Source organism: Pseudomonas chlororaphis (assembly GCA_001023535.1).
Taxonomy (GTDB): Bacteria; Pseudomonadota; Gammaproteobacteria; order Pseudomonadales; family Pseudomonadaceae; genus Aquipseudomonas; species Aquipseudomonas chlororaphis_E.
This window is the reverse complement of record CP011020.1, coordinates 861,290-918,960: the sequence shown is the minus strand read 5'-3', so window position 1 is coordinate 918,960 and position 57,671 is coordinate 861,290. Positions and strand designations below refer to the sequence as shown.

General features: G+C 62.1%; 45 protein-coding genes and 1 pseudogene (2 of these 46 running past the window's edge). 20 read left to right on the top strand and 26 right to left on the bottom strand.

Going from position 1 to position 57,671, the window contains the following annotated elements:
• The 7 genes and pseudogenes from VM99_03965 to VM99_03935 form a co-directional block, all read left to right on the top strand.
• Window positions 1-361: pseudogene (locus VM99_03965) on the top strand (hypothetical protein); it begins 542 nt to the left of the window's first position.
• Between the two features lie 83 nt (window positions 362-444).
• Entirely contained in the window at window positions 445-2,298 is a 1,854-nt protein-coding gene (locus VM99_03960; protein ID AKJ97244.1) for a hypothetical protein, read from the top strand.
• 161 nt (window positions 2,299-2,459) lie between these two features.
• On the top strand, window positions 2,460-4,898 hold the full coding sequence (locus VM99_03955; protein AKJ97243.1) for a TonB-dependent receptor: 2,439 nt from the start codon (window positions 2,460-2,462) through the stop codon (window positions 4,896-4,898).
• 214 nt (window positions 4,899-5,112) lie between these two features.
• Window positions 5,113-6,243 carry a peptidase gene (locus VM99_03950; protein ID AKJ97242.1) on the top strand — a complete coding sequence of 377 codons (1,131 nt, stop codon included), beginning with the start codon at window positions 5,113-5,115 and terminating at the stop codon, window positions 6,241-6,243.
• Window positions 6,240-6,419 carry a hypothetical protein gene (locus VM99_03945; GenBank protein ID AKJ97241.1) on the top strand — a complete coding sequence of 60 codons (180 nt, stop codon included), beginning with the start codon at window positions 6,240-6,242 and terminating at the stop codon, window positions 6,417-6,419. The genes VM99_03950 and VM99_03945 overlap by 4 nt, the downstream gene beginning before the upstream one ends.
• A gap of 207 nt (window positions 6,420-6,626) precedes the next feature.
• Window positions 6,627-7,925 (top strand): hexuronate transporter, encoded by a 1,299-nt coding sequence (locus VM99_03940; protein AKJ97240.1) that lies wholly within the window; start codon window positions 6,627-6,629, stop codon window positions 7,923-7,925.
• Window positions 7,926-8,022: 97 nt separating this feature from the next.
• On the top strand, window positions 8,023-8,652 hold the full coding sequence (locus tag VM99_03935; protein ID AKJ97239.1) for a glutathione S-transferase: 630 nt from the start codon (window positions 8,023-8,025) through the stop codon (window positions 8,650-8,652).
• Here VM99_03935 and VM99_03930 read toward each other — a convergent pair.
• From VM99_03930 to VM99_03910, 5 genes are all read right to left on the bottom strand, one after another.
• A complete protein-coding gene (locus tag VM99_03930) occupies window positions 8,649-8,849 on the bottom strand; it encodes a hypothetical protein (protein ID AKJ97238.1) in 201 nt (66 codons plus the stop codon). The genes VM99_03935 and VM99_03930 overlap by 4 nt on opposite strands.
• Window positions 8,846-10,219 carry a membrane protein gene (locus VM99_03925; GenBank protein AKJ97237.1) on the bottom strand — a complete coding sequence of 458 codons (1,374 nt, stop codon included), beginning with the start codon at window positions 10,217-10,219 and terminating at the stop codon, window positions 8,846-8,848. The genes VM99_03930 and VM99_03925 overlap by 4 nt, the downstream gene beginning before the upstream one ends.
• Window positions 10,220-10,357: 138 nt before the next feature.
• Window positions 10,358-11,776, bottom strand: coding sequence for a histidine kinase (locus VM99_03920; GenBank protein AKJ97236.1), 1,419 nt, complete (start codon window positions 11,774-11,776; stop codon window positions 10,358-10,360).
• The gene (locus tag VM99_03915) at window positions 11,776-12,456 is read right to left on the bottom strand and encodes a transcriptional regulator (protein ID AKJ97235.1); all 681 of its coding nucleotides are present in this window, start codon (window positions 12,454-12,456) and stop codon (window positions 11,776-11,778) included. Before VM99_03915 ends, VM99_03920 begins: the two co-directional genes overlap by 1 nt.
• Window positions 12,457-12,525: 69 nt before the next feature.
• Complete coding sequence (locus tag VM99_03910) at window positions 12,526-13,032, bottom strand: ATP-dependent zinc protease (GenBank protein AKJ97234.1); 507 nt, start codon at window positions 13,030-13,032, stop codon at window positions 12,526-12,528.
• Window positions 13,033-13,340: 308 nt separating this feature from the next.
• Here VM99_03910 and VM99_03905 point away from each other — a divergent pair, with 308 nt between their 5' ends.
• Entirely contained in the window at window positions 13,341-14,234 is an 894-nt protein-coding gene (locus VM99_03905) for an acyltransferase (protein AKJ97233.1), read from the top strand.
• Window positions 14,235-14,370: 136 nt separating this feature from the next.
• On the opposite strand, the gene VM99_03900 is transcribed toward VM99_03905, so the two are convergent.
• Window positions 14,371-14,949: a hypothetical protein gene (locus tag VM99_03900; protein ID AKJ97232.1), complete on the bottom strand. Its 579-nt coding sequence runs from the start codon at window positions 14,947-14,949 to the stop codon at window positions 14,371-14,373.
• A gap of 178 nt (window positions 14,950-15,127) precedes the next feature.
• On the opposite strand from VM99_03900, the gene VM99_03895 reads away from it, so the two are divergent.
• Both VM99_03895 and VM99_03890 read left to right on the top strand, forming a co-directional pair.
• Window positions 15,128-15,706, top strand: a complete 579-nt coding sequence (locus VM99_03895) for a hypothetical protein (GenBank protein ID AKJ97231.1) — start codon at window positions 15,128-15,130, stop codon at window positions 15,704-15,706.
• A 337-nt stretch (window positions 15,707-16,043) separates the two neighbouring features.
• Window positions 16,044-16,256, top strand: a complete 213-nt coding sequence (locus tag VM99_03890) for a cold-shock protein (protein AKJ97230.1) — start codon at window positions 16,044-16,046, stop codon at window positions 16,254-16,256.
• A 1,237-nt stretch (window positions 16,257-17,493) separates the two neighbouring features.
• On the opposite strand, the gene VM99_03885 is transcribed toward VM99_03890, so the two are convergent.
• From VM99_03885 to VM99_03850, 8 genes are all read right to left on the bottom strand, one after another.
• The gene (locus VM99_03885; protein ID AKJ97229.1) at window positions 17,494-18,693 is read right to left on the bottom strand and encodes an aldehyde dismutase; all 1,200 of its coding nucleotides are present in this window, start codon (window positions 18,691-18,693) and stop codon (window positions 17,494-17,496) included.
• A gap of 219 nt (window positions 18,694-18,912) precedes the next feature.
• On the bottom strand, window positions 18,913-19,770 hold the full coding sequence (locus VM99_03880; GenBank protein AKJ97228.1) for a formyltetrahydrofolate deformylase: 858 nt from the start codon (window positions 19,768-19,770) through the stop codon (window positions 18,913-18,915).
• 192 nt (window positions 19,771-19,962) lie between these two features.
• Window positions 19,963-20,595, bottom strand: coding sequence for a sarcosine oxidase subunit gamma (locus tag VM99_03875; protein AKJ97227.1), 633 nt, complete (start codon window positions 20,593-20,595; stop codon window positions 19,963-19,965).
• Window positions 20,596-20,785: 190 nt separating this feature from the next.
• On the bottom strand, window positions 20,786-23,803 hold the full coding sequence (locus VM99_03870) for a sarcosine oxidase subunit alpha (GenBank protein ID AKJ97226.1): 3,018 nt from the start codon (window positions 23,801-23,803) through the stop codon (window positions 20,786-20,788).
• Window positions 23,800-24,129: a sarcosine oxidase subunit delta gene (locus tag VM99_03865; GenBank protein ID AKJ97225.1), complete on the bottom strand. Its 330-nt coding sequence runs from the start codon at window positions 24,127-24,129 to the stop codon at window positions 23,800-23,802. The genes VM99_03870 and VM99_03865 overlap by 4 nt, the downstream gene beginning before the upstream one ends.
• Before the next feature lie 18 nt (window positions 24,130-24,147).
• A complete protein-coding gene (locus VM99_03860; GenBank protein ID AKJ97224.1) occupies window positions 24,148-25,398 on the bottom strand; it encodes a sarcosine oxidase subunit beta in 1,251 nt (416 codons plus the stop codon).
• Window positions 25,399-25,419: 21 nt separating this feature from the next.
• A complete protein-coding gene (glyA, locus tag VM99_03855; GenBank protein ID AKJ97223.1) occupies window positions 25,420-26,673 on the bottom strand; it encodes a serine hydroxymethyltransferase in 1,254 nt (417 codons plus the stop codon).
• Window positions 26,674-26,973: 300 nt separating this feature from the next.
• A complete protein-coding gene (locus tag VM99_03850; GenBank protein ID AKJ97222.1) occupies window positions 26,974-27,690 on the bottom strand; it encodes a conjugal transfer protein TraX in 717 nt (238 codons plus the stop codon).
• A 196-nt stretch (window positions 27,691-27,886) separates the two neighbouring features.
• Here VM99_03850 and VM99_03845 point away from each other — a divergent pair, with 196 nt between their 5' ends.
• Complete coding sequence (locus VM99_03845) at window positions 27,887-28,927, top strand: threonine aldolase (GenBank protein ID AKJ97221.1); 1,041 nt, start codon at window positions 27,887-27,889, stop codon at window positions 28,925-28,927.
• A gap of 220 nt (window positions 28,928-29,147) precedes the next feature.
• Here the strand turns inward: VM99_03845 and VM99_03840 are convergent, their stop codons facing one another.
• A complete protein-coding gene (locus tag VM99_03840; GenBank protein AKK01692.1) occupies window positions 29,148-30,248 on the bottom strand; it encodes a ferredoxin in 1,101 nt (366 codons plus the stop codon).
• 281 nt (window positions 30,249-30,529) lie between these two features.
• On the opposite strand from VM99_03840, the gene VM99_03835 reads away from it, so the two are divergent.
• A complete protein-coding gene (locus VM99_03835; GenBank protein AKJ97220.1) occupies window positions 30,530-31,825 on the top strand; it encodes a Rieske (2Fe-2S) protein in 1,296 nt (431 codons plus the stop codon).
• Between the two features lie 103 nt (window positions 31,826-31,928).
• Here VM99_03835 and VM99_03830 read toward each other — a convergent pair whose 3' ends face one another.
• The 3 genes from VM99_03830 to VM99_03820 all read right to left on the bottom strand — a co-directional run bounded on the left by VM99_03830 (window position 31,929) and on the right by VM99_03820 (window position 38,660).
• The gene (locus VM99_03830) at window positions 31,929-33,173 is read right to left on the bottom strand and encodes a metallophosphoesterase (GenBank protein AKJ97219.1); all 1,245 of its coding nucleotides are present in this window, start codon (window positions 33,171-33,173) and stop codon (window positions 31,929-31,931) included.
• A 27-nt stretch (window positions 33,174-33,200) separates the two neighbouring features.
• Entirely contained in the window at window positions 33,201-35,069 is a 1,869-nt protein-coding gene (locus VM99_03825; GenBank protein ID AKJ97218.1) for a hypothetical protein, read from the bottom strand.
• Between the two features lie 138 nt (window positions 35,070-35,207).
• Window positions 35,208-38,660: a choline dehydrogenase gene (locus VM99_03820; GenBank protein ID AKJ97217.1), complete on the bottom strand. Its 3,453-nt coding sequence runs from the start codon at window positions 38,658-38,660 to the stop codon at window positions 35,208-35,210.
• A gap of 1,140 nt (window positions 38,661-39,800) precedes the next feature.
• Here VM99_03820 and VM99_03815 point away from each other — a divergent pair.
• Window positions 39,801-41,168 (top strand): hypothetical protein, encoded by a 1,368-nt coding sequence (locus VM99_03815; GenBank protein ID AKK01691.1) that lies wholly within the window; start codon window positions 39,801-39,803, stop codon window positions 41,166-41,168.
• Window positions 41,169-41,317: 149 nt separating this feature from the next.
• On the opposite strand, the gene VM99_03810 is transcribed toward VM99_03815, so the two are convergent.
• From VM99_03810 to VM99_03785, 6 genes are all read right to left on the bottom strand, one after another.
• On the bottom strand, window positions 41,318-42,088 hold the full coding sequence (locus VM99_03810) for an electron transfer flavoprotein subunit beta (GenBank protein AKJ97216.1): 771 nt from the start codon (window positions 42,086-42,088) through the stop codon (window positions 41,318-41,320).
• A gap of 15 nt (window positions 42,089-42,103) precedes the next feature.
• Complete coding sequence (locus tag VM99_03805; GenBank protein AKJ97215.1) at window positions 42,104-43,324, bottom strand: electron transfer flavoprotein subunit alpha; 1,221 nt, start codon at window positions 43,322-43,324, stop codon at window positions 42,104-42,106.
• Window positions 43,324-45,273, bottom strand: coding sequence for a (Fe-S)-binding protein (locus VM99_03800; GenBank protein ID AKJ97214.1), 1,950 nt, complete (start codon window positions 45,271-45,273; stop codon window positions 43,324-43,326). Before VM99_03800 ends, VM99_03805 begins: the two co-directional genes overlap by 1 nt.
• Before the next feature lie 163 nt (window positions 45,274-45,436).
• On the bottom strand, window positions 45,437-47,497 hold the full coding sequence (locus VM99_03795; GenBank protein AKJ97213.1) for an N-methylproline demethylase: 2,061 nt from the start codon (window positions 47,495-47,497) through the stop codon (window positions 45,437-45,439).
• A gap of 15 nt (window positions 47,498-47,512) precedes the next feature.
• Window positions 47,513-48,043, bottom strand: a complete 531-nt coding sequence (locus VM99_03790) for a hydrocarbon binding protein (GenBank protein AKJ97212.1) — start codon at window positions 48,041-48,043, stop codon at window positions 47,513-47,515.
• Window positions 48,044-48,255: 212 nt separating this feature from the next.
• Complete coding sequence (locus tag VM99_03785) at window positions 48,256-49,233, bottom strand: peptidase M19 (protein ID AKJ97211.1); 978 nt, start codon at window positions 49,231-49,233, stop codon at window positions 48,256-48,258.
• 236 nt (window positions 49,234-49,469) lie between these two features.
• Here VM99_03785 and VM99_03780 point away from each other — a divergent pair, with 236 nt between their 5' ends.
• Window positions 49,470-49,871 carry a hypothetical protein gene (locus VM99_03780; protein ID AKJ97210.1) on the top strand — a complete coding sequence of 134 codons (402 nt, stop codon included), beginning with the start codon at window positions 49,470-49,472 and terminating at the stop codon, window positions 49,869-49,871.
• 58 nt (window positions 49,872-49,929) lie between these two features.
• A complete protein-coding gene (locus VM99_03775; protein ID AKJ97209.1) occupies window positions 49,930-50,346 on the top strand; it encodes a hypothetical protein in 417 nt (138 codons plus the stop codon).
• Window positions 50,347-50,492: 146 nt separating this feature from the next.
• Here VM99_03775 and VM99_03770 read toward each other — a convergent pair whose 3' ends face one another.
• Together VM99_03770 and VM99_03765 are read right to left on the bottom strand one after the other, a co-directional pair.
• A complete protein-coding gene (locus VM99_03770; GenBank protein ID AKJ97208.1) occupies window positions 50,493-51,668 on the bottom strand; it encodes a hypothetical protein in 1,176 nt (391 codons plus the stop codon).
• A 68-nt stretch (window positions 51,669-51,736) separates the two neighbouring features.
• Window positions 51,737-52,696, bottom strand: coding sequence for an AraC family transcriptional regulator (locus tag VM99_03765; protein AKJ97207.1), 960 nt, complete (start codon window positions 52,694-52,696; stop codon window positions 51,737-51,739).
• 167 nt (window positions 52,697-52,863) lie between these two features.
• Between VM99_03765 and VM99_03760 the strand changes: the two genes are divergently transcribed.
• The 5 genes from VM99_03760 to VM99_03740 all read left to right on the top strand — a co-directional run.
• Window positions 52,864-53,808: a glycine/betaine ABC transporter substrate-binding protein gene (locus VM99_03760; protein AKJ97206.1), complete on the top strand. Its 945-nt coding sequence runs from the start codon at window positions 52,864-52,866 to the stop codon at window positions 53,806-53,808.
• Window positions 53,809-53,878: 70 nt separating this feature from the next.
• The gene (locus VM99_03755; protein ID AKJ97205.1) at window positions 53,879-54,766 is read left to right on the top strand and encodes an NADPH:quinone reductase; all 888 of its coding nucleotides are present in this window, start codon (window positions 53,879-53,881) and stop codon (window positions 54,764-54,766) included.
• 139 nt (window positions 54,767-54,905) lie between these two features.
• Window positions 54,906-55,871: a 3-hydroxybutyryl-CoA dehydrogenase gene (locus tag VM99_03750; protein AKJ97204.1), complete on the top strand. Its 966-nt coding sequence runs from the start codon at window positions 54,906-54,908 to the stop codon at window positions 55,869-55,871.
• 175 nt (window positions 55,872-56,046) lie between these two features.
• Window positions 56,047-56,523, top strand: coding sequence for a 4-hydroxybenzoyl-CoA thioesterase (locus tag VM99_03745; protein AKJ97203.1), 477 nt, complete (start codon window positions 56,047-56,049; stop codon window positions 56,521-56,523).
• A gap of 19 nt (window positions 56,524-56,542) precedes the next feature.
• Window positions 56,543-57,671 carry the 5' portion of a gamma-butyrobetaine dioxygenase gene (locus VM99_03740; protein AKJ97202.1) on the top strand. 35 nt of this gene lie beyond the right edge of the window, so the window shows 1,129 of its 1,164 coding nt (coding positions 1-1,129); the start codon lies at window positions 56,543-56,545; its stop codon lies beyond the right edge, outside the window.

Here is a 57,671-nt window from a genome sequence, read left to right as displayed (position 1 = left end):
CGTGGTCAGCGGTCCGAACCCCGCCATTGACGCTTTACTGGCCCTTGTCGGAACGAACCTGCCGCGCCGACATAAACTCGACCTTCCGTACATGAGCCACCACCCAGCCCTGAACCGGGAAGCCGAGCAGTTTTATCAGACCCTTGGGCAGTTGCCACAACACCCATTGGCCCTTCCCGTCTACTCATGCGTGGCGCGCCGTTTTTATTGTGATGAGGATGACCTCAAACGCGGATTCGCCAACTGCCTGACTCATCCCACCTACTTTCCCGAGGTCCTGGACCAGCCACTCATTCGCCAGGCCTCGCTCTACGTCAACGTCGGACCAGGCGACACCCTGGCTCGCTGCGTGCGTACAGTCCAGACACACGCAACATCCCTTGCCCCTCTTACACAAACGCCGGAACAACTGAACGAAACCATTACATTTCTGCGAGGTGCTCAATGAGCAATGCCCTCATACAAAGCCTCAATCAAGCGATCGGCGGTCCCCTCCCCGAGGCCGTTCGCCGTAATGTCGCCGAATTGCTGGCCGATGACATCTTCCGACAACGCCTGGACCTTGCCGGCCGAGCCTTGCATCGCAACACCTACGCGCAACTGCGAACGCTGATACAACGGTTACCAAGCTCACCAAAACTGTTCGACTCACCGCAGTACCTGCTGGCGTTGTCCGAACAGATCGGCATCCGCAATCCTTCGCTCTTCATCGCTTTCGCCATCCACTACGGCTTATGCATCAGCACCCTGGCGGCGTTCGAAAGTGGCAACAAAATGGCAGGAAAACTGCGCCGCGCGATGGAGTCTGGGAAAACCGTTGGCGCCTACATGATCACCGAATTGGGCAGAAGCAACAGCCAGATCACCACGCGCACCGAGGCCGTCTACGACCCGGCCACCCATGCATTCGTGCTGCACAGTCCGGACAACGGTGCGGTCAAGTTCAGCAATGTCGGCGTCAGCGATCAGTCGAAACTAGGCATCGTCTGTGCGCGTCTGAGGGTCGCTGGCCAAGACTGCGGCGTGTTTGCCTTCGCCATGCCGATCAGCACCCGACGCGGTCCGAAACCGGGTGTGCGCATGTCCGAAGCAGCGGAAATACCGCTGGTGCCTTTCGATTACGGCCTATGTGCGTTCGACCACATGCGTCTGCCCTTTGACGCCTGGCTCAACGATGGCGCAGGACTGGATAAAAACGGTGTGTTCCATGATCCACTCGGCGATCCGGATAAAAGACTGATCCGCACGCTGGTTGCACCGAAGCATGTTTGGGCGATGGGCTCCAGAGCACTCGCTGCCGTGACATGCACCAGTGCGGCGCTCGCCCTCAAGCATGCTACACAACGCTTCACCATGGCTCGCATGGCGCCCCAAACCAGATTGCTGGACTACAGCACCCAGCAACGCGCACTGTTCGTAGCCCTGGCCACGGGATACGCAATGACCTGTTTCTCGAACGATGCCTGCGCAGACTGGGCCGAGCACCTCAAACAGAAACACGTCGCCGCCACCGATATCTCGGCGCTGAATTTCGCCCCATGGTCCGCCGCCCATCGACGCCTGGCACTGACGAAAGTGCTGACCGCCTGGGCGGCAGAAGAAACCTGTGCCGAGTGCAGGCTACGTTGCGGGGTAGCAGGCGACCTGTCGTTGAACGGCTTTCTGCATTGGCAAGGACTGGGTCACGTTTTCAATGATGCGGGGGGCAATAACTGGCTGATCCTTTTTGACACTGCCCGCTCGCTACTCGCCGAACCACTGCCTGACGCGCCAGCCCCCTGCATGTTTGATACATCCTCCCTACCCTCGCTACTTGGGCTGGTCAAAACAAGAGCGTATCGCCTGCGCCAGGCATTGGCGGTCAAGTTCCAGTCCAGCGAAGCACAAGGCTGCAGCGCAATGGAGCTATGGAATCCCTTGCTCCCTCTGGCACGCGAGGTCGCCCTGGCCCATGGCCTGGTGCTGATCGTCGAAAGCGCCATCAAGACCAATGAAGCGGTCGCCGATCCCCAGGCCAGGCAACTGCTTGAAGTGCTCACCCAACTATATGTACTGGAACACATTCAAAGGCAGGCCGCGTGGTACCTGTCCGAGGCACTGTTTGATGCCCACCGATATCACGCTCTGGAAACAGCGATCACCGTGCTGTGCGAACGTCTCACCGGTTCGGTCGAACCGTTGATCAGCGCGTTCGGCAGTCGGGAAACCGCCGTCCCTCGGCCCTTGGAAGACCCCACCCAGTGCTATCCCGACGCGCTGATGAGCGCATTGACCCGGCAAGATCATCGGTCCCGGTAATCCACTAACCCGACACAGCTTGCCAAAAAAGTGAAGCCAGCCCCGGTGTAGCGGGGGCTGGCTCTGAGCATTGCTAAATTATTTTCATCCCGCCCTATCACTTTTCGATTCTCATCCGGCACTCAGGCAATTGAGAAATATTTCCATTCAGGAGCCGCCGTATGTCCCGCCCGCTAGACACCCTGTTGCGCCCCAGCCTGCTGGCCGTCGCCATTGCCTTTGCCGCCCCGCTCGCCAGCGGGCCGCTGTTGGCCGCCGAGCAGGCCACCAGCCTGCGCGCCTACAATCTGCCCGCCGCGTCGTTGGCCAGTACCTTGAACCAGATCGCCAGCCAGGCCGGCCTTGCGCTGAGCCTGAACCCGTCCCTGGCATCGGGCAAAACGTCGGCACCGGTGCAGGGCCAGTTCGATGCCACCGGCGCGTTGCGTGAAGCGCTGCGCGGCACCGGCCTGCAACTGGAGCAAAGCAGCGCCGGCACCTACAGCCTGGTGGCCGTGCCGGAGGGCGTCATGGTGTTACCGGAAACCAGCGTGATCGGCGCGGGCAGCAGCGAAACCGCGTGGGGCCCGACCGAGGGCTATGCCGCCACCCGCACCGCCGCCGGCACCAAGACCGATACACCGATTGTCGAGCTGCCGCGCTCGGTCTCGGTGGTCACGCGCCAGCAGATGGAAGACCGCTCCGTGCTCAACCTCAACGACGCGCTGCGCTACACCGCCGGCGTGCAGAGCAGCGGGTATGGTTCGGATACGCGCAACGACTGGCTGCTGGTGCGCGGCTTCGTGCCGACCCAGTTCCTCGACGGCCTGCCACTGCCGCGGGGCAACTACGTCACGCCCAAGATCGAGACCTGGAACCTTGAGCGCATCGCCGTGCTGCGTGGCCCGGCCTCCTCGGTCTACGGCCAGACGCCACCGGGCGGCATGCTGGACATGGTCAGCCGTCGTCCCCAGGCCGACAGCAGCCACGAAGTCCAATTGCAGGCCGGCAGCAACGAGCACAAGCAGATCAACTTCGACAGCACCGGCAAGGTCGACGACGAAGGCCAGTTTCTCTATCGGGTCAGCGGCACCGTGCGCGACAGCAACGCTCAGGTCGACCACATTCCGGACAAGCGCTACAACATCGCCCCCAGCCTGACCTGGAACATCAACGACGACACCCGCCTGACCTTCCTGTCCCAGTACACCCGCGACGACACCGGCATTACCGGGCAATTCCTGCCGTTGCAAGGCACCAAGCTGGCCTCGCCGGCAGGCACGATTTCCCACCACAAGAACCTCGGCGACCCGGATTGGGAGTTCTACGACCGCACCTACTACGCACTGGGCTATGCCTTCGAACATCGCCTCAACGACACCTGGCAGTTCCGCCAGAACCTGCGCTATACCAAGAGCGATCTGGAATTCCAGGGCATCTCCGCCGGCGGCTCGTTCTGGCCGGACGGTCCTGACACCTCGGTGAGCGCCGACGGCACCGTCAAGCGCAGCGCCAGCATTGTCGACGAAGACATCAGCCAGTTCGCCGTGGACAACAACTTTCAGGCCGACTTCCAGACCGGCGCCGTGAGCCACACCCTTTTGCTGGGCCTGGATCACCAGCGCTCCAACAGCAACGCGCGCTGGCAGTGGGGCTCCGGCGGCGTGCCGACCAGCAACATCAACAACCCGGTCTATGGGCAGGATTTCTCCAACGTCCAGTACTTCACCATGTACGACTACAACCAGAAGACCAACCAGACCGGCCTCTACGTCCAGGACCAGATGGCCCTGGACAACTGGCGCCTGACCCTCGGCGGGCGTGAAGACTGGATTCACACCGGCACGCTGTTCCACAACCAGAACGATGCGACCACCACCCAGCGCGACAAGAAATTCAGCGGCAACGCAGCGCTGAGCTACGTCTTCGATAACGGCGTGACGCCGTACATTTCCTTCGCCCAGTCGTTCCAGGCGGCGACCGGTTCGGTCATCACCAGCACCCAGGCGTTCAAACCCACCGAAGGCGAACAATACGAAGCCGGTATCAAGTACCAGCCGCCCGGCACCAAGACCTTGCTGACCGCCGCCGTGTTTGACCTGACCCAGAAAAACAACTCCGTCACCGAGAACAACATCACCCGCCAGGTGGGTGAAGTGCAAGTTCGCGGCCTGGAGCTGGAAGCCTCTGGGGACGTCACCGACAACCTGAAACTGGTCGGGTCCTACACCTACAACGACAGCGAGATCACCAAGGGCACCGCCGCCGAAAAAGGCAAGCGCATGGCCCAGGTGCCTCGCAACCAGGCCACCGCGTGGGCCGACTACACCTGGCACAACGGCCCGCTCGATGGCTTTGGCGTCGGTGCGGGTGTGCGCTATGTCGGCGACACCTATGGCAACACCACCAACACCGATTGGGGCCACGTCGGTTCCTACACCGTGTACGACGCCTCGGCCCACTACGACCTGGGACGCCTGAGCAACGCCCTCAAGGGCGTGTCGGTGGCGGTGGACGCAAAAAACATCTTCAACAAGGACTACCTGTCCACCTGCGACGGGTTCTATTGCTACTACGGCGACCAGCGCAATGTCGTCGCCAGCGTGAATTACAAATGGTAAACGGTTAGCATTTGCAAAACCTTTCGAGGGCACCTGTCCCGAAGACCTGTCAGCCAAATACCCCCTGTGGGAGCGAGCTTGCTCGCGAAAGCGGTGCGCCAGACAACATCAACGTTGACTGTTACGCCGTCTTCGCGAGCAAGCTCGCTCCCACAGGTTCGCGGCTTGGCTGACGGGGCTCTGGCATCGAGGCCCTCTCGCATTCGGATCGACCATGAAAAGCAAAACCATCCGCCGCTGGTCCTTCGTCCACACCTGGACCAGCCTGATCTGCACGGTGTTCCTGCTGATGCTGGCGATCACCGGGCTGCCGTTGATCTTCCACCACGAAATCGAACACCTGCTGGGCGACGCTCCCGAGCTGCGGCAAATGCCGGCCGACACGCCGCCCCTGGACCTTGCGCAACTGGTGGAAAAAGCCAAGGCCCATCGTCCCGGCGAAGTGGTCCAGTACTTTGGCTGGGATGAAGACGAGCCCAACGGCGTCATCACCATCATGGCGCCGACGCCGGGCACCGAGCCCAATTCATCCCACACCTTCATGCTCGACGGGCGCACCGGTGAAGCCCTGGAAATGCCCTCGGCCAATGGCGGCTTCATGATGGTCATGCTGCGCCTGCACGTGGACATGTTCGCCGGCTTGCCAGGCAAGTTGTTCCTGGCGTTCATGGGCCTGCTGTTCGTGGTGGCCATCGTTTCCGGGGTGGTCTTGTACCTGCCGTTCATGCGCCGCTTGAAGTTCGCCACCGTGCGCCAGGACAAATCGACCCGCCTGCGCTGGCTCGACCTGCACAACCTGATCGGCGTGGTCACGCTGGTCTGGGCGCTGACGGTGGGGGTCACCGGCGTGATTGCCGCGTGCGCCGAGTTGATCATCGCCGCCTGGCGCAACGACAGCCTCAGCAGCATGATCGAACCCTATCGCGATGCCCCGCCACTGACGCAACTGGCACCGGCCACCCGCCTGCTGGACATCGCCAGGGACGTCGCGCCCGGCATGGAGCCCAGTTTCATCGCCTTCCCCGGCACGCTGTTCTCCAGCGCCCACCACTATGGCGTGTTCATGAAGGGCAACACTCACCTGACGTCTCACCTGCTCACGCCGGTGCTGATCGACGCCAGCACCCTGGCCGTCACCGCCGTGGCCGAACGCCCGTGGTACATGGACGTCATGAGCCTGTCGCTGCCCCTGCATTTCGGCGACTACGGCGGCCGGCCGATGCAGATTTTCTGGGCGGTCCTCGACGTGCTGACCATCATCGTGCTCGGCAGCGGCGTCTACCTGTGGGTGGTGCGGCGCAAAGCGGCCAAGCCAGCAGCCATTACCGCGCAGGCCACCTCGTGAAGCCGCGCCAGTCGAGTTTCTGGAGGGTGTTTGGCCTTCCCATGGGGATCGGCGTGCTCTGCGCCGCCGGGTTGTTCAGCGCCTTGCTGGGCGATGGCCTGTGGGACGCCGTGAGCTGGCTCGGGCTGGGCGTGCCGTGCGTGTTGGGGGTGCGGGGATTGCTCCCGCGCCGCTGAGTTCTCCGGGCGCCATCCCATTGATCTGGCGCCCTTTCTCCTGACGTTATACGACGACACTTCGCCGCGTCGCGGCATGCGCGCGCCTGCCCACTGACATATTTGTTGACAAATTTATCCTTGCACTCCTATAAATGCGCACGTTGTACGACAACCTACAACAAACATCCCTGCGACACCAAATCCAAAAATAATCATGGTGAAGTGATGAAAATCAAAGGCATCCGCTGGTGGATGGTCGGCTTGGTCACGGCCGGCCTGATGGTCAACTACCTGGCCCGCAATACCCTCTCGGTGGCTGCCCCCACCCTGATGAGCGACATGAACATTTCCACCGAGCAGTATTCGCACATCGTCGTGGCCTGGCAGGTCTGCTACGCGCTGATGCAGCCGGTGGCCGGCTACATCATCGATGCCATCGGCACCAAGATGGGCTTCGCCATTTTTGCGTTCGCCTGGTCCCTGGCTTGCGCCGCGGCAGCCATGGCCTCGGGCTGGCAAGGGCTGGCCTTCTTCCGTGGGTTGTTGGGCGTGACCGAAGCGGCCGGGTTGCCGGCAGCGGTCAAGGCCTCCACCGAATGGTTTCCGGCCAAGGAGCGTTCGGTCGCCATCGGCTGGTTCAACATCGGCTCGTCGATCGGGGCCGTCCTGGCCCCGCCGCTGGTCGTCTGGGCGATCCTGAACAGTGGCTGGGAACTGGCCTTCCTGATCGTCGGCGGCCTGGGCATCGCCTGGACGTTCCTGTGGCTGATCCTCTACAAACACCCACGTGACCAGAAGCGCCTGAGCGACACCGAGCGCGACTACATCCTCAACGGCCAGGAAGCCCACTTCAAGGACCAGGCGCCGAAAAAAGGCAGCTGGAAGACGATCATTGCCAGCCGCAACTTCTACGCCATCGCCAGCGCGCGGATTCTCTCCGAGCCGGCCTGGCAGACCTTCAATGCCTGGATCCCGCTGTACCTGATGACCGAGCGGCATATGAACATCAAGGAAATCGCGATGTTCGCCTGGCTGCCGTTCCTGGCCGCGGACCTTGGTTGCGTGCTGGGCGGTTACCTGAGCCCGTTCTTCCACAAGTATTGCAAGGTGTCGCTGTTCACCTCCCGCAAGATGGTCTTGCTGTTCGGCGCGTCCTGCATGATCGGCCCGGCCTGCATCGGCCTGGTCGAGAGCCCGTACACCGCCATCGCCCTGCTGTGCATCGGCGGCTTCGCCCACCAGACCTTGTCCGGCGCGCTGTACGCCATCACGTCCGACTCGTTCGGCAAGCATGAAGTCGCCACCGCCACCGGCATGGGCGGGATGTTCGGCTACCTCGGCGCTGCGGCCTTCACCCTGGTGTTTGGCGTGATGGTCACCAAGATCGGCTACAGCCCGCTGTTCGTGATGCTGGCGATCTTCGACGTGGTCGCGGCGTTTATCGTCTGGACCGTCGCCCGGGAACTCAAGCCACAACCGACGACACCGTCAGCGCAACCCCAGGCGCTGCAACCGGCCGCTTGACCCGCGACGACCGGGCCACCGAGGCCCGGTCGCACTGCCTTGGGCACGAATGACGCGCTATGCTGCGCAACACGTGCCACTGACCCGAGACGTTGCCATGTCCACCCCCAGCATGACGCTGTTCCACAACCCCGCTTCACCTTTCGTTCGCAAGGTCCTGGTGCTGCTGCACGAAACCGGCCAGCAGGACCGCGTGACGTTGCAGCTCAGCCAGCTCACACCGGTCAAGCCGGACCGGGCGCTCATCGACGACAACCCGTTGAGCAAGATCCCGGCCCTGCGCCTGGCCAACGGGACGGTGATCCATGACAGTCGCGTGATCCTCGATTACCTCGACCACCAGCATGTCGGCAATCCACTGATCCCCCGGGACGGCGCGGCCCGCTGGCGACGCCTGACCCTGGCCTCCATGGCCGATGGCATCATGGATGCGGCAGTCATGATTCGTTATGAAACCGCCCTGCGCCCGGTGGAAAAGCACTGGGACGAATGGCTCGATGCGCAACGGGACAAGATCCGCCGTGCCGTGGGCGTGCTTGAAGCCGAGGCCATCGCTGAGTTGGCCAGTCATTTCGACGTAGCGTCCATCAGCGTGGCCTGTGCCTTGGGCTATCTCGACCTGCGCCACCCGGACCTGGAATGGCGCAAGGCCAACCCGCAATTGGCGGCGTGGTTTGCCGAGGTGAGCTTGCGGCCTTCAATGATTGAAACAGTGCCCAAAGTCTAGTTCTGCCCTGGCTGCACCGGCCCCATCGCGAGCAAGCTCCCACATTTGGCTTCGTTGCCTGGGTAAACGAGGTCTCCTGTGGGCGCGAGCTTGCTCGCGATAAGGCCAATGCGACCCATCGGAAACAACCCGGCAATCCGCGTCACCAGCACCTCTGCCAATCGCTGATCCTCCCGCAACCCCAGCGACCGGCTCATTTCACCTCTCCCAGCTCGAAGGACATGGCCGCTGCCGGCTTCGCCCCCACCCCGTACCAGTCCAGCTTGCGGGTCAGCACCATGAACACACCGAGCAGGGCGAACAGCAACAACGAGCCCATCAGCAAGGCGTAGTCCTCAGCGCTCAGCAAACCGTAGAGCAGGCCATACAACGCTGCCAGCCCCACCGAAAAGGCCACGCCATGGCTCACGCTGCGCAACACATGGCACACATAGAAACCGATCAACACCACGCAGGCACTGGCGGATGCCAGATAGGCCAGGGCGAAGCCGATGTGCTCGGACAACGACAACAGCAGCAGGTAGAAGAACGCCAGCGCCACGCCTACCAATGCGTATTGCACCGGGTGCACCGCCAGGCTCTTGAGCACCTCGAACAGGAAGAAGCCGGCGAAGGTCAACGCGACGAACAGCAGCGCATATTTGATCGCCCGGTCGGTCTTGAGGTACTGGTCCACCGGATCGATGAAACTCACGCCGAAAGCCCGGCTGCGGAACGCCTCGCAGCTGTCGCTGGTTTCACAGCTTTGCAGCGCTTCTTCGAGGTTGGTGGAAAAAAACGACGTCTGCCAGTCAGCACTGAAGCCTTGCTCATTGATGTCACGCTGGACCGGCAGGTAATTGCCGATGAAACTCGGGTGTGGCCAGTCGGCCGACAGATGCACCTTGGTAGACTTGCCCACCGGCAGGATCTGCAGCTCGCCGGTGCCTTGCAGGCGCAGGTCGAAACCAAAGGTCAGGTCGGCACTGCCCTGGGCAGTGATCATCGGCAGCGGCACATGCACGCCCTGCCCCAGCCAGCCGACTCGCGAGCCGGGCAGGAAATCGACGGTTTGCTGATTGAGCGTCAGGGTCAGCGCATTCTCGATGCCACGGATGTCACTGATACCGACCGTCAGGTACGGCTGGTCGAAACGGTAGTCGGCCAGGTCCTTGGTCGCAACGCCATAGTGTTCAGGCACCTTGAAGCGGCCATCGATGCGGTTGTCGGCATGGAACAGCCGCGCTTCATAGATGCCCCGGGCACGGGTCTCTGTGCGCACCTGACCGTCGAGTTCGAACTGCTCTGGCAAGAAGTACAACTCGCCGCTTTGCTCGACGGTTTCCAGGAAACGCACGCCGGTCTTCTCGTTGGTGTTCCAGACCCGCACGTCCTTGCGAAACGGCACGACGATCATCGGCCCAATGAGTTGCTGGCTACGGCTGGAACTGCGGGCAATGTCTTGCAGCACACCGTCACGCAGTTCCTGGCGCTCGTCGATGAGGCCGTTGATCATCAGCAAGGGGATCATCAGCAGGAGGATCAAGAGGGCAATCATGCCCAGTTTTATAGCGAGGCTGCGGTTCATGTGGGGCTCTCCCTGTTCGAATGAGGGAGAGTCTGGGGGGGCTGTGTGGGGCGTTCATGGGGGCAATGTGGAGATTGTGTGGAGACTCGACCTCTCTTGCCTCGCCACAACGGTATTCCCCCAGGGAGAACTCGCTCTTCAGGGCAACCGCAGCACTACTTCCACCCCACCCTCGACATTGCCGATGGTGAACGCCCCGGCATGCAACTGCACCACTTCCTCCACGAAATTGAGCCCCAGGCCCGTGCTCTTGCGGCCGGTGCCAGGGCGCGGCAGGGAATAGAAACGCTCACTCAGGCGTGGCAGCGCATAGTCGGGGATCGGCTCGGCCTGATTGAACAGGCGGATCTCCACCCGTTGGCCGGTACGCTCGGCGCTGAGGCGCAGCAGCCCTTCGGCCGGGGTGAAGTCCAGGGCGTTCTCCAGCAGGTTGCCCAGCGCCTGGCGCAGCAGGAACGGCTCGCCCATCAACACCAGGTCGGCCGCGATGTGCCGTTCGATTCGCAACTGACGGCCCTCGATCCAACCGCTGCGCGCCTCCAGCAGTTGATCGAACAACGCCGCCAGCGGCACCGCGACGACTTCCTCCAGGCCCTGGCGCTGTTCGACCTGGGCCAGGTTGAGCAGGCGTTCGATCAACTGCTGCATGCGCACGCTTTCGCTGTCGATGTTGCTGACGAAGCGCTGGTGCTGGGCCGCGGGCATGTCGCTCTGCAGCAGCTCGGCGGCGCCGCGAATCGCCGCCAGGGGGCTCTTGAGTTCATGCGTCAGCGTGTGCACGTAGCGCTCGACATAGGACTTGCCTTCCAACTGCGTGCGCATGTGCTCCACGGCGCCCGCCAGTTGCTCGAACTCGCCGCCGCGATAATGCGGCACTTCCACCCGTTGCCCCTGGCTGACGGCCTGGGCATAACGGGTCAGGCGACGCAGCGCCGAACTGAGCCACCACGACAGCACAGCGCCGAGCAGCAGGCCCAGGCCAATCAAGCCAGCGCCATACAACAGCAGGCGCCGCTCCGTGCGGTCGATATAGGGCTGCAGCGAGCTGTTGGGCTTGGCGACGGTGACCACGCCGATGATCCGGCCGTTGTCGCGAATGGGCGCGCCGACGTGCATCACCGAGGACGCCGGGTCATCCGGATCGCTGCGGCTCGAACGGGCGCCGTAATGGCCGCGCAAGGTCAGGTACACGTCGTTCCAGCGCGAATAATCCTGGCCCACCGCCACCCCACTGGAGTCGAGCACCACGATCCCGTTGGCATCGGTGACGTAGATCCGATGGTTGACCTGGTTCTTCGGCAAGCCCCAGATCGACGCCGCCGGCTGGCGTTCGCCGTAGGCCTTGAGCAGTTGCGGCCAGCGATTCTGGTTGAGGGTACCGACCTTGAAATCGTCCCGCAGGATCTCGGCCATCAGGTTGGCCGTGTCCACCAGGGTTTCTTCGGTGGACTGGCGCACGCCAGGGCGGATCTGCTCGATCACCGTGCCGAGCACGAAATACCCGGTCAGGCCGATAAACAGCACGTAGACCAGGAAAATCCGGATCCCCAGCGACATCAGCTGTGCCCCGGGCTGTAGCTGTAGCCGAGGCCGCGATGGGTCTGGATCGGCTCGGCCTCGGCCCTGACCAGGCGCAACTTGGCGCGCACGCTCTTGATGTGGCTGTCGATGCTGCGCTCGTAGCCGGCATCACTGGCGACACCCAGGGCGTCGAGCAACTGTTCGCGGCTGAAGACCCGCTCCGGCTGCTCCAGCAGGCAGTTAAGCAGGCGGAACTCGTGGCGGGTCAGGTTCAGCGGCTTGCCGCGATAGCTGATCTGCACCCGGTCGTTGTCCACCTGGAACAGCGCCGTGCCCAACTCCGGCGCCGGGCGCGGGGCCACGCGCTTGAGAATCGCGCGGACCCTGGCCGCCACTTCCCGGGGGCTGAAGGGCTTGACCACGTAATCGTCGGCGCCGATCTCCAGGCCCACGACCCGGTCGATCTCGCCATCCCGAGCTGTCAGAAAAATGACCGGAACGTCGCTGAAACGTCTGAGATTCTTGCAGGTTTCAAATCCACTGATATCCGGCAGGCCCACATCGAGGATGATCAGGTCCGCCGGCGTGTGCTTCTGGTGTTCGAGGGCCGCCGCGCCGAGGCTCAGCCAGGTGGTGTCGAAACCCTCTCCTTGCAGCGCAAACACCAGCGTATCGGCGATGGCGGCTTCGTCTTCGACAATCAGAATATGAGGCATGTCTTGCGCGCCCGACAGTAAAGTTGCCGGAACGGTGCCCCAACCCCAGGGGCACGTCAATCGGGGAAATCAGCAGTCCGGCTTGTCAGCCGTATAACGCCGAGCCGGGTTCACCGCTGCACCAAACTCGCGCAGGGCCTTGGCGCCGATCAGCAACGGGTAGTTGAAGCTGCTGCGGTCGGTCAGGTTGACCTCCACGGTACGCTTGACGTTACCCAGGCACATTTCCAGGTCCACCACCGGGCGCTTGCTCGGGGCGATGGTTTCGTTGTCGTCGTCATCTTCTTCGGAGCGGGTCTTGATCTTGCTGATGCGCGCGATCTTGTGCTCGTAGACCTTGTTGCTCGCATCCTTGGTGGCCAGGCGGAAGCGCACCCAGTCATCGCCGTCGCGGGTGAAGGTCTCGATGTCCTTGGCCGACAGCGAAGCGGTCAGCGCGCCGGTGTCCATCTTGGCCTTGAGCACTTCACCGCCGATTTCCGGCAGCGCGATGTATTCATAGCGCCCGTACAGGGTCGGCTCGGCGGCCAGCACTGGAAGGGCCACCAGGGAGAGCAGGGCGAGAATGGATTTCATGCGATAGGGCTTCCTGTGTGGGTTGGGATTTTAGACCGTTGCCGATAAATTCGTTCGGTTGCCCTCGACACCACTGTGCTGCCTTTGTGGCGAGGGGATTTATCCCCGTTCGAGTGCGAAGCGCTCGCCATGGTGCTGGATCGCAGCACAGCATTCGGGCAGCTGCGCTGCCCAACGGGGATAAATCCCCTCGCCACGGAAGCAAACCCAGCATACCGGCCAAAAAGTGAAACATTCGTCCACGCCTATTTGGCCTGCCGCCCGAAGCTGCTTATCATGGCCCGCCCATCTGTCTGCAAGAGTCATTTATGCGCCGCTTGCTCACCGGCTGTCTCGTCACGCTGCTGCTGTTGCTCAACACCCTGGTGCTGTTCGGCCCATTGATGGTGTTCGCCCTGCTCAAGCTGATCCTGCCCGGACGCTTTCGTGACTACGCCTCCTGGGCGGTGATGTGGATCGCCGAGACCTGGGCCGAAATCGACAAGCTGATCTTCGCCCTGTGCATCCCCACCCGTTGGGACATCCGCGGCGGTGCCGACCTGCGTGGCGACACGTCCTACCTGGTCATCAGCAATCACCAATCCTGGGTGGACATCCCCGCCCTGATCCAGACCCTCAACCGCCGCACGCCGTTCTTCAAGTTCTTCCTCAAGAAGGAGCTGATCTGGGTGCCGTTCCTCGGCCTGGCCTGGTGGGCGCTGGACTACCCCTTCATGAAGCGCTACACCAAGGCCTTCCTGGCCAAGAATCCGGAACTGGCCGGCAAGGACCTGGAAATCACCAAGGCCGCCTGCGAGCTGTTCAAGCGCCAACCGGTCACCGTGGTCAACTACCTCGAAGGCACCCGCTTCACCACCGCCAAAAGCCAGCAGCAACAATCGCCCTTCACCCACCTGCTCAAGCCCAAGGCCGGTGGCGTGGCGTTCGTACTGGCGGCGATGGGCGAACAACTGGACGCGATCCTGGACGTCACGGTGGTCTATCCCCAAGACCGGATCCCCGGGTTCTGGGACCTGATCAGCGGCGCCGTGCCCCGGGTCATCATCGACATCCAGACCCGCGAGCTGGACCCGGCGCTGTGGCAGGGCGACTACGAAAACGACCCGGTATTTCGCCAACAAGTGCAGGACTGGGTGAATCAGCTGTGGACCGACAAGGATCGGCGGATTGCAGTTTTGCGTGACGAAAGGCAAAGCGACTGACACTTCTGATTAGTAGGCAGCGCCTGGAATGCCGCCGATGCAAGGTCCTGATGACTGGACCTTTCATCGAACCTGGGGACAAGCCGGCCGCATCCTCACAGAACCGTGCGCATGGCCTTATAGCGAAAACCACTGATCAGACACCCGTTCCACCGCCCCAGATGCCACCCAAATTCTGCAACAACGAACTCCCCACTCCCTGCTGCCCAAGATACTCAAGAATCACCGGCGCAAACTGGCCAATCATCCCGGTGTCCATGCCCAGCGCACTGAAAGCGTTGTTCAAGTCCCGAGTATCCTTGACGTTACCCAGCAAACCATCGAGCAAGACACTCTTGTCCGAGCCACCACCCAGCAACCCACCCAAACCATTGAGCCCACCCAGGGCATGGTTACCGGCGATCTGATCAAGGCCCGGCACGCTTCTGCTCAACTCGGAAAACTGCGGCTCGCTAAGCCGGTTCTTCGCCAGCCCGAGCATCGCACCGGCACCGCCAATGGCCTGTTCCGGGGTGATCTTGAGTTCCGAACCGAGCGTATTGAGCAATCCGGCGGCTTTTGGCGCCGCGGCCACCGCGCCCTCCCCTTGCCCATTCTGATTGCCCTGCATCGCCGACAACACGTTGGCCGCATCATCGAGGCTGAATTGGGCGAAGGCCGGGCTCGCCGCGAACGAGAGCAGGCAAGACAGGGCGAAACCGCGTGAAACCTTCATTGGGGGGAACCTCTCGGGGCAATGAAAAACCGCCTGGGGTCGGCGGTATGAAATCGGGCGTTGGACTGGGCCCCAAGGCGATTGTTCCACATGTGGATGTCGACGACCGATCACGCCTCGCCCTGTCAACGCCCACCGGGTTACCGTACAGTGCGCCTCTCTCTCGCGAGTTTTGCTTATGAATATAAAAATCGGTGGAGCGACGCTCGCGGTCATCCTGACGGGCATGCTCATTGCCTTGGGCGTCAGCGAATGCCAACGCGGCCCGCTCAACCCTGAAGTGGCCGACGGCACCAGCGACGAGCGAAAGACCTGGTTGACCATTGAACACCGTATCAAGCGCTACGACCCGGCCCTGACCGAGGCCATCCGCAACGACTCGCAAACGCTGACGGTGCGCTATCGTCCCGCTGTGCCCCCGCAAAGCGACGACGCCTGGGTGGGAGACCTGTTGCGCGTGGTCGGCCACGGCCTGGCGGCACTCAATAACGCGCCGGGCGGCAAGCAGTACGCCCACGTGACGGTCCAGGCCCGACGGCTGGCCGACGACGATGTGGAGCTGGCCTACGACATGCAGGGTTTCGACGCCATCAAAACCCAACAGGACGGCTACACCACCTTCGCCAGCCAACCCCGTAGCCTGACATTGAGCCGTGCCGCCCTGGCCCAGGTTCAAGACGACTGTCGCAACCCGAGTACACAGGGTTTCTACCCTGAATTCTGCGAGCGGGTCAGGACGGCAACCGCCCGCGACTGACCGTGGCGAGCGAGCTTGCTCGCGCTCAAGTGCGCAGCGCTCGCCCCTGGCTTCTGAAAAGCGAGGGCTGCTTCGCACCCCAGCGGGAGCAAGCTCCCTCGCCACAATGGTGTTTGGTCAGTGGGGTACAGGCAGCCGCGCTGCGGCATGACCGCTTCGTGACAGTCATCTGAATATCACCGGCAAACGGTTATTTCCTTTCGGCATGGCCGACTGTCAGCTCTGACAGTAGGCACTCGTTCTGCCCGAAATTAAGCTCCCATTGTGTCAACGGAAACGAGGCGGACGAGCCTTCAGCTCCCTGCGCCTTTATTCATTCGGGCATAGGACAATAAAAATGAGCGACCGAATCAAAGGAACCGTTAAATGGTTTAACGATGCAAAAGGCTATGGCTTCATTACCTGCGGCAAAGGGGGTGAAGAACTGTTCGTTCATTACTCAGCGATAGACGGCGAGGGTTACAAGACGCTGAAAGAGCGACAGGCCGTCTCTTTTGAAATCGAGCAGGGTACGAAGGGCAAGCAGGCGACGAGAGTGGCGCCGGAATAGATTATCTTCCTGAGGAGTACCATCATGCCGCTCAAGCGTAAAAACCTGCTCTGCCGTTACAGCTACGACCCTTTGGATCGACTGGTCGGCTGTACGCCAACCGCCCTGGTCGTTTCCCAACGGTTCTACCTGAAGGATCGCTTATCTACTGAAATTCAAGGTTCCGCGCGACGTTCGATTTTCCAGCAAGGCGATCTAGTCCTGGCTCAACAACAGCAACAGGATGATGCCGTCAAAACCACGCTGCTCACAACTGATCAACAGCGGTCGGTATTGCACGCGTTCGACACATCGCAGCCTCATATCCTCGCCTATATGCCATATGGTCACCGCGCCTTGAAACAGGGTCTACTCAGCCTGCTCGGATTCAACGGCGAACGGCCGGAGCCGGTGACGGGGCACTATTTACTGGGCAATGGTTATCGTGCGTTCAATCCGGTGCTGATGCGATTTAACAGCCCAGACACGATGAGTCCATTTGGGAAGGGCGGTCTAAATGCGTATGCATACTGTCAAGGCGATCCTATAAATAGAGCAGACCCTAACGGACATACTTTCATAAATTCATTATTAGCCCTAGCGGGACTTAGAACAGCCAGCGACACGGTACGTATTCATGGGATAAAATTAAAAGTACCAGCCAATGTTCCACTGGAAAATTTCATGAAATACCCTACAAAACCATACAAAAATTCCAACATCGAAATTCCGCCAGAGCTTATTAACGGGGAAAATTTTCTGATCCAAAGCAGCAAAACCCTTATCGAACAAGAGAAAAGAATTACTGCCCTAGCGGCAATGATGTCGAAACACAAAAACGTGCGGCCAGAGCTTATAGACCTTTACCAAAACCTGATAACACAGGTAAATAGAGACCGGGCAATGCACCAACAGAACTTAATAACTTTCGATGAAATCCTTAACGCTCCCCATACAGGCCCCAGTCATCTTGAAATCCCTGGCACTCCTACTTTCGAAATCCGTGGAGTATTGGATTCTCCACCCGCCTACGCCTCGCTAGACCCAACAAGACCCCCACTCTATGAAGAGGTAGTTTCAATACGCAGACAATAGACAAAATATTTATTCTCTACCAGAGAATTAACGACACTCTTTCCTCTTCAGTGAGGGCCGTCCATACGTCGCACTACTTTGGCGGTGCCTGCTCTTTTTAACGATGATTTACAACCCAAATAAAAGGGCGACTAAAGTCGCCCTCCCCTCTAATCCAAGCGCTTCAAGCCGCACTAAACATCTTATGCGGATCAATCACAAACTTCTTCGGCACACCCGCATCGAACTCGCCATACCCCTGCGGCGCATCATCCAGGCTGATCACCTGCACACCGACGATTTCGGCAATGTTGATGCGGTCCCACATGATCGCTTGCATCAGCGCGCGGTTGTACTTCATGACCGGGGTCTGGCCGGTGTGGAAGCTGTGGGATTTGGCCCAGCCCAGGCCGAAGCGGATGCTCAGGGCACCGATCTTGGCGGCGGCATCGACGGCGCCCGGGTCTTCGGTCACGTACAGGCCGGGGATACCGATCTTGCCGGCAACGCGGGTCACTTGCATCAGTGAGTTGAGTACGGTGGCCGGGGCTTCGTGCTTGACGCCGTCGTGGCCATGGCCGCGGGCTTCGAAGCCGACGCAGTCAACGGCGCAATCAACCTCTGGCTCGCCCAGCAATGCGGCGATTTGCTCGTGCAGTGGGGTGTCGGTGGACAGGTCGACGATTTCAAAGCCCTGCGCCTTGGCGTGAGCCAGGCGGATGGAGTTGACGTCACCGATGATCACCACGGCCGCACCCAGCAGGCGCGCCGAAGCAGCGGCCGCGAGGCCAACCGGGCCGGCGCCAGCGATGTACACGGTGCTGCCTGGGCCGACGCCGGCAGTGACGGCACCGTGGTAGCCGGTTGGCAGGATGTCGGAGAGGCAGGTCAGGTCACGGATTTTTTCCATGGCCTTGTCGCGGTCCGGCAGTTTCAACAGGTTGAAATCAGCGTACGGCACCAGCACGTATTCGGCCTGGCCGCCGGTCCAGTCGCCCATGTCGACGTAACCGTAGGCACCGCCGGCACGCGCCGGGTTGACGGTCAGGCAGACGCCGGTGTGTTGCTCTTTGCAGGAACGGCAGCGGCCGCAGGCCACGTTGAACGGCACCGACACCAGGTCACCGATCTTCAGGTTCTCGACGTCGCTGCCCTTCTCGATCACTTCACCGGTGATCTCGTGCCCCAGGACCAGGCCGGTCTGGGCGGTGGTACGACCACGCACCATGTGTTGGTCGGAGCCGCAGATGTTGGTGGAGACTACGCGCAGGATGACGCCGTGCTCGATCTTCCTGCCGCGCGGGTCCTGCATTTTGGGATAGTCGATTTTCTGCACTTCGACCTTGCCTTGGCCGAGATACACGACACCACGATTACCGGACATGCTTTCACCTCGCTGTTGTTTTTATGAAACTGCGTTGCCTAGACAGGCAGCGCGTTGATTGCTCGGGTTAGTGCTTGTTTCTTTGTTGTCTGTAAGGGCCTCTTCGCGAGCAAGCCCGCTCCCACATTTGAATTTCTGGTGGGTCCGAGATCTGTATGCGACACAAATCCTGTGGGAGCGGGCTTGCTCGCGAATGGACTGCGAAGCAGTCCTTGAAAACTAGAGAACGACCGTTCTGTTGGCGTTGAGGAACACCCGCCGTTCAATGTGATATCCCACCGCCCGGGCCAACGTCAGCCCTTCGATATCCCGCCCCTTGGCGATCAGGTCCTCGGGGTAGTGGCTGTGATCCACCACCTCCACGCCCTGGGCGATGATCGGGCCTTCGTCCAGGTCGTTGTTGATGTAGTGCGCCGTCGCGCCCACCAGTTTCACGCCCTTGTTATAGGCCTGGTGATACGGCTTGGCGCCCTTGAAGCCCGGCAGCAGGGAATGATGGATGTTGATCGCCTTGCCATCGAGCTTGCGGCACAGCTCCGGCGACAGCACCTGCATGTAGCGGGCGAGGATCACCAGTTCAGCGCCGGTGTCTTCGATCACCTGCCACACCTGACGCTCCTGGGCCGGTTTGTCGTTCGGGTCCAGGGGGAAATGGTAGTAGGGGATCTGGTGCCAGTCGGCCAGCGGCTTGAGGTCCGGGTGGTTGGACACCACGGCCACCACGTCCATGGACAACTGGCCGATGCGCTGGCGGTAGAGCAAGTCGTTGAGGCAGTGATCGGCCTTGGAGACCATGATCACCACTTTGGGCCGGTAGTTCGGCGCAGTCAGCTCGAAGACCATGCCAAAGGCTTGGGCACGTTCGGCCAGGCCGGCACGGAAACCCTGTTCGTCGAAGCCCTCGGGCTGGCGGAATTCCACGCGAATGAAGAACCGCGCCGAAAGACGGTCGTCGAAGGAATGGTGTTCAGTGACGTAGCAGCCCTGCTCGAACAGAAAGCGGGTCACCGCGTCCACCGTGCCGAGCACGCTGGGGCAATCGGCAGTCAAGATCCATGTGTCTGGGGCGCGGCTCATTGCGGTGACTCCTGTTCAAATTTTCGGTGCGACAGAGAAACCCTGTGGCGAGGGAGCTTGCTCCCGCTGGGTTGCGCAGCAACCCCAATGTCAGCAACCGCGTCCTTATCAGGAACGCGGGCTCAGGTTTACGACTGCTACGCAGCCGAGCGGGAGCAAGCTCCCTCGCCACAAAAGCATTCGAGCACTGCGTTAAGCCTGAACACTCAAGCCATACTCAGCCGAAGCGTCCTGCAACCACAGCCACCAGTAATCCGAGAAGCTGCGGCGGATCAGCAGCTCCCAGGTGTCTTCGCCGGTGTGGCGGATCACCAGTTGCGACTTGGCGAACACCGTGCCCACGGCCTTGCCCACCGGGAAATTGCTCGGGTGGACGTCGTAGCTGGTGGATTTCATCAGCACGTCGCGCACGTTCGGGCCCGACAGTTCGAGGATCTGCTGGCCGCCGCTGACGTTGACGATCTGGATGTGCAGGTCGCCCAGGGCTTCACGCAGTTTTTGCTCGGCGGCGAACTCTTCACCGGTCGGTACGACCAGCAACCATTCATCCGGGCCCATCCATTGCAGACTGGTTTCGCCCTTGACGATGATGCTCAGCGCGCCCGGCAACTCGATGCCCAGGGCCTTGTGCACACCCGCGGCGAAGGCCGCGTCGTGGCCGTCGCCACGAATCGTCAGGTGGCCGAGCAGTTTTTTCTCGCGCACGGTCACGCCGGCGTTCTTGCGGCCCTTGCCCACCAGGCTGGCGAGGTCGGCATGGTGCAGCGACGACTCGGCTTTGGCCCCGGTGGTCGGGCGTTGTTGGTAAACATTGGCTGCTGTCATATAGCACCTGTCTTGAATTCAGTAGTGCGCTGGGCTCAACCCTTGTAGTGACTGTGCTGCCGTCTTCGCGAGCAAGCCCGCTCCCACATTGGATTGATGCCTGGCCTAAATTTCTTCAACCCCTTCGATCCTGTGGGAGCGGGCTTGCTCGCGAATGCGGCAGCCCTGCCTCCACAGAATCTGACGGTCATCAGATATTCTGCCGATCCCCCTTCGGATCGAAGAACACCGAGGAAACGATCTCGGCCTCGATCACGCTGCCATCGGCCTGCGGCGAGAAGACCCGCTCACCGATACGCTTCAAGCCCCCCTTGACCACACCCATGGCAAACGAATAGCCCAGGGAGTTGTGCGCGTAGCTGGAGGTCACGTGACCGACCATGGTCATCGGGATCGCCTGCTTGGGGTTGAAGACCAATTGCGCGCCTTCCGGCAGCCAGACATTCGGGTCGATCGGCTTGAGGCCCACCAGTTGCTTGCGGTTCTCACGCACGCAATCTTCACGGTTCATGCCGCGCCAGCCGATCCACGAGAACGGTTTGGTACGGCCCACGCACCAACCCATGTTCAGGTCGTCCGGGGTCATCGAGCCGTCGGTGTCCTGGCCGACGATGATGAAGCCCTTCTCGGCCCGCAGTACGTGCATGGTTTCTGTGCCGTACGGGGTCAGGTTGTACTTCTTGCCCGCCTCGACAATCTTCTCGAGCACGCCCATGGCGTAGTCGGCCTGCACGTTGACTTCGTACGACAGCTCACCGGTGAACGAGATCCGGAACACCCGGGCCGGCACGCCGCCCACCAGGCCTTCCTTCCAGGTCATGAACGGGAAGCCGTCACGGTCCAGGTCGATGTCGGTGACTTCGCTCAGCAGCTTGCGGCTGTTGGGCCCCGACAGGGTCATGGTCGCCCAGTGGTCGGTGACCGAGGTGAAGTACACCTTCAGGTCCGGCCATTCGGTCTGCTGGTAGATCTCCAGCCATTGCAGCACACGGGCCGCACCGCCGGTGGTGGTGGTCATGATGAAATGGTTGTCGGCGACGCAGGCGGTGACCCCGTCGTCGAAGACCATGCCGTCTTCCTTGCACATCAGGCCGTAGCGCGCCTTGCCCACGTCGAGCTTGGTCCAGGCGTTGGTATAGATGCGGTTGAGGAACTCGCGGGCATCCGGGCCCTGGATGTCGATCTTGCCCAGGGTCGAGGCGTCCAGCAGGCCGACGCTATCGCGCACGGCCTTGCATTCGCGCTTGACCGCAGCGTGCAGGTCTTCGCCGTTCCTTGGGAAATACCAAGGGCGTTTCCATTGGCCGACGTCTTCGAATTCGGCACCGTTCTTCACGTGCCAGGCGTGCAGCGCGGTGAAGCGAACCGGTTCGAAGATGTGCCCGCAATGCCGGCCGGCCACCGCGCCGAAGGTCACCGGCGTGTAGTTCGGACGGAACATCGTGGTGCCCATCTGCGGGATGCTCACGTTCAGCGAACGCGCCGCGATGGCCAGGCCGTTGACGTTGCCCAGCTTGCCTTGGTCGGTGCCGAAGCCCAGGGCGGTGTAGCGCTTGACGTGCTCGACCGACTCGAAGCCTTCGCGGGTGGCGAGTTCGATCGCGGCGGCAGTGACGTCGTTCTGCAGGTCGACGAATTGCTTCGGCGCCCGTGCAGTGGCTTTTTCGTGAGGCACCTGGAACAGCGCCAGGGTCGGCTCTTCGTGGCGGCTCAAGGCTTTGGGCAACACGCCCTCTACCGCCTTGAAGCCGGCTTCGCTGGCCGCACGCACGCCGCCTTCGAAACCATCGGCCAGGGAATCGCCCAGGCCGTAGACGCCATTCACGCCGCCGACGCACACGCGCTTCTGCGGTGCTTCGCCCGGTACGAAACCGAGGATGTCTTCACGCCAGATCGGCTTGCCGCCCAGGTGCGAAGCCAGGTGGACCACCGGGCTGTAGCCGCCGGAACTGGCGACCAGGTCGCAGTCCAGCCATTCGCCTGGGCTGGTGACTTTTTGTGCACGCACGTCGATCGCGGCGACACGGGCACCGGTCACGCGCTTGCTGCCACGGGCCTCGATCACGGCGCTGCCGGTGAGGATGCGGATGCCCTTGGCACGTGCCTCTTCCACCAGCGCACCCCGTGGGTTGCTACGGGCATCGGCGACGGCCACCACTTGCAGGCCGGCGTCGAACCAGTCCAGCGCCACGCGATAGGCGTGGTCGTTGTTGGTGCTCAGTACCAGTTTCTTGCCCGGTGCCACGCCGTAGCGACGCACGTAGGTGGAAACCGCGCCGGCCAGCATGTTGCCCGGCACGTCGTTGTTGCCGTAGACCAGCGGCCGCTCGCAGGCGCCGGTGGCCAACACCACGCGCTTGGCGCGGACACGGTTGATGCGCTGGCGCACCTGGCCGATCGGCGCACGGTCACCGAGGTGGTCGGTGAGGCGCTCGTGGATGGTCAGGAAGTTATGGTCGTGGTAGCCGTTGACGGTGGCGCGCGGCAACAGCACGACTTCCGGCATCGAACGCAGCTCGGCGATCACCGCCGCCACCCATTCGGTGGCCGGCTTGCCGTCCAGGCTCTCGCGGGAGTCGAGCAGGCTGCCGCCGAACTCTTCCTGCTCGTCTGCCAGGATCACTCGCGCACCGCTGCGGGCCGCTGCCAGCGCGGCAGCCAGGCCGGCAGGACCGGCACCGACCACCAGCACGTCGCAGTGACGGTTCATGTAGTCGTAGGTGTCCGGATCGTTCTCGGTCGGCGAGCGACCCAAGCCCGCGGCCTTGCGGATGTACTTCTCGTACGTCATCCAGAACGACTGTGGATACATGAAGGTCTTGTAGTAGAAGCCCGGCGGCATCAGCTTGCCGCCGACCTTGCCGAGGATGCCCATCATGTCGTTGTTCACGTTCGGCCAGCCGTTGGTGCTGGTGGCGACCAGGCCCTGGTACAGCGCCTGTTGCGTGGCCCGCACGTTAGGGATCTGGGTGGCTTCGGTGGCACCGATCTGCAACACGGCGTTTGGCTCTTCCGCACCGGCGGCGAAGATGCCGCGCGGACGGGAATACTTGAAGCTGCGGCCAATGATATCGACACCGTTGGCCAGCAATGCGGCGGCCAGGGTGTCGCCTTCGAAGCCTTTGTAGGTCTGGCCGTTGAAGGTGAAGCTCAGCACTTTATTGCGGTCGATCCGTCCGCCGTTGGACAGGCGATTGATCTGGCTCATACCTTCTCTCCCAGAGCCTGTGCGGCCGCTTTCGGACTGTCAGCCTTGTCGGTGAATTGCGGCTTTTGGCCGATCTTGTAGGTTTCCAGGATTTCGTAGCTCACCGTGTCACGGGTCGCGTTGAAGTACTGGCGGCAACCGGCCGCGTGGATCCACAACTCATGGTGCAGGCCGCGCGGGTTGTCGCGGAAGAACATGTAGTCGCCCCACTGCTCGTCGGTGCAGGCATTCGGGTCCAGTGGACGGGGGATGTGCGCCTGGCCGGACGAATGGAATTCCTCTTCGGAGCGCAGTTCGCCGCAGTGAGGACAGAAGATGTGCAACATAGGGATTTCTCCTTCCTGTTAGTGGGCGACGGCAGCAGCGCCGTGTTCGTCGATCAATGCGCCGTTGTGGAAACGGTCGATGGAAAACGGCGCGGCCAGTGGGTGCATCTCACCCTTGGCCAGGCTGGCGGCAAACACGTTGCCCGAGCCCGGGGTGGCCTTGAAGCCGCCGGTGCCCCAACCGCAGTTGAAGAACATGTTCGGCACCGGGGTCTTGGAGATGATCGGGCAGGCGTCCGGCGTGGTGTCGACGATGCCGCCCCACTGGCGGTTCATGCGCACCCGCGAGAGCACCGGGAACATCTCGACGATGGCCTGGATGGTGTGTTCGATCACCGGGTACGAACCGCGCTGGCCGTAGCCGACCCAGCCGTCGATACCGGCACCGATCACCAGGTCGCCCTTGTCGGACTGGCTGATGTAGCCGTGCACGGCGTTGGACATGATCACGCTGTCGATGATCGGCTTGATCGGCTCGGACACCAGCGCTTGCAGCGGATGGGATTCGACCGGCAGGCGGAAACCGGCCAGCTTGGCCATGTGCCCGGAGTTACCGGCGGTCACCACGCCGACGCGTTTGGCGCCGATGAAGCCCTTGTTGGTTTCCACACCGATGCACACGCCGTTTTCCTTCCGGAAACCGATCACTTCGGTCTGCTGGATCAGGTCCACGCCCAAGGCGTCGGCGGCACGGGCAAAGCCCCAGGCCACGGCATCGTGACGGGCCACGCCGCCGCGACGCTGGACAGTGGCGCCCAGCACCGGGTAACGGGTGTTCTTCGAACAGTCCAGGTACGGGATCTCGTCGGCCACTTGCTTGGCGTTGAGCAGTTCGCCGTCCACGCCGTTGAGGCGGTTGGCGTTGACCCGGCGCTCGGAATCACGGATGTCCTGCAGGGTGTGGCACAGGTTGTACACACCGCGCTGGGAGAACATGACGTTGTAGTTCAGGTCTTGGGACAGGCCTTCCCAGAGCTTCATGGCGTGCTCGTACAGGTGGGCCGATTCGTCCCACAGGTAGTTGGAGCGCACGATGGTGGTGTTGCGCGCGGTGTTACCGCCGCCCAGCCAACCCTTCTCGACCACGGCCACGTTGGTGATGCCGTGTTCCTTGGCCAGGTAGTAGGCGGTCGCCAGGCCATGCCCGCCACCGCCGACGATCACCACGTCGTAGACTTTCTTCGGGGTCGGCGTGCGCCACATCCGCTGCCAGTTTTCGTGATGGCTGAGAGAGTGTTTGAAGAGGCCGAAGCCCGAATAGCGTTGCATAGTCATTACTCCAAAACCGACTCAGCGATAAACCGGGAAGTCCGCGCACAGGGCCGACACTTGCTGGGCGACGTTGGCTTCGACATCGGCGTCGCCGAGGTTGTCGAGGATGTCGCAGATCCAGCCGGCCAGCGTCACGCACTGGGAAACCTTGAAACCGCGAGTGGTCACCGCCGGAGTACCGATGCGCAGGCCCGAGGTCACGAATGGCGACTGCGGGTCGTTCGGCACGGCGTTCTTGTTGACGGTGATGTGGGCGCGGCCCAGGGCGGCATCGGCGTCCTTGCCGGTCAGGCCCTGACGGATCAGGCTGACCAGGAACAGGTGGTTATCGGTGCCGCCGGACACTACATCGTAGCCGCGCTTGATGAACACGCCAGCCATGGCCTGGGCATTCTCGATCACTTGCTGCTGGTAGGCCTTGAAGCCGGGCTCCAGCGCTTCCTTGAAGCACACGGCCTTACCGGCGATCACGTGCATCAGCGGACCGCCCTGGGCGCCGGGGAATACCGCGGCGTTGAGCTTCTTCTCGATCTCTTCGTTGGACTTGGCCAGGATCAGGCCGCCACGTGGACCGCGCAGGGTCTTGTGGGTGGTGGTGGTGACCACGTCGGCATAAGGCAGCGGGTTCGGGTACAGGCCGGCGGCGACCAGGCCCGCCACGTGGGCCATGTCGACGAACAGCAGCGCACCGACCTTGTCGGCGATCTGGCGGAAACGCGGGAAGTCGAGGGTCTTGGAGTAGGCCGAGAAACCGGCAACGATCATTTTCGGCTTGTGCTCGACCGCCAGGCGCTCGACTTCGTCGTAGTCGATCAGGCCGGTGGTGGTGTCGATGCCGTACTGCACCGCGTTATAGAGCTTGCCCGAGGACGACACCTTGGCGCCGTGGGTCAGGTGACCACCGTGGGCCAGGCTCATGCCCAGGATGGTGTCGCCGGCTTGCAGCAGGGCCAGGTACACGGCGCTGTTGGCCGAAGAACCGGAGTGCGGCTGGACGTTGGCGTAGTCGGCACCGAACAGTTGCTTGGCGCGCTCGATGGCCAGGGCTTCGACCTTGTCGACGTGCTCGCAGCCACCGTAGTAGCGCTTGCCTGGATAGCCTTCGGCGTATTTGTTGGTCAGGCCACTGCCCTGGGCCTGCATCACACGCTTGCTGGTGTAGTTTTCCGACGCGATCAGCTCGATGTGATCTTCCTGGCGTTGCTCTTCGGCATTCATCGCCGCCAGCAGTGCATCGTCATAGCCTTGGATTTGGTCTTGCTTGCTGAACATCGCGTCTCTCCCAGCGGCGGCGGTGCGCCTTTTCGTCTCGGTGAGGCACGGACCCTTTGGTCGTGCCCTTTGGAAGCGATGGTATGGCTGGCGCAGACAGGTCAAATGCCTATGGACGCCACACAAAGGCGCGTTTACGACATGGCGTATGACGCGATCACTGTGGCGAGGGGATTTATCCCCGCTGGGGCGCGAAGCGGCCCCCAAGCCTGCGGGTACGGTGTATCAGAATGACCGGATTGACTGATTCAGGGAGCTGCTTCGCAGCTCAACGGGGATAAATCCCCTCGCCACAGGCCTTCATCTCATTGCTTGGGTAATGACCTGCCGAACCACGAGCAGAACCAGAAAATGCGCTGGATAAAGTGCATAAGCCCAACGCCGCATCGCCGGCGGATGAATACGACCAGCCTGTCGCAACAGCAACAGCCCAAGCACTGGCGCCAGCAGGCAAGCCACCAACCCCCACAGCGCCACGGCATTGCCCAGCCACGCCGCGCCGTAAAGCGCCCGCCACTGATTGGCCGCCACGCACACCACCCCCGGCAACACGGCGAAGTACCAGGGCCGGCGAATCACCAGCAGCAACGCCAGTGGCAGCAACACGCCGAAGAAGCCGAACATCAGTTGCGCAGAGAACCACGCCGACAACAACAGCGCCCCCACCGCCAGGCCGCGCGCCTCCAGGGTCGGCGTCTGCCAACTGCGCGCCACCAGCAAGCCCAGGGTCAGGGTCGGCAGCACATTGAGCGTCGCCCCCTCAGGAAAGAACAGCCGATAAGGCACTTCACTCACCGCGCCGAACAACAGCAACCAGCCCAGGTAACGCCACGGCAGGGCGCTGGCGCCGATGCGCGCCAGGTTTGCCGCCATCGCCAGACAGAACCAGGGAAATGCCAGGCGCCCCGGTACGTACAGCCAATCGGCGGAGAAACCGACATATCGCAGATGATCGAGCACCATCGCCAACAGAGCCAGCCACTTGAGCAGATCCAGCGCCCCGTCACGTCGGCTCATGGGCAAGGCGACGCAATGACATTGTGATTTCCTGACAGAAACATCCGGTGTGTTCCCCCGCTAATCTTGGGTAAAGTGCGCACCAACATCGAACACGGCGTCGTGGACCCAAGCGCGCCGACCCCGGAACGCCCCCACCCGGGACGTCCACTCAGGGAACTCTTTATCCAGGACTCTCTACCTCAGGAGCAAGGCCATGACCGACAAGAGTCAACAGTTTGCCAGCGACAACTATTCCGGTATTTGCCCCGAAGCCTGGGCCGCCATGGAAGAAGCCAACCAGGGCCACCAACGCGCCTACGGCGACGATGAGTGGACCCACCGGGCCGCCGATGATTTCCGCGCCTTGTTTGAAACCGACTGCGAAGTGTTCTTCGCGTTCAACGGCACCGCGGCCAACTCCCTGGCACTGTCCTCGCTGTGCCAGAGTTACCACAGCGTGATCTGCTCGGAAACTGCCCACGTCGAAACCGACGAGTGCGGGGCGCCGGAGTTCTTCTCCAACGGTTCCAAACTGCTGGTGGCCCGCACCGAAAACGGCAAGCTGACCCCCGACTCGATCCGCGAGATCGCCCTCAAGCGCCAGGACATCCATTATCCCAAACCGCGCGTCGTGACCCTGACCCAGGCCACGGAAGTCGGCAGCGTCTATACCCCGGAAGAAATCCGCGCCATCAGCATCACCTGCAAGGAATTGGGGCTGAACCTGCACATGGACGGCGCGCGCTTTTCCAACGCCTGCGCTTTCCTCGGCTGCTCCCCGGCCGACCTGACCTGGAAAGCCGGCGTGGACGTGCTGTGCTTCGGCGGGACGAAAAACGGCATGGCGGTGGGCGAGGCGATCCTGTTCTTCAATCACGATCTGGCCGAAGACTTCGACTACCGCTGCAAGCAGGCGGGACAACTGGCCTCGAAGATGCGCTTTCTCTCCGCGCCCTGGGTCGGCCTGCTGCAGGACGACGCCTGGCTCAAGCACGCCCGCCACGCCAACCACTGCGCCCAGCTCCTGGCGCAACTGGTGAGTGACATTCCTGGCGTGGAACTGATGTTCCCGGTCCAGGCCAATGGCGTGTTCCTGCAACTCTCGGAAGCCGCCATCACCACCCTCACCGCCCGCGGCTGGCGGTTCTACACGTTCATCGGCAAGGGCGGCGCCCGCTTCATGTGCTCGTGGGACACCGAAGAGGCGCGGGTAAGGGAACTGGCGGCGGACATCCGGGAAGTGATGGCGGGCTAAGTAAAGATTCACCCAAGGCCGGGCCGGACCACTGTTTGGCCCGGGGACATGGTTACCCTGTGGCGAGGGGATTTATCCCCGATGGGCTGCGAAGCAGCCCTAAAGCCTGTGGACGCAGTGTATCCGGTTAACCGAGTCGGCTGTTTGGGGGCTGCTTCGCAGCCCTGCGGGGATAAATCCCCTCGCCACAAGGAACCACGTTCTGCCTGAGAGATGCGGATCAGAACTCGATCCGCACATCCCCCTTCGGCACGCTGCAGCACGACAGGATGTAGCCTTCGGCTTCGTCGTCCTCGGTGATGCCGCCGTTGTGGTCCATCTCCACTTCCCCACCCAGCTTCAACACCTTGCAGGTTCCGCAGATGCCCATGCCACAGGCCTTGGGAATCATCATGCCGAGCTTGGCGGCGGCGGCATGGACGGTTTCGCCCGGTGCCACGCGAATGCTCTTGCCCGAGGAGGTGAACTCCACCAGGTGCAGGTCCGCGGCATCGACTTCGGGCGCTTCGGCGGCCTGCTCGGCTTGCTCCACGGCGTCGGCCCGGGCTTCCGGCGGCGTGGCGCCGAAGGATTCCTCGTGATAACGCTTCATGTCGAAGCCGGCACTCTCCAGCAAGCGCTTGACCGCGTTCATGTACGGCGTCGGGCCGCAGCAGAACACCTCGCGCTCCATGAAGTCCGGCGCCATCAGCTCCAGCATCTTGTGGTTCAGGTAGCCACGATAACCGGCCCAAGGCTCGCCCAGGCCATGCTTCTCACAAATCAGGTGCAGGCTGAAGTTGTCGATCCGCGACGCCATGTGCTCCAGCTCGCGGTGGTAGATGATGTCCTTGGGCGAACGGGCACTGTGGATGAACACCATGTCGACGTTGGCATTGGTGTCGTAGTACCAGCGCGCCATGGACATCACCGGGGTAATGCCGACGCCGCCGCTGAGGTAGAGGACTTTCGGGGCGGAGAAGTCGATGGCATTGAACAGCCCCACCGGCCCGTGCACTGCCAGCTCCTGGCCCTCATGCAGGGTGTCATGCAGCCAGTTCGAGACCTTGCCGCCCGGCACGCGCTTGATGGTCACCGAGAAACTGTAGGGCACCGACGGCGAACTGGAGATGGTGTAGGAGCGCATGACCGGCTGGCCTTCGATCTCCAGCTCCAGGGTGACGAACTGCCCCGGCTTGAAAAAGAACATGATCGGCTGGTCGGCCATGAAACAGAACGTACGCACATCCCAGGTTTCCTGGATGACTTTGACGCACCGCACGATATGTCGGCCATTGGCCCAGGTCTGGGTGGTGACCGGGTTCAGGAAATTATTGGACATGCTCATCTCCACGGCCGACTGCCGGCCTTCATGTTGGCGATTGTGCGCAGGCCCCGGCACCGCCGTTTACCTATTCGCGACATTGACATACTTATCGCGACCAGCCCCCAACCACCGGGGCTTGCGCGTCGGGAACAGATTGGGCCATGTCGCCCATGGATAAGGTTCGCCCCCTGCGCGGCCCCACACTCGCCCCAACAGACAAACAACGTTTTCTGCCTTGCGTAGCACAACCGATTAGTCATTTCGCCGGCCACACAGATGGCCATGAGGATACAACGATGGACGTGACCACAACCCTGAGCCTGGGCGATCCGCTGGAACCCGCACGCAAGGCCACCGCACAGATGCTGCAGGAGCGCGAGCGCACGTTCTCGTTGCCCCAGCCGTTCTACAGCGACGAGCGCCTGTTCGACATCGACATGCAGGAGATCTTCCAGAAGGAATGGTTGATCGCCGGCATGACCTGCGAGATCCCGACCAAGGGCAACTACCTGACCCTGCAGGTCGGCAAGAACCCGATCATCGTGATTCGCGGCGCCGACGGCGTGGTGCATGCCTTCCACAACGTCTGCCGCCACCGCGGTTCACGCCTGTGCACCAGCGACAAAGGCAAGGTGGCCAAGCTGGTCTGCCATTATCACCAGTGGACCTACGAGCTGGACGGTCGCCTGCTGTTCGCCGGCACCGAGATGGGCGCCGACTTCGACATGAAGCAGTACGGCCTCAAGCCAGTGAACGTGAAGACCGCCGGCGGCTACATCTTCATCAGCCTGGCGGAGAATCCACCGGCCATCGATGACTTCCTGTCGACGCTCAGCCACTACATGGAACCGTACGACATGGAAAACACCAAGGTGGCGGTGCAAACCACCTTGATGGAAAAGGCCAACTGGAAGCTGGTGCTGGAAAACAACCGCGAGTGCTACCACTGCGGCGGTTCGCACCCGGAACTGCTCAAGACCCTGCTGGAATGGGACGATGTCACCGACCCGCGGGCCGACCAGGCGTTCAAGGACCACGTGGCCGCGTCCGCCGCCGCATGGGAAGCCGAGAAGATCCCTTACGCCCACGCCAGCTTTGGCCTGCGCAATCGTATCGTGCGCATGCCGCTGCTCAAGGGCACCGTGTCGATGACCCTGGACGGCAAGCAAGGCTGCGCCAAGCTGATGGGTCGCATCAAGAACCCGGACCTGGGCTCGATGCGCATCCTGCACCTGCCGCATTCGTGGAACCACTGCATGGGCGACCACATCATCGTGTTCACCGTGTGGCCGATCAGCGCCCAGGAAACCATGGTCACCACCAAGTGGCTGGTGCACAAGGACGCCGTCGAAGGCGTGGACTATGACGTGGCGCGCATGCGCGAAGTCTGGGACGCCACCAACGACCAGGACCGTCGCCTGGCCGAGGAAAACCAGCGCGGCATCAACTCCACCGCCTACCAGCCTGGCCCGTACTCCAAGACCTATGAGTTCGGCGTGGTGAACTTCGTCGACTGGTACAGCGAGCGCATGCTCAACAACCTGGGAGCCGAGCCGGCGCCGTACCTCAAGGGCGTGCCGGTCCAGGGCTAAGTCAGAAGCATCGCGAGCAAGCTCGCTCCCACAGGGGTTCTGTGTCGTTCACAAAACCTGTGGGAGCGAGCTTGCTCGCGATAGCGGCCTGACATTCACCTGATTACTTCGAAGACCAGCGCACCGACCCATCCTCCCCATAGAACGTCTCGACAATCGCCTCCCCGCTCAACTGCACCTTCACATACCCGTTCAACACCCGCTCCGGATACGCCTCATCCCCCGCCAGTTGCGTCTCCGACCACAGCACCCGGGCATGCCCGTTCAACTCGCTGGTGGTGCCATAGGGAATCGCCCCATGCCCGGCGCATCGCGCATGCAAGCCGCCCTGGGTGGCGTAGCAAATGCCGTTGTGCAAATGCCCCCAGTACCAATAATCCGGCTCACGGCCCAAGGCGTCGCACACCGGCTGGTACAGCGCGGTCTTGTGGTGCCCGGAAATATCAAAGCCCTGGTGGTGACTGAGCACCATCAACTTCTTGCGTTTGGGCAGGCCCTTCATCCAGTCGATCTGCTGGGCGTTGAGGGTGCCGTCCATGTACAGGTTCATGGCGTCCGAGGCGTAGGCGCTGTCGAGGCCGACCACCAGCCAATCGTCGTTGTACAAGGCGAAATAACTGGTGCCCTGCTGCACCGGGAAACGCTTGGCCAGCTCCTTGAAGTAACCGTGGGCGCCGCTGTACATCTCATGGTTGGAGTTGAGGGTGAACGAACCGTGCTTGCCCTGGGGCCAGCCGACCATGTCGACGTCTTCCTGGGAATGGGTGCCGGCGTAGTACACATCCCCCAGGTGGATGGTGAAATCGGCCTGGGCCAGTTGCATCTGGTTGGCGACCGCGACCGCCGGCGCGTGGCTGTCGAACGGCCCGGTGCCCCAGTCTCCGGCGATCGCCAACACCACGTCGCGGTCCATCTTCACCAGCGCCGGGGTGGTGGCGAACGGTGCGTGATGGCGCAGGTTCTCGATCCACTTGAGCAGCGCCTCGCTCCATAACAGGTCCAGCAGTTCCCATTTGCGACAACCCAGCAAGGTGCCGTCCTTGAGTACCCGGGTCGGCAATTCGTCCTCGCTCTGCGGCAAGGGCTCGGCGTTGCCGAGCTTCAGGATCGACAGGCCGTGGGACAGCTCCCACGGCACGGCCGGCTCGTCGTCCGGCAGGTCGCCGTGCTCGATCACGTGTCGTGCCTGGTCGTGGCCGCGCTGCAACAGCTTGACGATGGCCTGGAACTCCTCGGGCTCCAGGTCGTTGACCAGTTTCTTCCAGGACATTTCCAGCCGCGTGACCAACCCGTGCAGGCGGACCTTGACCTTGTCGAACTCATGTTCCCAATGATGCAGTAATGACATGTGGACGCTCCTTCGCAATGCCCTGGGCTACAGGGTCTTCATGAACTCGATCAGGGCCCGCTTATCGACGTCCGACAGCTGCGTGCCGTACAGGTGGCCGCCGTTGTGGTTGCCTTCCAGGCGGGTGTCGTACTTGAAGTCCGCCGACGCTTTCATCTGCGCGCCGCTGGTGACGAAGCCGACCTTCTGCGGGTCGTAGATGTCGGAGCCGATGTAGAACACCTGCGAGCGCTGCTCCGGCGGCAGCAGCAGGTCCCACAAGGTCGGCACCGAGCCGTTGTGCAGGTACGGCGCGCGCATCCAGATGCCGTCGGTCGGTGTGTTGCTGTAGCTCTGGGTCTTGCGGTAGGCGTTGAAGTCGAACGGTGGTTTCTTGAAGCCGTGGAACGCCGTCACCAGGCCCGTGGTGAAGGAATTCAGACGATGAGGGTCGGTGCCCAACTGGTCGATGTTAGTGGTGACCTGGCCCGTGTCGGTGCGGCCGAAATCATGACAACCGGCGCAGTTCTTCTCCCAGATCGGCTGGCCCTGGGCGACTTTCGCCGAGTCCAGGGCGAACGGCCAGGCCGGCGCCTTGTGGCCCAGCAGCCAGTTGGTCACGCGGTTGAAACTGGGCGGCAGCACCGATTCAGGCGTCGCCCCCACCGCCATCGCCGCGGCGTAGTTGCGCTCATGGATCTTGTTGTTATTGCCGTCCCAATGCAGGTACATCGACTCGCGGGGTTTCTGGTTCCAGACCTGGGGCAGGTCCACGGTGCCGATGGTGGAGTCATCCGGGAAGCCGAACACCACCATCTTGGTCGGGTTGAAGGTGTCGGTGCGCCCCGGCCCCTGGGCGGGACGCAGTTTCTGCCAGGCATAGGCCTGTTTCTGCTTGAGCAGCGCGCTCTTGGCCATCGGGATGATCAGGTAGCGGTTGTACAGCTTCTCGAAGAAGCCCAACTGGAACTTGCCGTTGATCGCGGCCATGACCGCATCCGGGGTGAATTTCGGGTCGCTGGCGCAATCGTAGGCGAACCACTGGAAGGCTTGCAGTTGCAGGGTATTGGCTGGCGCGGCGGCAACCGGCACCGCGACGTCAGAGGCACTGGCCCGGTAGGAGCCGGTGTGGCACAGGGCGCAGTTGGGCTCCACGGTGGGGTAGCCCAGTTGTCGCTTGGCCATGCCGATGGGCAGGTCGTTGCCGTTCTCGTACAGGAAACCGAACACTTCGTAGCCGCCAGGCTTGGGCAGTTTTTCCGGGCACATCTGCGGCAGCACGGCGAACAGGTAGTACGGGATCCGCGCCTCGATGCCCAGGCCGATGGCAGCGTACTTGTAGTGATCCTCGTCGGAGGCGAAGTCCGGCTGCGGCACCTCGCGGATCATCTGGTACCAGGTCTGGTAACCGATGAACCCCAGCACCAGCACCACCACCAACGCACCGGTCTTGAAGCCGGGCCTGTGCCAGCGTCGCGCCCAGCCTTCGCGCCACGCCCGCCAACCGTCACAGAGCAACGCCAACGGACGATTGGCCACCGGGCTGCCCAGGTACAGCAGCCCGCCCAGGATCAGGAACATGCTCAGGTCGCCCATCAGCATCGGTACGAACAGTGGCCCCTGGGCGTTGGTGTTGATCAGGTAGATCCAGAACACCACTGCCACCAGGCGCGAGAGCACGCACAGCCAGGAATTCACCACGAAGCGCGGCGCGGCGAACCCCGACGGCATGTAGAACAGGCTGATACCCACCAGCAACATGCCGGCGTTCTCCAGCCAGGGATCGGACAACACGGGCGGCAGGCCAAGCATGGACGTCAGCAACGCCGGCGCAAACAGCGCCGGGATGGCGAAGCACATGTTCATGACGATCCCGACCCAGATGATGCGTTGGAACCAGCGGATGTAAGTGTTCATGGGCATCCTTTTTCCTTGAGCGTAATCACTAAATGCAGCGCTCTTCAGTGCGCTTTCGCGAGCAAGCCCGCTCCCACAGGAGATCGCGTACCCCTGTGGGAGCGGGCTTGCTCGCGAAGAAGTCGACTCGATCCGACGTCAACCCAACGCAGTCTTCTCCAGGTGTTCGAGGATGATTGGATACACATCCACCACCGCATCCTTGCCGAACATGCAGTCGATATGCCCGTAGCCCGGCACCTCGTGGCGACTGAACAGTTGTGGGCCGTGCAGGTCGCACAGACGCTGGTAGGTCTTGAGGGTGCTTTGCGGCAGGTAGCACTGGTTGTCGGCGCCGCTGATGAAGCAGATCGGCAACTTCAGCCGATCGAAATGCGGCATGTAGACGTCATTGCCCTTGAAGTCCACCAGGTGGCCCTTGCGAACGATCAGCGCCAGGTGCTCGAAGGTGTGCATGTTCGACTCACCGAACAGTTCATGCAGGTTGTCGTGCAGGGTCTCGTTGAGGGTGTCGTGGCGATACAGCGATGCGTACATGAAGGTGATGCGGTGGCAGACCGGATTGGTGCAATAGCCTTGGGCCTCGATCCGCGCATAGCCGTTGAGGGCCTTGTCGTAGAGCTTGTTGAACCAATTCTCCTTGTTGTCAGCGTAGGCCGTCAGGGACTTGATGCCGATGGCGTCGAGCATGCCCGGCAAGTGCAGGCCGGCCTTCAGCCCGGTGGCCGTGGCGACCACCGTGTCGGCGGCGATCTGCGAGCAGACCACCGAGCGCACCCCTTGCAGGCCCGCCAGCAGCGACATGAAGAACGTCGTCGCACCGTAGCAATGCACCACGCACTGCACGTCACGGGCCAGGGTCGCCTGCTGGATCTGCTCGATGGCCGCCTTGAAATCATACTGGGCCACCTGGTCGCCGTTCCATTCGCGCTTGCTGGCCGGCAGCAGGATGCTCACCCGCAGGTCCAGTAGCCAGACGTCATATTCGTGCTTGCACAGGTACTCCAGCAGGTTGGTGTGGATGGTGTCGGTGGAAAAGATGTTCGACCCCACGCCCAGGCCGTGCACCAGCATGACCGGGCCCTTCGTGCCGGCCTGGTAACGGGTCAGGCGCAGCTCGACATTGTCCTCGGTCTGGAAGAAATGCACGGTCGGCGCCGGTGCATCCAGCGGCCGCTTGATACGCGGCGGCGCGTCCGGGTTGAAGTAGACATCGCCGGCAAATACCCCACCGTAGCTCTCCCACAGGATCCCGGCGAAGAACTTGCCGAACCGCGCCAAGGCCTCGACACGCTCACGTTCATTGCGGGCGTTGAGCACCTTCATGGTGGTCATCTGCTTGGCGAAATCGGTCGGCAGGATGTGCATCACCCCCGAGCCGAGCACCGCGCCGGTCTTGTCCGGTCCACGATACAAGGTGACGTACAGCGTGCTGGTGTCGTGCCAGATGTTCAGCACGCCATTGTCCTCGGGCACGGTCTTGAACGCGCTGAAGTAGTAATCGGTGCCGTCCTCGGCGGTTAGCTTCATGTCGTAGTTCATGTGCCGCACGCCAACCTGTTGCTGATACACCTCGAACAGGTTGAACACCCCATTGCTGGCGACCAGCGGCTTGGGCGAGAGCATCGGCGCATCCAGCGTGCCCACCAGCGTCGCGGCGTGTTCAGGCTCCTTGATCAGGCGATTGAGGTCGTCGGCGGTAATGGTCAGGGTGAATTCGATGGGCGAGTTATCGGCCTTGCCGCGCTTGGCCGCCGCTTCGTAGAGCGTCAGGTCGGTGCCCTGGGCCTGGGCGAAGGCGGTGGAAAAATAGCCCTTCATGGTCTCGGTGAATTGCACACCCAGGGTCGGCGCCGCCACCGGTTTGCTCGGGGCCGACGGCAGCGTGTAGTCGATGGTCCACCCCCGATCCGCTGCCAGCAGGCCCATGTTGCGCTCGCTCACCGCCGAAATGGTCAGCAGCGGATTGACCGCCAGGGAGGTCGGGATCACCGCCCCGTCGGCCACGTACAACCCGGGGTAGACATCCGTGCCGCTGGCGCCGCTGAACACCTGGCCCTTGTGGTTGACCACGCCTTGCGTCGCGTCTTCGCCCATCACGCAACCGCCCAGGGGATGGACCGACACGATGCTGTGCCTGAGCAACTTGGTCCAGATCGGGTTCTCGACCCAGATCCCGCCCAGGGCCTTGGTGCTCTGGTGCAGGCGCTCGTTGCCGAGGGTGACGTTCTCCTGCTCGCCGACACCGGGCCAGTCGATGCGCAACTGGTCCTGGCGGTCGAGCACCATGCGCCCCTTGCCGTTGTCATGGCTCATGATCAGGTACGTCTGCATGTTATGCAGCGCGCCGTAGTAAGGCCCGCGCAGGAAGCTCTCGGCCTCGCGCCCCTTGTACTTGAGGCTGGCACCGAAACCGGTGTCGGTGGGCACACCGATCATGCCGGCGAATGCCGCCATGCTCGGCACCATGGCCCGGCCGAGCGCACCGGGGATCGAGCCCTCTTCGATGACCATGCGGCTGCGCCAGTCGCCTTCGGTGCGCATGTCGATGATTGACGTGATGCATGGCCCCACCGGCTCCAGCTCCTTGGCCGAATGAGCGCCGAAGCCGATGCCGTTGATGGTCTGGTCGCAGTTGTGACCGAACCCGAGGATGTCGCCGTTGCCGCTCATGTTCTCGCCCAGCTGACTGGACATCGACAGGCCCTTGTCCCGCGAGCGCAGCATGATTTCAGTCGAGCCCAAGGTCCCGGCGGACACCACCACGATGTCGGCACGCACAAACAGAGTCGGCGCCGAGAACAACTCACGACCACTGTCCAGGTATTGGAAGTGCACGATCCAGCCATCGCCGTCGCGCTCCAGGTGCCGCACCTCCGTCTGGCAGAAAATCTCTGCGCCGTGGTTCCAGGCATCCGGCAGGTAGTTCATCAGGGTGGTGTTCTTGGCCTTGTTGTTACAGCCGGAGACGCAATCGCCGCAGCCGTTGCACGGCAATTGCTCGACCCCGACGTGGTTGAGGTTGTTGGCCAGCTTGTCGAACGTGACGTTGATCGGCGGCTTGTAGAAATGCGCCCCCTGCTTGAGGTAGTCGGCCGACTGCTTGTGGGCGTCGAGCTTGGGCAGGTTCGGCGACGAGTCCGGGTAGGCGTTGGGCTTAAGCATCTCCCGGGCCCGCGCATAACCGTCCTTGAGCAACGTGTCGCGGTGTTCACGCACCGCTTGCGGCCAGCGCAGGTCTTCGAACACCCCGGGCTCGGGCTCCAGCGAAACGTTGGCATTGATCAGCGAAGTGCCGCCCAGGCCGCAGCCCACCACCACGTTCTGCTGGGCGTTGACGTGCAAGTCGAACAGGCCGGTGCGCGAGCCGATGTGGCCGTCCGGGTCGTGCACCTGCAACTCCTCGGTGGCGGCGAGCAGGGTGTTGGGGTACTCGCCGGGCTGTATCTCCCGGCCCCGCTCCAGCAAACATACCTTGCGCCCGGCCCGGGACAGGCGCGAGGCCGCAATGCCACCGCCGTAGCCCGAACCGATGACCACGACGTCGTAGTGCTCCTGGATTTGGCTGATGGGGGTCGAGATCCGTGTCATGTTCAAGTCCTCTCAGGCAGATGGGGCAACTCTGCGGTTGCCTGTAAATCGAAGGCGTGCGAACGCCTGGCCACCGACCCGTAGGGGTTCGAGCGGCAGTCAGCGGTGTGGCGGGGAATCAGTCGGACAACGGCGCGCTATAGCCGCGCGCGCTGATTGGCGGCGCGACGACGGGTCCGTCTAGGTAATGCGCCAAGAAGCGGCGCAACGCACACCGTGGGGGAAAACCGATGCATGCAGGGGAGCGGGCTATCCATCATGCGTTCTCCCTGAACCTGATCTGGATAAAGAAGCGGTGTCCTTGTGCCATGAGTGAAGACAGGTGACCGACCTGCGTCAAGGCAGCCACTTAGAACTGTATGAAATTTGATCTATCGCGATTTGGACTATAGCCGCCGGGCCCTGCGGCCATTCGCAAACAAGTTATCCACATGACCACCCACAGCAAATGGGGACAAGTGAGGATCATCTGGGATCGTCTTGGGATAAAAACACGGGAAAATCGCCTGTTATGCACAGCAAACGCGCCCGTGCATTATCGGTTATTTTTTGATCAAACGTTTGAAAGCCTTGTATTCACTAGCCTGTAGCGGTAAGCAAACACCTTATCCACAGAAGCGCCAACAGTGTTCGGGGATAAATTGACGTTTCTGTGGAAAACCACGGAGACAGCGGTTAACCACGGGTTTTTCCGGTATTTTTCCAATGGCCCAACGGAATTGATCATTTAATGATCAACTGCATGAAAGGCACGATCTGCCTGGCTTGCAGACGATAGCGAACATCTTATCCACAGAAGCACCAACAGAGATTGGGGGCAATTGTGGACACTCATATGCCCAGAGGTAACGGGAAAAGCCAATAAAAACCGTGAGTTAGACTGATCGTTTTTTGATCGAAGGCTGGAAGGGCTTGATTGGCGTGGGGTGTAGCGATGGGCGAACAGGTTATCCACAAGTGGACGCACAGGGATTGTGAGTAAATCACAACGCCATTGACGCAGCCGAGGTGATTGGGAGTACTTCTCAACTAAATACTTTGTCATCGATTAGCTTGAAAGCACTTTGACAAATCAATTGCCGGACCGATAGATGATGTGACCGCGTGTCGACTACCGTCTATAGGGATATAGCAGTGTTCATAAAAAGCCGTCTATTCATCATCGCCCTGACACTGGCCTTGCTTCAACAAATAAGCCTCGCACTCTCAACCTACTTCATTGCCCAAGCGGGTGAGGCGCTAACGCTGCAAACCTACGCATCGATCAAGATGTACATTGTTTATTTCTTTGCCTTCGCGCTACTGGCTTACTTGATCAGTTCAGCAGGTGAATTAGTACGTGTACGGTTACAGAACCAGACATGGAAACATTACACCCTTCAGACATTTTCATTGCTCAGGAAAGACATAAGGCTTTCCTCCAGCAAAAACAGCAAGCTTACGACAAATTGGTTGACCGGCGAAGCCGCAGGCACCATAGAACACGCCGCCGCTTTTTACATTGGAATGGCCTCGACCTACTTCAACATCATTTTCACGCTTATCGTTTTCTACCTGACGCTTGGTCACTTGATATCCAGTGTGCTTCTCGCCTCATTGATGGTCTCAGCCATATTCGTCATGCTCATGAAAACCAAAATAGATGAATATGCAACCCGTCTCCAAAAAACAAAACTTCAAGCATTACTTGAAATCGAGCCGCTCTGGCACAATAGCCACTTCGCGAGCTCGCCTATGTTCAACAACAGAAAACTTCGATACTCGGATCAATCAGAGCATTATTTTAGAACCACCGAAAAATATGTGTTGCTTGAGCAGATGATCGCTTGCCTACCCATCTGCGTAGCGGTGCTCATCATGATAGTCGCCTTGTACCTTCCTGCCGAAGTAACGGCTGTGCCGCTGGGCACCCTGGTTGCTGTATTGCCACGAACACTGCAGTTATTCGGAAGCGTCCATGCACTGAGTATGTATGGCAGTCAGTTCGTCATCGTCAGGCGCAAAGTCAAAAACCTCGTCACATTCACTCAGACGCTTGAGCAACAGAATTTCAACGAGCAGATAAGTGCTCAGAAAATAACCATCAGGGAAATCACCACCCAGCAAAGGTATGCGTTAGCCGAGTTTCAGCAGGCGCTGGTGTGTCAAGCGCTAAAACCAGGACGCTATCTCGTGCAAGGCGACAACGGCTCAGGAAAGTCCTCAGTTCTAAAATGGATCAAGTCCCTTTCTGAAGACGCCGTGCTGATATCTCCCGACATCAGTTTTTCGGAACCCGACGAAAACCTATCGACAGGGCAGCGCCAAATGAAGCAACTATCAGGCTTATTACAGCAGCCCGTTGAGATTTTCCTGCTGGATGAATGGGATGCGAATCTGGACACATTAAACAGGCATATATTAAACGCGCAAATTGACAATATCTCGGCTGAGAAGGTTGTCATTGAAGTGAGACATTCAAATACTGAACACCCTGCAGCGTTTCCGTTGCCCACGACGGAAACCTGATACAAGCGCGCGAAAGCCTGGGGATAAAACCACACAGCACCGTGAGAGCGAACCGGCAAGCGAAAGCGGTATCCCGCGACAACCCTGTCGCCTGACACACAGCCCTCGCGAGCAGGCTCGCACCCACAGGGGAGTAGGTCGTTTCCGCCTTAGCGGACGACCCCTTCCTCAACAAGCAACTTGAGAATCGCCTCGGCGCCCGCTTCCGGGCTGACGCCCTTGAGCACTTGCCCGCCTCCGCCGCTGGCCTTGGCCGTGGCGGCTTTCATGCGGTCGGCGCCGCTCTTGGCCTTGATCACCTTCAGGCGTTTGGGGCGTGGCTTGGCCGGTTGCAGGGTCGCCACCGCCAGCAAGGCGTCATCGACCACTTCGACCTCTTCGGCGTGCAGGGCACCCCGTCGCGCAGGGCCGTAGGCGCTCTGCCGAGGCTTGGGCGCAGCGTTATCCACAGTCGCCAGGAACGGCAGGCGCACTTTCAAGCGGCGCCGTTGCCCGCGAGGCAGGGCTTGCAACACCAGGGCGACGCCGCTGTCGATGGATTCGACCTGGGCCAGCCCGACCACCAGCGGCCAGCCGAGGTTTTCCGCCAGCAGGAATGGCAACATCCCAGAACCTTCGCCGGTTTCCGCCTGGCTGCCGGTGAGCACCACTTGGGCGCCGACATCGCGCAGGTAGTCGGTCAGGGCCGGCAGCGCGTCGGCGCCCTCGGGGTTGTCCAGGACGTGGAGTTCGTCCAGGCCCATGCCCAGGTAGGCGCGCAGGGCCGGCTCAGCCACGTCGCCGGCGTGCAGCACTTGCAGGTCGTTGCCAGCCAATTGCAGGCCCAGCTCCACGGCGCGGGCGTCCTGTTCGGCGCGACGGGGCCGGCCGGAGGTCGGGTGGGCACCGATGGAGACGAGGCTGATCACTTGAGTACTCATGGTTGAATCCTTAGCTTAAGCCGCATCGCGCCTGGCTTCGTTGCGGTAGGCCTCTACCGCCGCGATCAGGGCCTTGAGAATCGCCGCGCTGTCACCAATCACCGACAGGTCCGCCCGCTTGATCATGTCGCAGCCCGGGTCGAGGTTGATCGCTACCACCTTGTCGCAGGCACCGATGCCTTGCAGGTGCTGGATCGCCCCGGAAATTCCCACGGCCACATAGACCCGCGCGGTGACCCAGGTGCCACTGGCGCCCACCTGGCGGTCCCGCGCCATGAAGCCATCGTCCACTGCCACCCGCGAAGCCCCCTCGGTGGCGCCCAGGGCCGCCGCGGTCTGGTGGAAAAGCGCCCAGTCCTTGACCCCGTTGCCGCCGGAGAAAATGAATTCGGCTTCGGCCATCGGAATCGCCCCCGGGTCCACTGCCACCGCGCCCAGGTCTTCGATGCGCGACAGGCTGCGGGCCACGCTTGTGGATAACTCCACCGGCAGCGCTTCATGACGGGTTTCGCTGACCGGTTCGGCGCATTCGGCGGCGGCCAGGATCAAGCGCGCCAAGGGTCGAGCCAGGTCTTGCAGGCCGGCACCGGCGCGGCCGATGCACTCCTCGCCTTTGACCTGCCAGACCCGCGTGGCCGGGCGCTCACCCAGCGCGGCGGCAAAGCGCCGGCCCAGTTCGCCACCGCCACTGCGGCTGTCCGGCAGCAACCAGTGACGAGGGCTGAATTGGTTATCCACAGCCCGCAGGCCCTGCACCCGTTGTTCCGGTGCATAACCATTGAAGGCCTCGCCTTCGAGCACCAGCAAGCGGTCGACGCCCGCCGTGGCGAAGGTGGTTTCCTTGTGCTCGCCAAAGACCACCGCCAGCACCGCGCCGTCGCTGCCGGCCAGTTGATGGGCCAGGCCGAGCAAGTCCCGGTCGTGGGCGCTGAGACGCCCCCCGACCATGTCCGGCACCACGCTGATGTAGAACGCCGGCTGCGCCACCTGATGCAGCGGCAATTGCACTTCAGTGGCCGCGGCGCGCTTGGTCGCGCCGCCCTGCTGGGCACCGCTGCGGTCGATACGCTTGATGCCGTTGGGGCCAATGAAACCCACGCCGTGGACATGCTTGCGGATGATCCCGTTAGGGCCCATCCAGCTGTGTTGCACCGGCTGCATGGCCGCGTGCAGCGGGTGCAGGCGGTTGCGGGCGATCCACTCGGCGCGAGGGTCGCGGCGGATGATGTCGCTCATTAATGCACCTCCGCAGGTTCACGTTTGGCCGGGGCCGCGGTTTTACCCGACGCCACGTCTTCAAGCAGGGCATCGGCCACCAGTTCGGCGATGTCCTTGATCATCGGCCGCGGCTCGACCACGCCTTCCAGCATCGCCGTGCACTGTGGACAACCCACCGCCACCAGTTCGGCACCGGTTTCGCGGATGTCTTCCATGCGCATGTCAGGGATCCGCTGCTTGCCCGGGATGTCGGTGATCGGCGCACCGCCGCCACCGCCGCAGCAACGCGAACGGAAACCCGAACGCTGCATTTCCTTGACCTCGATGCCCAGTGCGCGCAGCACCTGGCGCGGGGCCTCGTACTCGCCGTTGTAGCGCCCCAGGTAGCACGGGTCGTGGTACGTCACGCTGTCACCCTTGTGCTGGCCGAGATTGAGGGCGCCAGCGCCGATGATCTCCGCCAGGTAAGTGCTGTGGTGCTGCACCAGGTAGTTGCCATCGAAGGCACCGTACTCGTTTTTCAGCACGTGGAAGCTGTGAGGGTCGCAAGTGACGATGCGGTTGAAGCTGTATTTGGCCAGGGTCTGGATGTTGCGCTTGGCCAACAGCTGGAACGTCGCTTCGTCACCCAGGCGCCGGGCCACGTCACCGCTGTCGCGTTCTTCAAGGCCGAGCACGGCAAAATCGATCTTCGCCGCCTTGAGCACTTTGACGAACGCACGCAGGGTGCGCTGGTTGCGCATGTCGAAGGCGCCGTCGCCGACCCAGAAGAGCACGTCGGTGGATTTCTTCTCGCTGAGCAGGTTCAGGTTCAGGTCCGCCGCCCAGTTCATCCGCCCGCCCGGGGCGAACCCGCCAGGGTTGTCGGTGGCGATCAGGTTTTCCAGCACCTCGGCGCCCTTGTTCGGGGTGGCGCCTTTTTCCAGGGTCAGGTGCCGGCGCATGTCGACGATGGCATCGACGTGCTCGATCATCATCGGGCATTCCTCGACGCAGGCACGGCAGGTGGTGCACGACCACAGCGTCTCGGCGTCCACCAGGCCATTGACGATCGGCTGGTGCGGATTACCACCGTGCTCACCCACCGGCTTGCCGGGATACGGGCTGCCGGCGAACTTCGCATCGGTGCCGCCGGCCAGGCCAACGACCATGTCCTGGATGAGTTTTTTCGGGTTCAGCGGCTGGCCGGCGGCAAAGGCCGGGCACGCGGCTTCGCATTTACCGCACTGCACGCAGGCGTCGAAGCCAAGCAACTGGTTCCAAGTGAAGTCCTTGGGCTTTTCCACCCCCAACGGTGCCGCCGGGTCAGTCAAGTCCAGCGGTTTCAGGCCGGTGGAACGGCCGCCGCCAAAGCGTTCGGCGCGACGGTGCCAGGCCAGGTGCAGGGCACCGGCGAAGGCGTGCTTCATTGGGCCGCCCCAGGTCATGCCGAAGAACAGCTCCGAGACGCCCCACAACACACCGAGCCCGAGGATCGCCGCCATTACCCAGCCGCCGAAGTTTTCCGGCAGGATGCCCGCCACCGGCAGGGTCACCAGGAAGAACGACACCGAGAATGCCAGCAGGCTCTTCGGCAGGCGCATCCACGGGCCTTTCGACAGCCGTGCCGGCGGGTTGCGACGACGCAGGTAGACGAAGATCGCGCCGACGAACATCACTGCCGTCATCAACAGCAGCGCATAGCCCAGGAAACGGTTATGCAGGCCGAAGCCGTGCACCAGGATCGCCAGCACGATCGACGCCACCGCACCACCGGCCGTGGCGACGTGGGTGTTGGCGATGTATTTGTCCCGCGCCACCACGTGGTGCAGGTCCACCATGTAGCGCTTGGGCATGGCGAAGAGACCGCCGATCAGGTCAACCCTGGACGGTCGTCCCCGGCGCCACATGTTCACCCGCCGCAAGGCGCCAAGGACCGCCAGGCCCAGGGCTGCGAACAGCAGGATGGGAAGAAGGGTGTTCAACATAGGTGTTGCTCCCAAAGACTCCAGGGTCTTGCAGGTCGAGATGCCTTACTCGGTTCCTGTGGGAGCGGGCTTGCCCGCGAATGCAATCTGCCAGTCACATTTGGATTGACTGCTCCACCGCTTTCGCGAGCAAGCCCGCTCCCACAGGGCTATGTGCAAGCCGTTAGAAATCCTTGCACAACCGCAGGGCGTCATAGATGGCGGCGTGTGTATTACGCTGGGCCACGCAGTCGCCGATACGGAACAGCAGGTAGCCATCGCCGCTCTGTTCCAGGCACGGCTGGGGCTTGATCGCGAACAGGGCTTCGACGTCGATCTGGCCCTTGTTGCGCGAACCTTCCTTCAGCGCGTAGTAGATTTCTTCGTCCGGCCGCACGCCGTTCTCTACCACCACCTGGTCCACCACGCGCTCTTCCTTGGCACCGGTGTATTCGTTCTCCAGCACCGCCACCAGCTTGTCGCCTTCGCGGTAGACCTTCTCGAGCATCATGTCCCCGGTCATGATCACTTCCTTGGGGTACATGCTGCGGTAGTAGGTGGGGAACGACGTCCCGCCAATGGCCACGCCCGGCTTGATGTCATCGGTGACGATCTCGACCTGGCTGCCCTTGTCGGCGAGGAAGTCGGCCACCGACATGCCGGTGAACTCGCAGATGGTGTCGTAGACCAACACGTTCTTGCCCGGCGCGACCTTGCCGTCGAGCACGTCCCAACTGCTGACCACCAGCCCTTCGGCGGCGCCCCAGTGCTCGTTCTGCTCCACGTTCGGATGCCCGCCGACGGCCAGCACCACCACGTCCGGACGCAGGTCCATGATGGTCGCCGCGTCAGCCGCCACGCCCAGGCGCAGATCGACTTTCAGCCGCGCCAGCTCCAGTTGGAACCAGCGGGTGATACCGGCGATCTGGTCCCGCTGCGGGGCTTTCGAGGCGGTGGTGATCTGCCCGCCGATGAATTCCTTCTTCTCGAACAGGGTCACGTCATGGCCACGCTCGGCCGCCACGCGCGCCGCTTCCATGCCCGCGGGGCCTGCACCGACCACCACCACCTTGCGTTTCGGCCCGGTGGACTTCTCGATGATGTGCGGCACGCCCATGTATTCACGGGACGTCGCGGCGTTCTGGATGCACAGCACGTCCAGGCCCTGGTACTGGCGGTCGATGCAATAGTTGGCGCCGACGCACTGCTTGATCTGGTCGACCTGGCCCATCTTGATCTTGGCGATCAGGTGCGGGTCGGCGATGTGGGCACGGGTCATGCCGACCATGTCGACGTAGCCGCCCTCCAGGATCCGCGTGGCCTGGTTCGGGTCCTTGATGTTCTGCGCGTGCAGCACCGGGACCTTGACCACTTCCTTGATACCGGCGGCCAGGTGCAGGAACGGCTCCGGTGGATAACTCATGTTCGGGATAACGTTGGCCAGAGTGTTGTGGGTGTCGCAACCCGAGCCCACGACGCCGATGAAGTCCAGCATGCCGGTGTCGTCGTAGTACTTGGCGATCTGCTTCATGTCCTCGTGGGACAGGCCGTCCGGGTGGAACTCGTCACCGCACAGGCGCATGCCCACGCAGAAGTCGTCGCCCACTTCGGCGCGCACGGCCTTGAGTACTTCCAGGCCGAATTTCATCCGGCCTTCGAAGCTGCCGCCCCACTCGTCGGTACGCTTGTTGACCCGCGGGCTCCAGAATTGGTCGATCATGTGCTGGTGCACGGCCGACAGCTCGACACCGTCCAGGCCACCGGCCTTGGCCCGGCGCGCCGCTTGGGCGTAGTTGCCGATCACCCGCCAGATTTCTTCCGGCTCGATGGTCTTGCAGGTGGCACGGTGCACCGGCTCACGCACGCCGGACGGCGACATCAGGGTCGGCCAGTTGAAGCCGTCCCAACGCGAGCGACGGCCCATGTGGGTAATCTGGATCATGATCTTGGCGCCATGCTTGTGCATGGCGTCGGCCAGGTTCTGGAAGTGCGGGATGATGCGGTCGGTGGACAGGTTCACCGAGCTCCACCATTCCTGCGGGCTGTCGATGGCCACCACCGAGGAGCCGCCGCAGATCGCCAGGCCGATGCCGCCCTTGGCCTTCTCTTCGTAATACTTCACGTACCGGTCGGTGGTCATCCCGCCGTCGGTGGCGTAGACCTCGGCGTGAGCGGTGCTGAGCACGCGGTTGCGGATGGTCAGCTTGCCGATCTGGATCGGCTGGAACATTGCTTCAAAAGCCATGGCGCAATCCTCGACTTACAACGGCTTGACGATGAACAGGCCGTCGTCGTGGCCTTCTTCGGAACCGCCGTAGACCTGCTCGGCCACGGTGCGGATCGAACTGCCACGCGCGGCGAGGATCTGGTCCATGGCTCCGGCGAACCAGCCAGTGAACATGTAGTCGACCTTGCGCCCGACCTTGCCGTACACATAGACGAACGCTGAGTGTTCGAGCTTGACGCTGGCCGTGCCTTTGTCGAGGTCGATGTCCTGGATCTTGAACAGGCCCCAGCCGCGCTGCGACAGGCGCTTCATGTAGTGCTCGAACACCGCGACGCCTTCCAGGCCGTGGCATTCGGCTTCTTTCTCACACCAGTGCCAGGCGGACTTGTAGCCGGCCTTGTAGAGAATCTCGGCGTAGGCGTCGGCGCCCAGCACTTCCTCGATCCCCATGTGGTTGTTGACGAAGAAGTGACGCGGCACGTAGAGCATCGGCAGGGCGTCGGAGGTCCAGACACCGGTTTCGCTGTCGACTTCGATAGGCAGTTGTGGGGCGATTTTGGCCATGAAAACGTAACTCCGGAAATTCGTAATCATTACTGAGCGAAGCGTTTGCTTTTGCTCTTATAAAAAAATGGTGTGGATGCCTTTGGGGCCGTAGCGAGCACGTCGAGAGCAAGGAAGGACCGGAGCGACAAGCGAGACAGTACGCATGTACGGCGAGCTTGGCGCGAGGACCTGACGCAGCTATCGGCGAGCGGAGTAGGCTCCAGAGGTATTCACTCGCCCCAGACGTCTTTCAGGACGTTCACCCAGTTCTCGCCCATGATCTTGCGCACCACCCGCTCGGAGTGACCGCGCTTGAGCAACGTCTCGGTGAGGTTCGGGAACTCGCCCACGGTGCGGATGCCCAGGGGGTTGATGATCTTGCCGAAGCTGGTCAGACGACGGGCGTAGCCCTTGTCGTGGGTCAGCATCTCGAAGAACGCCTGGTCATGGCCCTGGGTGAAGTCGGTGCCGATGCCGATGGCGTCTTCACCGACGATGTTCATGGTGTACTCGATGGCTTCGGCATAGTCGTCGATGGTCGAGTCGATGCCCTTGGCCAGGAACGGCGCGAACATGGTCACGCCCACGAAGCCACCGTGGTCGGCGATGAACTTCAGCTCTTCATCGGACTTGTTGCGCGGGTGCTCTTTGAGGCCGGACGGCAGGCAGTGGGAGTAGCAGACCGGCTTCTTCGATTCGAGGATGACTTCCTCGGACGTCTTGGAACCGACGTGGGACAGGTCGCACATGACGCCCACCCGGTTCATCTCGGCCACGATCTCGCGACCGAAGCCCGACAGGCCGCCGTCACGCTCGTAGCAGCCGGTGCCCACCAGGTTCTGGGTGTTGTAGCACATCTGCACCACACCGACGCCGAGCTGCTTGAAGATCTCGACATAGCCGAGCTGGTCTTCGAAGGCGTGGGCGTTCTGGAAACCGAAGATGATGCCGGTCTTGCCCTGTTCCTTGGCGCGACGGATGTCGGCGGTGGTCTTCACCGGGATCACCAGGTCGCTGTTCTCGCGGATCAGTTTCTGGCTGGCGACGATGTTGTTGACGGTGGCCTGGAAACCTTCCCACACCGACACGGTGCAGTTGGCTGCGGTCAGGCCGCCCTTGCGCATGTCTTCGAACAGGTCGCGGTTCCACTTGGCAATGATCAGCCCGTCGATAACGATGCTGTCGGCGTGCAATTCGGCTGGGCTCATCAGGCAGTCCCCTTTTTGTCAGCGATTCATGCGCCGAATCGTGTGCCGGCGCTTTGGGGCCAGCATATGCCTGAGGGCCGCGGCGACCGGGTGCAAAAACGACAGGGGAATTGCCGAAAGCGTCAATCACCGACATTGGGCCGCGGCAGGCCCACCCTGCCCGTCTGTTCTTTAGCCGACGCTTGCGCCAGAATCCGCGGCATCACTGGCTTTCACCGGACTCGAGCGGCAACGCAATGAAATCAATCTTCCTGGCTTTGGCACTGATCAGCACCGCCGCCCACGCGGCTGAAGACACCGAACAGAACCCCTGCGATGCCGTCGAAAACGACGTCCAGACCCTCGCCTGCTCGGCCTATGGCAAAAACGCCGCCGAACAGTTGCTGAGCGAAAACCTGCAGAGCCTCAACGAGCGCCTGCAAACCCGCTACGCCAGCGACAAGGCCCAACTGAGCGACATCACCGCCAAGATCAAGGCCGCCCAGCAACTGTGGCAAAAACAGCGGGACGCCGACTGCGCCATCGCCGCCTTCCCGGCCAAACCCGGCAGCGAAGCCTACAAGATTGCCGAGAACGACTGCATGGCCCAGGTGAGCGACGATCGGTCGGAGTTTCTGGAGTCGATTGGGCAGGACTGAAAGGCCCGCGTGGAATTGGCGCTGTAAGCTGTACACCCCCTCGCTCAAAAGGATCGACATGAAAACCTGCGGCATCGAAATCAAAGGCAGCGAAGCGATCATCGCCGTTGCCTCGCTGGATCAACAGGCGTTGACCCACATTGCCCTGAATACCAAGAAAATCGCCCTGGACGACGATGACGAAGCCGCCAACGTCAAGGCCTTCGCCGCGCAGGTACGGGCATTCGTCGCCGAAAACGCTATCGAACGCATCGCCATCAAGAAGCGCAGCAAGAAAGGCGAGTTCGCCGGCGGCCCGACGACGTTCAAGATCGAAGGGGTCTTCCAGTTGCTGGACGGTTGCGACGTGACGCTGCTGTCGCCGCAGACCATCAATGCGCAGAGCAAGAAGCATGACTTCGCTTTGCCGGCGACGCTGAACAAGTATCAGCATGAAGCCTATAAGGCGGCGTGCGCGGCGCTGATGAAGAAGTAACTCCGATCCACCTGACGAAATGCCTGCCCTGTGGCGAGGGAGCTTGCTCCCGCTGGACTGCGCGGCAGGCCAAAAAACAGGGCCGCTTCGCGCCACGGCGGGAGCAAGCTCCCTCGCCACAATGCGCACCCTAGGTACATGCAGGTTCACTGCCGCTTGCGATACCCCTTCAACCAATCGGCAAACGCTTTGTCCTCCAATGCGTAGCCACCGCGATTGGACTTCCATACCAATTCCTTTTCACGAAGCGCGTCGATGCAGGATTGGATGGTCTGGGTGCCTGGCACGACGTCGCTTCCCATACTCGCAAGCACCTTGCTCACGGCCTCCAGCGTCGCATCCGTAAAGGGCGCAAAGGGTTCGTTGTTTTGCGAGCGCTCGGCCATGACCTGGAGAACGGCGCGTTGGGGCACCGTCAGGGCGTTCCAGGCGCTTTCAAACTCGGTCCAGACACCGGCACGCAGCATTTCGGCGCTGTTGCGCAGCAACTCGCCCAAATGGCTCGCCTCACCCAACTCCAAGGCAATCTCGCCGATGACGGCACGCAACATTTCAGGGCGACGTCCGACCAACTCAAACGCTTGATCGAGCTCGTCGGCATTGAATTGGTTGGTCTGGGCCAGATGCGCGTTCAAATGGGCAGCGTAGGCCTTGGTGAACTCCTTGCCCAACAATGGGAAAGACGTGATACCGGAGCCGTAGAAAGGCTGATTGCGGCTGAGTACCAGATGAGCCAGTTTGTCTCGATTGGACCCCGTAAACACCAGGCGAAGGCCACTGGCATCATCCTCACGGCCCTGGTTGAGCTGGTCACGGGCGGCCTTGAGCGCGAACATCGCATTGACCCCGGCTTCGGTGGTCAGCGCGTGTTGGGCTTCGTCGATCACCAACACCACGGTTTTACCAGCAGCACGATGCAACAACTCCAGCGCCTGGGTCAGCGTTGCGCCGTCAGGCAGTTGCGGCCGGCTGAAATCCCAGGACAGCGTGCGCAAGAAACTGAGTTTGTCGATGCCCATGGACTTGGCAAGCTTACGGATACCCTTTTCATAAGGCACCAATGCCGCAGCGATAGCCGAGGCAATCAGATCGGCAGGGTCCTTCTCCTTGTTGGCCCATAGATCGACGTAGACCGCCAGCCAGCCACGGGCTTCGCATTCGGGAATCAAGTTTTCACGCAAGAAGGTGCTTTTTCCGGTGCGTCTAGGCGCCGCCAGGAACAGGCCAGAGGTGTAGTCCTGAATCCCGGCCCCCACCAGCCCATCGACAATGCTGCGGGCCAGATCGGGGCGCCGGAAGACAAAACCAGTGGGCTTGGACATGGTTTTATACTCATTTATGGCGATAGGTATAATTTATAGTCGCGAGTATAATTGAGTATAAAAACCTGTCAAACTACCTCCCGCCCATCCCCCTGCCGTCGCCGATCCTCCCGCGGGCAGCGTTCGAATCGGGCCCGATAGCTGCGGGTAAAGTACGACGGTGATTCAAACCCGCAGGCGATGCTCACTTCCAGCACGCTCATGTCGGTCTGGCGCAGCAGTTGCCGGGCCTTCTCCAGGCGCAGGCGCAGGTAGAAGTTGCTCGGGGTGTCGTTCAGGTGCAGGCGGAACAGGCGTTCGAGCTGGCGTCGCGTCACGCTGATCGATTGCGCCAGCGCCAGGGTACTCAAGGGCGGTTCGCTGTGGGTTTCCATCTCCCCGATGACCTGCACCAGTTTCTTGTTGCGAATGCCGTAGCGGCTGGCGATTTCCATGCGCTGGTGGTCTTTGCGCGGACGGATGCGACCGAGCACGAATTGCTCGCTTACCTGGATCGCCAGTGCCGCACCGTGGGCCTGGCCGATCAGGTCGAGCATCAGGTCAATCGAAGCGGTGCCGCCCGCGCAGGTGATGCGGCGGCGGTCGATCTCGAACAGTTCCTGGGTCACGCCAAGGTGAGGATAAGACTCCTTGAACGCCTCGATCGCCTCCCAGTGCAAGGTCACCCGATGCCCGTCCAGCAACCCCGCCTCGGCGAGCACCACGCTGCCGGTGTCGATACCGCCCAGGGTCACGCCGTCCTTGTCCAGGCGGTGCAGCCAGCGCTCCAGTGCCGGCGTGGAGAACTTCAGCGGCTCGAACCCCGCCACCACCCAGAGGGTTGCGCCTTTCTTCAGGGGTTCCAGTGCCGCATCGGCGTTGACCGACATGCCATTGCTCGCCAGCACCGGCCCGCCATCGACACTCAATACGTGCCAGCGGTACAGCCCGCCGCGAAAGCGATTGGCCACCCGCAGCGGCTCGATGGCCGAAATGAAACCGATGGCCGAGAAACCCGGCATCAACAAAAAGTAGAAATCCTGGGACATGGCGCGCACTCGGTTGGCGGGTAGCGTGGCACCTTGATACGCCACAGGTCGCCGCAGTGCAAGAGCACGTCGCCGCAGGGCGCTTTGCGCAGCGTCCGGCTACGTAACGTGGCATCACCGGCGCACAGACGCCGGACCCCATAACAATAAGCTGCCGAGGACCCGCCATGAAACGATTGATCAGCTCCTGCGTTCTTGCTCTCAGCGGTACCGTTTTGCTCAGCTCAGCCACCTTTGCCGCCGAGCCTGCTGCATGCCAGAACGTGCGCCTGGGCGTGGTCAACTGGACCGATGTCATCGCCACCAGTGCCCTGACCCAAGTGATGCTCGATGGCCTCGGCTACAAGACCAAACAGACCAGCGCCTCCCAGCAGATTATCTTCGCCGGCATCCGCGACCAGCGCCTGGACCTGTTCCTGGGTTACTGGAACCCGCTGATGACCCAGACAATCACCCCGTTCGTCGAGGCCAAGCAGGTGAAAGTCCTGGAGCAGCCCAGCCTCAAGGATGCCCGAGCCACCCTCGCCGTGCCGACCTACCTGGCCGACAAGGGCCTGAAGACGTTCGCCGACATCGCCAGGTTTGAAAAAGAGCTGGGCGGCAAGATCTACGGCATCGAGCCCGGCTCCGGTGCCAACACCCAGATCAAGGCGATGATCGCCAAGAACCAGTTCGGCCTGGGTAAATTCCAACTGGTGGAGTCCAGCGAGGCCGGCATGCTCGCCGCCGTTGACCGTGCGGTACGGCGCAAGGAAGCCGTGGTGTTCTTCGGCTGGGCGCCGCACCCGATGAACGTCAACGTGCAGATGACCTACCTTACCGGCAGCGAAGACGCGCTCGGCCCGAACGAAGGCATGGCCACCGTGTGGACCGTCACCGCGCCGAACTACGCCGAGCAATGCCCGAACGTCAGTCGCTTGCTGAGCAACCTGACCTTCACCGCCGAAGACGAGAGCCGGATGATGCAGCCGCTGCTGGACCACAAGGACCCGCTCGAATCGGCCCGGCAATGGCTCAAGGACCATCCGCAAGACAAGCAGCGCTGGCTCGAAGGCGTCACCACCTTCGATGGCAAACCGGCCGCCGACAACCTGCAACTGACCACCAACTGACCCACGCCATCGTTCTGCGCAGCGCCGCCGGCCTGCGCAGTGATTCACCTCGCCTGAAGGAAGCCGCACCATGAACCACGACGTCATCATCACCTGCGCACTCACCGGTGCTGGCGACACCACCGCCAAGAGCCCCCACGTACCGGTGACCCCGAAACAGATCGCCGAGGCTGCCGTCGAGGCGGCCAAGGCCGGCGCCACGGTGGTCCATTGCCACGTGCGCGACCCGCAGACCGGCAAGTTCAGCCGCGACGTGGCGCTGTACCGCGAAGTGATGGAGCGCATCCGCGAGGCGGACGTGGACATCATCGTCAACCTCACCGCCGGCATGGGCGGCGACCTGGAGATCGGGGCCGGCGAGCGGCCGATGGAATTCGGCCCCAACACCGACCTGGTGGGCCCGCTGACCCGCTTGGCCCACGTCGAAGAGCTGCTGCCGGAAATCTGCACGCTCGATTGCGGCACCCTGAACTTCGGTGACGGCGACACCATTTACGTCTCCACCCCGGCGCAACTGCGAGCCGGGGCCAAGCGCATCACTGAACTGGGGGTCAAGGCCGAGTTGGAAATCTTCGACACCGGCCACCTGTGGTTCGCCAAGCAACTGATCAAGGAAGGCCTGCTGGACAACCCGCTGTTCCAGCTTTGCCTGGGCATTCCCTGGGGGGCGCCCGCCGACACCACCACCATGAAGGCGATGGTCGACAATCTGCCGGCGGACGCCGTATGGGCCGGCTTCGGCATCGGCCGCATGCAGATGCCGATGGCCGCCCAAGCCGTGCTGCTGGGGGGCAACGTGCGGGTCGGGCTGGAAGACAACCTCTGGCTGGACAAAGGCGTGCTCGCCACCAACGGTCAACTGGTGGAACGCGCCGGGGAAATTCTCACTCGCCTCGGCGCCCGCGTCCTGACCCCGGCCGAGGGCCGCAGGAAGATGGGCCTGACCCCGCGCGGCTGACCCGAGCTTATGCACAACCCTGTGGGAGCGAGCTTGCTCGCGATAGCGGTACACCAGCTATCGATGTGCCGACTGATATTCAGCCATCGCGAGCAAGCTCGCTCCCACAGGTGGCCCTCAACAACTTCAGGAAATCACCATGAGCTTTATCACCGACATCAAAACCTTCGCCGCCCTGGGCAGCGGAGTCATCGGCAGCGGCTGGGTCAGCCGAGCCCTGGCCCACGGGCTGGACGTCGTGGCCTGGGACCCGGCGCCCGGGGCTGAAGCGGCGTTGCGCAAGCGCGTCGCCAGTGCTTGGGGTGCGCTGGAGAAACAAGGCCTTGCGCCGGGTGCATCCCAGGATCGGCTGCGCTTTGTCGCCACCGTCGAGGAATGCGTGCGCGACGCCGACTTCATCCAGGAAAGCGCTCCCGAGCGCCTGGAGCTGAAACTCGACCTGCACAGCCGCATCAGCGCCGCCGCCAAGCCCGACGCGCTGATCGGCTCCAGCACGTCGGGGTTGCTGCCCAGCGAGTTCTACGAGGGCGCCACTCACCCGGAACGTTGCGTGGTCGGGCATCCGTTCAACCCGGTCTACCTGCTGCCGCTGGTGGAAGTGGTGGGCGGCCGGAACACCGCGCCGGAAGCGGTGCAGGCCGCGATACAGGTGTACACGTTCCTGGGCATGCGACCGCTGCACGTGCGCAAGGAAGTGCCCGGCTTCATCGCCGACCGGCTGCTCGAAGCGCTGTGGCGCGAAGCCCTGCACCTGGTCAACGACGGCGTGGCGACCACCGGCGAAATCGACGATGCCATCCGCTTCGGTGCCGGCTTGCGCTGGTCGTTCATGGGCACGTTTTTAACCTACACCCTGGCAGGCGGCGACGCCGGGATGCGTCACTTCATGAACCAGTTCGGCCCGGCGCTGCAACTGCCGTGGACCTACCTGCCGGCGCCGGAACTGACCGAGAAGCTGATCGACGACGTGGTCGAGGGCACGAGCGCGCAACTGGGCAACCACAGCATCTCGGCACTGGAACGTTATCGCGATGACTGCCTGCTGGCGGTGCTGGAGGCGGTGAAGACCACCAAAGCGAAACATGGGATGGCGTTTACTGACTGAACGCGATCCCTGTGGCGAGGGAGCTTGCTCCCGCTCGGCCGCGAAGCGGTCGTCAATCAGCAGACGCGGTGTTTCTGAAACACCGCGATATCAGGTTTGGGGGGCTCCGCCCCCAGCGGGAGCAAGCTCCCTCGCCACACACGTGTACACCTGCCCCCATCTGTGGAGTTTTGCCATGCCCACCCTCACCACCTACCAAACCCACATCCGCCCCGAATGGGTCGACTACAACGGCCACTTGCGCGATGCCTACTACCTGCTGATTTTCAGCTACGCCACCGACGTGCTGATGGACAGGCTCGGCATGGACAGCCAGAACCGCGACGCCAGCGGCCACTCACTGTTCACCCTCGAACTGCACCTCAACTACCTGCACGAAGTGAAGGTCGACGCCAACGTCGAGGTGCATACGCAAATCATCGGCCATGACGCCAAGCGCCTGCATATCTATCACAGCCTGCACCTGGCCGGCGGTGACAAGGCGCTGGCGGGCAACGAGCAGATGCTATTGCACGTCGACCTGGCCGGCCCGCGCTCGGCGCCCTTCCCGGAACAGACCCTGGGCAAACTCCGGGCTCTGCTGGATGAACAATCCGACCTGCCGCCCCCAGACTGCATCGGCCGGGTCATCGCCTTGCCGCCCGCCCGCTAGACGTCGAACAGGAGCCGTCATGAAAACCGCCGCCGCTTTTGCCGATTTTCGCAGCTACCCGCTGGTGTGCGCACTGGACACCGTGAAGCCTCTGGCCGATCAGGTGCTGATCACCTGGGCCGACGGCCGGGTCAGCCCATTCCATCATCAGTGGTTGCGGGACAACTGCCCGTGCCCCCAATGCGTCTACAGTGTTACCCGCGAGCAGGTGCTGGAGATCGTCGACGTGCCTGAAGACCTGACACCCGACACGACCTGGCTCGACGACGAAGGCTGCCTGTGCGTGGGCTGGCAGGACGGCCATCAGAGCCGCTTCGACCCCGGCTGGTTGCGCGCCCACGCCTACGATGAGCCGTCCAGGGCCGAGCGCCTGGCGAGCAAGCCCCAGCGCCGGCTGTGGCAACACGACCTGCCCTTGCCGGTGTTCGACTACCAGGCGGTGATGGAAGACGCCGACGCGTTGCTGCAATGGTTGCTGGCCGTACGGGACATCGGCCTGACCCAGGTGCGCGGCGTGCCCACCGAGCCCGGCTCGCTGCAACGGCTTGCCCAGCGGATCTCGTTCATCCGCGAAAGCAACTTCGGCGTGCTGTTCAATGTGCAATCCAAGGCCGACGCCGACAGCAACGCCTACACCGCCTTCAACCTGCCGCTGCACAGCGACCTGCCGACCCGTGAATTGCAACCGGGCCTGCAGTTCCTGCATTGCCTGGTCAATGACGCCCAGGGTGGCGAAAGCATCTTCGTCGATGGTTTTGCGGTGGCCGAGGCCCTGCGCCAGGAAGCCCCCGACGACTTCGAGGCGTTGTGCCGCATACCGGTGGAATTTCGCAACAAGGACCGCCACAGCGACTACCGCTGCCTGGCACCGATCATCGCCCTGGATGCCCTCGGGCACGTGGCGGAAATCCGTATGGCGAACTTTCTGCGGGGGCCGTTCGACACCTCGGCCGAACAGATGCCCGGCCTTTACCGCGCCTATCGGCGCTTGATCGCCCTGACCCGCGAGCCGCGGTTGCGCCTGGTCCGGCGGCTCGAACCCGGCCAGCTCTGGTGCTTCGACAACCGTCGCACCCTCCACGCCCGCAACGCGTTCGACCCGGCCACCGGGGCCCGGCACTTCCAGGGCTGCTATGTGGACCGGGATG

Coding starts and splice junctions, on each gene's coding strand:
- VM99_03865 (AKJ97225.1), bottom strand. CDS start 24,129: ATGTTGCACATCTTCTGTCCTCACTGCGGCGAACTGCGCTCCGAAGAG.
- VM99_03925 (AKJ97237.1), bottom strand. CDS start 10,219: ATGAACCGCAGCCTCGCTATAAAACTGGGCATGATTGCCCTCTTGATC.
- VM99_03845 (AKJ97221.1), top strand. CDS start 27,887: ATGACCGACAAGAGTCAACAGTTTGCCAGCGACAACTATTCCGGTATT.
- glyA (AKJ97223.1), bottom strand. CDS start 26,673: ATGTTCAGCAAGCAAGACCAAATCCAAGGCTATGACGATGCACTGCTG.
- VM99_03790 (AKJ97212.1), bottom strand. CDS start 48,043: ATGGCCAAAATCGCCCCACAACTGCCTATCGAAGTCGACAGCGAAACC.
- VM99_03840 (AKK01692.1), bottom strand. CDS start 30,248: ATGTCCAATAATTTCCTGAACCCGGTCACCACCCAGACCTGGGCCAAT.
- VM99_03795 (AKJ97213.1), bottom strand. CDS start 47,497: ATGGCTTTTGAAGCAATGTTCCAGCCGATCCAGATCGGCAAGCTGACC.
- VM99_03910 (AKJ97234.1), bottom strand. CDS start 13,032: ATGAAATCCATTCTCGCCCTGCTCTCCCTGGTGGCCCTTCCAGTGCTG.
- VM99_03820 (AKJ97217.1), bottom strand. CDS start 38,660: ATGACACGGATCTCGACCCCCATCAGCCAAATCCAGGAGCACTACGAC.
- VM99_03755 (AKJ97205.1), top strand. CDS start 53,879: ATGAACCACGACGTCATCATCACCTGCGCACTCACCGGTGCTGGCGAC.
- VM99_03940 (AKJ97240.1), top strand. CDS start 6,627: ATGAAAATCAAAGGCATCCGCTGGTGGATGGTCGGCTTGGTCACGGCC.
- VM99_03825 (AKJ97218.1), bottom strand. CDS start 35,069: ATGAACACTTACATCCGCTGGTTCCAACGCATCATCTGGGTCGGGATC.
- VM99_03745 (AKJ97203.1), top strand. CDS start 56,047: ATGCCCACCCTCACCACCTACCAAACCCACATCCGCCCCGAATGGGTC.
- VM99_03960 (AKJ97244.1), top strand. CDS start 445: ATGAGCAATGCCCTCATACAAAGCCTCAATCAAGCGATCGGCGGTCCC.
- VM99_03780 (AKJ97210.1), top strand. CDS start 49,470: ATGAAATCAATCTTCCTGGCTTTGGCACTGATCAGCACCGCCGCCCAC.
- VM99_03850 (AKJ97222.1), bottom strand. CDS start 27,690: ATGAGCCGACGTGACGGGGCGCTGGATCTGCTCAAGTGGCTGGCTCTG.
- VM99_03875 (AKJ97227.1), bottom strand. CDS start 20,595: ATGACAGCAGCCAATGTTTACCAACAACGCCCGACCACCGGGGCCAAA.
- VM99_03930 (AKJ97238.1), bottom strand. CDS start 8,849: ATGAGCCGGTCGCTGGGGTTGCGGGAGGATCAGCGATTGGCAGAGGTG.
- VM99_03770 (AKJ97208.1), bottom strand. CDS start 51,668: ATGTCCAAGCCCACTGGTTTTGTCTTCCGGCGCCCCGATCTGGCCCGC.
- VM99_03800 (AKJ97214.1), bottom strand. CDS start 45,273: ATGTTGAACACCCTTCTTCCCATCCTGCTGTTCGCAGCCCTGGGCCTG.
- VM99_03750 (AKJ97204.1), top strand. CDS start 54,906: ATGAGCTTTATCACCGACATCAAAACCTTCGCCGCCCTGGGCAGCGGA.
- VM99_03880 (AKJ97228.1), bottom strand. CDS start 19,770: ATGAGCCGCGCCCCAGACACATGGATCTTGACTGCCGATTGCCCCAGC.
- VM99_03830 (AKJ97219.1), bottom strand. CDS start 33,173: ATGTCATTACTGCATCATTGGGAACATGAGTTCGACAAGGTCAAGGTC.
- VM99_03835 (AKJ97220.1), top strand. CDS start 30,530: ATGGACGTGACCACAACCCTGAGCCTGGGCGATCCGCTGGAACCCGCA.
- VM99_03810 (AKJ97216.1), bottom strand. CDS start 42,088: ATGAGTACTCAAGTGATCAGCCTCGTCTCCATCGGTGCCCACCCGACC.
- VM99_03890 (AKJ97230.1), top strand. CDS start 16,044: ATGAGCGACCGAATCAAAGGAACCGTTAAATGGTTTAACGATGCAAAA.
- VM99_03915 (AKJ97235.1), bottom strand. CDS start 12,456: ATGCCTCATATTCTGATTGTCGAAGACGAAGCCGCCATCGCCGATACG.
- VM99_03765 (AKJ97207.1), bottom strand. CDS start 52,696: ATGTCCCAGGATTTCTACTTTTTGTTGATGCCGGGTTTCTCGGCCATC.
- VM99_03900 (AKJ97232.1), bottom strand. CDS start 14,949: ATGAAGGTTTCACGCGGTTTCGCCCTGTCTTGCCTGCTCTCGTTCGCG.
- VM99_03885 (AKJ97229.1), bottom strand. CDS start 18,693: ATGTCCGGTAATCGTGGTGTCGTGTATCTCGGCCAAGGCAAGGTCGAA.
- VM99_03775 (AKJ97209.1), top strand. CDS start 49,930: ATGAAAACCTGCGGCATCGAAATCAAAGGCAGCGAAGCGATCATCGCC.
- VM99_03805 (AKJ97215.1), bottom strand. CDS start 43,324: ATGAGCGACATCATCCGCCGCGACCCTCGCGCCGAGTGGATCGCCCGC.
- VM99_03895 (AKJ97231.1), top strand. CDS start 15,128: ATGAATATAAAAATCGGTGGAGCGACGCTCGCGGTCATCCTGACGGGC.
- VM99_03785 (AKJ97211.1), bottom strand. CDS start 49,233: ATGAGCCCAGCCGAATTGCACGCCGACAGCATCGTTATCGACGGGCTG.
- VM99_03920 (AKJ97236.1), bottom strand. CDS start 11,776: ATGTCGCTGGGGATCCGGATTTTCCTGGTCTACGTGCTGTTTATCGGC.
- VM99_03905 (AKJ97233.1), top strand. CDS start 13,341: ATGCGCCGCTTGCTCACCGGCTGTCTCGTCACGCTGCTGCTGTTGCTC.
- VM99_03760 (AKJ97206.1), top strand. CDS start 52,864: ATGAAACGATTGATCAGCTCCTGCGTTCTTGCTCTCAGCGGTACCGTT.
- VM99_03950 (AKJ97242.1), top strand. CDS start 5,113: ATGAAAAGCAAAACCATCCGCCGCTGGTCCTTCGTCCACACCTGGACC.
- VM99_03860 (AKJ97224.1), bottom strand. CDS start 25,398: ATGCAACGCTATTCGGGCTTCGGCCTCTTCAAACACTCTCTCAGCCAT.
- VM99_03935 (AKJ97239.1), top strand. CDS start 8,023: ATGTCCACCCCCAGCATGACGCTGTTCCACAACCCCGCTTCACCTTTC.
- VM99_03955 (AKJ97243.1), top strand. CDS start 2,460: ATGTCCCGCCCGCTAGACACCCTGTTGCGCCCCAGCCTGCTGGCCGTC.
- VM99_03870 (AKJ97226.1), bottom strand. CDS start 23,803: ATGAGCCAGATCAATCGCCTGTCCAACGGCGGACGGATCGACCGCAAT.